The organism is Nocardia sp. NPDC051981, from assembly GCF_040680715.1.
In the GTDB taxonomy this organism is placed as follows: Bacteria; Actinomycetota; Actinomycetes; order Mycobacteriales; family Mycobacteriaceae; genus Nocardia.
The window spans coordinates 169,271-225,984 of the sequence record NZ_JBFAXK010000010.1 but is presented as its reverse complement, the minus strand read 5'-3'; the positions used below and the strand labels follow the sequence as shown (position 1 = coordinate 225,984).

General features: G+C 68.5%; 53 protein-coding genes, 1 other RNA gene and 1 pseudogene (2 of these 55 running past the window's edge). 26 read left to right on the top strand and 29 right to left on the bottom strand.

All coding sequences use genetic code 11. The features are described 5' to 3' along the window. A protein-coding gene (locus AB0L60_RS20065; RefSeq protein WP_364615973.1) for a class I SAM-dependent methyltransferase crosses the window boundary here: on the top strand, positions 1 to 285 show its 3' end. Its footprint begins 540 nt before the window's first position; 285 of the gene's 825 nt are visible here — the last part of the coding sequence; the start codon falls outside the window, past its left edge; it ends in the stop codon at positions 283 to 285. 56 nt (positions 286 to 341) lie between these two features. On the opposite strand, the gene AB0L60_RS20060 is transcribed toward AB0L60_RS20065, so the two are convergent. Together AB0L60_RS20060 and AB0L60_RS20055 are read right to left on the bottom strand one after the other, a co-directional pair. Further along, complete coding sequence (locus AB0L60_RS20060) at positions 342 to 1,004, bottom strand: MarR family transcriptional regulator (RefSeq protein WP_364615890.1); 663 nt, start codon at positions 1,002 to 1,004, stop codon at positions 342 to 344. A gap of 132 nt (positions 1,005 to 1,136) precedes the next feature. Further along, positions 1,137 to 1,601, bottom strand: a complete 465-nt coding sequence (locus tag AB0L60_RS20055) for a hypothetical protein (protein ID WP_364615887.1) — start codon at positions 1,599 to 1,601, stop codon at positions 1,137 to 1,139. Positions 1,602 to 1,848: 247 nt separating this feature from the next. Between AB0L60_RS20055 and AB0L60_RS20050 the strand changes: the two genes are divergently transcribed. Together AB0L60_RS20050 and AB0L60_RS20045 are read left to right on the top strand one after the other, a co-directional pair. Further along, the gene (locus AB0L60_RS20050) at positions 1,849 to 2,139 is read left to right on the top strand and encodes a hypothetical protein (protein WP_364615884.1); all 291 of its coding nucleotides are present in this window, start codon (positions 1,849 to 1,851) and stop codon (positions 2,137 to 2,139) included. 407 nt (positions 2,140 to 2,546) lie between these two features. Continuing rightward, complete coding sequence (locus AB0L60_RS20045; protein ID WP_364615881.1) at positions 2,547 to 3,782, top strand: hypothetical protein; 1,236 nt, start codon at positions 2,547 to 2,549, stop codon at positions 3,780 to 3,782. 218 nt (positions 3,783 to 4,000) lie between these two features. On the opposite strand, the gene AB0L60_RS20040 is transcribed toward AB0L60_RS20045, so the two are convergent. The 3 genes from AB0L60_RS20040 to AB0L60_RS20030 all read right to left on the bottom strand — a co-directional run bounded on the left by AB0L60_RS20040 (position 4,001) and on the right by AB0L60_RS20030 (position 10,078). Further along, positions 4,001 to 7,015: a bifunctional [glutamine synthetase] adenylyltransferase/[glutamine synthetase]-adenylyl-L-tyrosine phosphorylase gene (locus AB0L60_RS20040; RefSeq protein ID WP_364615878.1), complete on the bottom strand. Its 3,015-nt coding sequence runs from the start codon at positions 7,013 to 7,015 to the stop codon at positions 4,001 to 4,003. Between the two features lie 173 nt (positions 7,016 to 7,188). Further along, complete coding sequence (locus AB0L60_RS20035; protein ID WP_354838380.1) at positions 7,189 to 8,529, bottom strand: glutamine synthetase family protein; 1,341 nt, start codon at positions 8,527 to 8,529, stop codon at positions 7,189 to 7,191. Positions 8,530 to 8,602: 73 nt separating this feature from the next. Then, positions 8,603 to 10,078 carry an alpha/beta hydrolase gene (locus tag AB0L60_RS20030; protein ID WP_364615971.1) on the bottom strand — a complete coding sequence of 492 codons (1,476 nt, stop codon included), beginning with the start codon at positions 10,076 to 10,078 and terminating at the stop codon, positions 8,603 to 8,605. 345 nt (positions 10,079 to 10,423) lie between these two features. On the opposite strand from AB0L60_RS20030, the gene AB0L60_RS20025 reads away from it, so the two are divergent. The 5 genes from AB0L60_RS20025 to AB0L60_RS20005 all read left to right on the top strand — a co-directional run bounded on the left by AB0L60_RS20025 (position 10,424) and on the right by AB0L60_RS20005 (position 15,096). Continuing rightward, complete coding sequence (locus AB0L60_RS20025) at positions 10,424 to 11,563, top strand: trypsin-like peptidase domain-containing protein (RefSeq protein ID WP_364615874.1); 1,140 nt, start codon at positions 10,424 to 10,426, stop codon at positions 11,561 to 11,563. A 184-nt stretch (positions 11,564 to 11,747) separates the two neighbouring features. After that, a complete protein-coding gene (panB, locus tag AB0L60_RS20020) occupies positions 11,748 to 12,602 on the top strand; it encodes a 3-methyl-2-oxobutanoate hydroxymethyltransferase (RefSeq protein ID WP_364615871.1) in 855 nt (284 codons plus the stop codon). 167 nt (positions 12,603 to 12,769) lie between these two features. Next, entirely contained in the window at positions 12,770 to 13,243 is a 474-nt protein-coding gene (locus tag AB0L60_RS20015) for a hypothetical protein (protein ID WP_364615868.1), read from the top strand. Continuing rightward, positions 13,243 to 14,199, top strand: a complete 957-nt coding sequence (gene pip, locus AB0L60_RS20010; RefSeq protein WP_364615865.1) for a prolyl aminopeptidase — start codon at positions 13,243 to 13,245, stop codon at positions 14,197 to 14,199. Before AB0L60_RS20015 ends, pip begins: the two co-directional genes overlap by 1 nt. After that, positions 14,200 to 15,096 carry a CHAD domain-containing protein gene (locus AB0L60_RS20005; RefSeq protein WP_364615862.1) on the top strand — a complete coding sequence of 299 codons (897 nt, stop codon included), beginning with the start codon at positions 14,200 to 14,202 and terminating at the stop codon, positions 15,094 to 15,096. 62 nt (positions 15,097 to 15,158) lie between these two features. Here AB0L60_RS20005 and AB0L60_RS20000 read toward each other — a convergent pair whose 3' ends face one another. Beyond that, positions 15,159 to 15,812, bottom strand: a complete 654-nt coding sequence (locus AB0L60_RS20000) for a TIGR00645 family protein (RefSeq protein WP_364615859.1) — start codon at positions 15,810 to 15,812, stop codon at positions 15,159 to 15,161. 123 nt (positions 15,813 to 15,935) lie between these two features. Here AB0L60_RS20000 and AB0L60_RS19995 point away from each other — a divergent pair, with 123 nt between their 5' ends. Beyond that, complete coding sequence (locus tag AB0L60_RS19995; RefSeq protein WP_364615856.1) at positions 15,936 to 16,853, top strand: DUF4436 family protein; 918 nt, start codon at positions 15,936 to 15,938, stop codon at positions 16,851 to 16,853. A gap of 1 nt (position 16,854) precedes the next feature. On the opposite strand, the gene dgoD is transcribed toward AB0L60_RS19995, so the two are convergent. From dgoD to AB0L60_RS19955, 8 genes are read right to left on the bottom strand one after another with little or no spacing between them, the layout of a single operon-like run. Continuing rightward, complete coding sequence (dgoD, locus tag AB0L60_RS19990; RefSeq protein WP_364615853.1) at positions 16,855 to 18,000, bottom strand: galactonate dehydratase; 1,146 nt, start codon at positions 17,998 to 18,000, stop codon at positions 16,855 to 16,857. Continuing rightward, positions 17,997 to 18,752 (bottom strand): SDR family oxidoreductase, encoded by a 756-nt coding sequence (locus tag AB0L60_RS19985; RefSeq protein WP_364615850.1) that lies wholly within the window; start codon positions 18,750 to 18,752, stop codon positions 17,997 to 17,999. Before AB0L60_RS19985 ends, dgoD begins: the two co-directional genes overlap by 4 nt. Positions 18,753 to 18,769: 17 nt before the next feature. Further along, positions 18,770 to 19,858, bottom strand: a complete 1,089-nt coding sequence (locus AB0L60_RS19980; RefSeq protein WP_364615847.1) for a sugar kinase — start codon at positions 19,856 to 19,858, stop codon at positions 18,770 to 18,772. Continuing rightward, the gene (locus AB0L60_RS19975; RefSeq protein ID WP_364615844.1) at positions 19,855 to 20,496 is read right to left on the bottom strand and encodes a bifunctional 4-hydroxy-2-oxoglutarate aldolase/2-dehydro-3-deoxy-phosphogluconate aldolase; all 642 of its coding nucleotides are present in this window, start codon (positions 20,494 to 20,496) and stop codon (positions 19,855 to 19,857) included. Before AB0L60_RS19975 ends, AB0L60_RS19980 begins: the two co-directional genes overlap by 4 nt. Then, positions 20,486 to 21,439, bottom strand: a complete 954-nt coding sequence (locus AB0L60_RS19970) for an SMP-30/gluconolactonase/LRE family protein (RefSeq protein WP_364615841.1) — start codon at positions 21,437 to 21,439, stop codon at positions 20,486 to 20,488. Before AB0L60_RS19970 ends, AB0L60_RS19975 begins: the two co-directional genes overlap by 11 nt. A gap of 16 nt (positions 21,440 to 21,455) precedes the next feature. Further along, positions 21,456 to 22,502: an ABC transporter permease gene (locus AB0L60_RS19965; RefSeq protein ID WP_364615838.1), complete on the bottom strand. Its 1,047-nt coding sequence runs from the start codon at positions 22,500 to 22,502 to the stop codon at positions 21,456 to 21,458. 27 nt (positions 22,503 to 22,529) lie between these two features. Next, complete coding sequence (locus AB0L60_RS19960) at positions 22,530 to 24,041, bottom strand: sugar ABC transporter ATP-binding protein (protein ID WP_364615835.1); 1,512 nt, start codon at positions 24,039 to 24,041, stop codon at positions 22,530 to 22,532. Next, positions 24,032 to 25,081 (bottom strand): substrate-binding domain-containing protein, encoded by a 1,050-nt coding sequence (locus tag AB0L60_RS19955; RefSeq protein WP_364615832.1) that lies wholly within the window; start codon positions 25,079 to 25,081, stop codon positions 24,032 to 24,034. Before AB0L60_RS19955 ends, AB0L60_RS19960 begins: the two co-directional genes overlap by 10 nt. 155 nt (positions 25,082 to 25,236) lie before the next feature. On the opposite strand from AB0L60_RS19955, the gene AB0L60_RS19950 reads away from it, so the two are divergent. Beyond that, positions 25,237 to 26,484, top strand: a complete 1,248-nt coding sequence (locus AB0L60_RS19950; protein ID WP_364615829.1) for an ROK family protein — start codon at positions 25,237 to 25,239, stop codon at positions 26,482 to 26,484. Between the two features lie 53 nt (positions 26,485 to 26,537). On the opposite strand, the gene AB0L60_RS19945 is transcribed toward AB0L60_RS19950, so the two are convergent. The 5 genes from AB0L60_RS19945 to rnpB all read right to left on the bottom strand — a co-directional run bounded on the left by AB0L60_RS19945 (position 26,538) and on the right by rnpB (position 30,955). Then, the gene (locus AB0L60_RS19945; RefSeq protein ID WP_364615826.1) at positions 26,538 to 27,116 is read right to left on the bottom strand and encodes a Uma2 family endonuclease; all 579 of its coding nucleotides are present in this window, start codon (positions 27,114 to 27,116) and stop codon (positions 26,538 to 26,540) included. Further along, positions 27,113 to 28,603, bottom strand: coding sequence for an RNB domain-containing ribonuclease (locus AB0L60_RS19940; RefSeq protein ID WP_364615823.1), 1,491 nt, complete (start codon positions 28,601 to 28,603; stop codon positions 27,113 to 27,115). Before AB0L60_RS19940 ends, AB0L60_RS19945 begins: the two co-directional genes overlap by 4 nt. 14 nt (positions 28,604 to 28,617) lie before the next feature. After that, the gene (locus AB0L60_RS19935; RefSeq protein WP_364615820.1) at positions 28,618 to 28,944 is read right to left on the bottom strand and encodes a hypothetical protein; all 327 of its coding nucleotides are present in this window, start codon (positions 28,942 to 28,944) and stop codon (positions 28,618 to 28,620) included. A gap of 428 nt (positions 28,945 to 29,372) precedes the next feature. Then, a complete protein-coding gene (locus tag AB0L60_RS19930; RefSeq protein WP_364615817.1) occupies positions 29,373 to 30,341 on the bottom strand; it encodes an SPFH domain-containing protein in 969 nt (322 codons plus the stop codon). Between the two features lie 183 nt (positions 30,342 to 30,524). Next, an RNA gene (gene rnpB / locus AB0L60_RS19925) (RNase P RNA component class A) lies at positions 30,525 to 30,955 on the bottom strand. Between the two features lie 30 nt (positions 30,956 to 30,985). On the opposite strand from rnpB, the gene AB0L60_RS19920 reads away from it, so the two are divergent. Beyond that, on the top strand, positions 30,986 to 31,873 hold the full coding sequence (locus AB0L60_RS19920) for an alpha/beta fold hydrolase (protein WP_364615814.1): 888 nt from the start codon (positions 30,986 to 30,988) through the stop codon (positions 31,871 to 31,873). Positions 31,874 to 31,894: 21 nt separating this feature from the next. On the opposite strand, the gene AB0L60_RS19915 is transcribed toward AB0L60_RS19920, so the two are convergent. The 4 genes from AB0L60_RS19915 to cobC all read right to left on the bottom strand — a co-directional run bounded on the left by AB0L60_RS19915 (position 31,895) and on the right by cobC (position 36,424). Then, positions 31,895 to 33,082, bottom strand: a complete 1,188-nt coding sequence (locus AB0L60_RS19915) for a bifunctional RNase H/acid phosphatase (protein ID WP_364615811.1) — start codon at positions 33,080 to 33,082, stop codon at positions 31,895 to 31,897. Positions 33,083 to 33,333: 251 nt separating this feature from the next. Further along, the gene (locus tag AB0L60_RS19910; RefSeq protein WP_364615808.1) at positions 33,334 to 34,071 is read right to left on the bottom strand and encodes a C4-type zinc ribbon domain-containing protein; all 738 of its coding nucleotides are present in this window, start codon (positions 34,069 to 34,071) and stop codon (positions 33,334 to 33,336) included. Between the two features lie 110 nt (positions 34,072 to 34,181). Then, complete coding sequence (locus tag AB0L60_RS19905; protein ID WP_364615968.1) at positions 34,182 to 35,312, bottom strand: Nif3-like dinuclear metal center hexameric protein; 1,131 nt, start codon at positions 35,310 to 35,312, stop codon at positions 34,182 to 34,184. Positions 35,313 to 35,374: 62 nt separating this feature from the next. Further along, positions 35,375 to 36,424 (bottom strand): Rv2231c family pyridoxal phosphate-dependent protein CobC, encoded by a 1,050-nt coding sequence (gene cobC / locus AB0L60_RS19900; RefSeq protein ID WP_364615805.1) that lies wholly within the window; start codon positions 36,422 to 36,424, stop codon positions 35,375 to 35,377. A gap of 44 nt (positions 36,425 to 36,468) precedes the next feature. Between cobC and AB0L60_RS19895 the strand changes: the two genes are divergently transcribed. From AB0L60_RS19895 to sigJ, 4 genes are all read left to right on the top strand, one after another. Beyond that, complete coding sequence (locus tag AB0L60_RS19895) at positions 36,469 to 36,954, top strand: low molecular weight protein-tyrosine-phosphatase (protein WP_364615802.1); 486 nt, start codon at positions 36,469 to 36,471, stop codon at positions 36,952 to 36,954. 17 nt (positions 36,955 to 36,971) lie between these two features. Beyond that, entirely contained in the window at positions 36,972 to 37,931 is a 960-nt protein-coding gene (locus AB0L60_RS19890; RefSeq protein ID WP_364615965.1) for an SURF1 family cytochrome oxidase biogenesis protein, read from the top strand. 100 nt (positions 37,932 to 38,031) lie between these two features. After that, on the top strand, positions 38,032 to 38,973 hold the full coding sequence (locus tag AB0L60_RS19885; protein WP_364615799.1) for a cobalamin biosynthesis protein: 942 nt from the start codon (positions 38,032 to 38,034) through the stop codon (positions 38,971 to 38,973). A 140-nt stretch (positions 38,974 to 39,113) separates the two neighbouring features. Next, positions 39,114 to 40,079, top strand: coding sequence for an RNA polymerase sigma factor SigJ (sigJ, locus tag AB0L60_RS19880; RefSeq protein WP_364615796.1), 966 nt, complete (start codon positions 39,114 to 39,116; stop codon positions 40,077 to 40,079). A gap of 59 nt (positions 40,080 to 40,138) precedes the next feature. Here sigJ and ald read toward each other — a convergent pair whose 3' ends face one another. Together ald and AB0L60_RS19870 are read right to left on the bottom strand one after the other, a co-directional pair. Beyond that, positions 40,139 to 41,248 carry an alanine dehydrogenase gene (gene ald / locus AB0L60_RS19875; protein ID WP_364615793.1) on the bottom strand — a complete coding sequence of 370 codons (1,110 nt, stop codon included), beginning with the start codon at positions 41,246 to 41,248 and terminating at the stop codon, positions 40,139 to 40,141. Positions 41,249 to 41,302: 54 nt separating this feature from the next. Next, entirely contained in the window at positions 41,303 to 42,097 is a 795-nt protein-coding gene (locus AB0L60_RS19870; RefSeq protein WP_364615790.1) for an MBL fold metallo-hydrolase, read from the bottom strand. A gap of 71 nt (positions 42,098 to 42,168) precedes the next feature. Between AB0L60_RS19870 and AB0L60_RS19865 the strand changes: the two genes are divergently transcribed. From AB0L60_RS19865 to AB0L60_RS19840, 6 genes are all read left to right on the top strand, one after another. Beyond that, positions 42,169 to 43,158, top strand: a complete 990-nt coding sequence (locus AB0L60_RS19865; protein ID WP_364615787.1) for a helix-turn-helix domain-containing protein — start codon at positions 42,169 to 42,171, stop codon at positions 43,156 to 43,158. A 68-nt stretch (positions 43,159 to 43,226) separates the two neighbouring features. Continuing rightward, entirely contained in the window at positions 43,227 to 43,742 is a 516-nt protein-coding gene (locus tag AB0L60_RS19860) for a gamma carbonic anhydrase family protein (protein WP_364615784.1), read from the top strand. A 141-nt stretch (positions 43,743 to 43,883) separates the two neighbouring features. Further along, positions 43,884 to 44,057: a hypothetical protein gene (locus tag AB0L60_RS19855; RefSeq protein ID WP_354838293.1), complete on the top strand. Its 174-nt coding sequence runs from the start codon at positions 43,884 to 43,886 to the stop codon at positions 44,055 to 44,057. A gap of 142 nt (positions 44,058 to 44,199) precedes the next feature. Then, complete coding sequence (locus AB0L60_RS19850; RefSeq protein ID WP_364615780.1) at positions 44,200 to 44,832, top strand: TetR/AcrR family transcriptional regulator; 633 nt, start codon at positions 44,200 to 44,202, stop codon at positions 44,830 to 44,832. A 580-nt stretch (positions 44,833 to 45,412) separates the two neighbouring features. Further along, positions 45,413 to 46,579, top strand: coding sequence for a CocE/NonD family hydrolase C-terminal non-catalytic domain-containing protein (locus tag AB0L60_RS19845; protein WP_364615777.1), 1,167 nt, complete (start codon positions 45,413 to 45,415; stop codon positions 46,577 to 46,579). A 244-nt stretch (positions 46,580 to 46,823) separates the two neighbouring features. Next, positions 46,824 to 47,561: a helix-turn-helix transcriptional regulator gene (locus AB0L60_RS19840; protein ID WP_364615774.1), complete on the top strand. Its 738-nt coding sequence runs from the start codon at positions 46,824 to 46,826 to the stop codon at positions 47,559 to 47,561. 83 nt (positions 47,562 to 47,644) lie between these two features. On the opposite strand, the gene gndA is transcribed toward AB0L60_RS19840, so the two are convergent. Beyond that, positions 47,645 to 49,087 carry an NADP-dependent phosphogluconate dehydrogenase gene (gene gndA / locus AB0L60_RS19835; RefSeq protein WP_364615771.1) on the bottom strand — a complete coding sequence of 481 codons (1,443 nt, stop codon included), beginning with the start codon at positions 49,085 to 49,087 and terminating at the stop codon, positions 47,645 to 47,647. 144 nt (positions 49,088 to 49,231) lie between these two features. Then, entirely contained in the window at positions 49,232 to 50,176 is a 945-nt protein-coding gene (locus tag AB0L60_RS19830; protein WP_364615768.1) for a LysR substrate-binding domain-containing protein, read from the bottom strand. A gap of 274 nt (positions 50,177 to 50,450) precedes the next feature. Here AB0L60_RS19830 and AB0L60_RS19825 point away from each other — a divergent pair, with 274 nt between their 5' ends. The 3 genes and pseudogenes from AB0L60_RS19825 to AB0L60_RS19815 all read left to right on the top strand — a co-directional run. Next, on the top strand, positions 50,451 to 51,227 hold the full coding sequence (locus AB0L60_RS19825) for a C1 family peptidase (RefSeq protein ID WP_364615765.1): 777 nt from the start codon (positions 50,451 to 50,453) through the stop codon (positions 51,225 to 51,227). A gap of 106 nt (positions 51,228 to 51,333) precedes the next feature. Further along, a complete protein-coding gene (locus AB0L60_RS19820; protein ID WP_364615762.1) occupies positions 51,334 to 52,065 on the top strand; it encodes a hypothetical protein in 732 nt (243 codons plus the stop codon). A 671-nt stretch (positions 52,066 to 52,736) separates the two neighbouring features. Further along, positions 52,737 to 52,856, top strand: a pseudogene (locus AB0L60_RS19815) (nitroreductase/quinone reductase family protein); the annotation flags it as partial. 13 nt (positions 52,857 to 52,869) lie between these two features. On the opposite strand, the gene AB0L60_RS19810 reads toward AB0L60_RS19815, so the two are convergent. Beyond that, positions 52,870 to 53,652, bottom strand: coding sequence for a helix-turn-helix transcriptional regulator (locus tag AB0L60_RS19810; protein WP_364615759.1), 783 nt, complete (start codon positions 53,650 to 53,652; stop codon positions 52,870 to 52,872). A 449-nt stretch (positions 53,653 to 54,101) separates the two neighbouring features. Between AB0L60_RS19810 and AB0L60_RS19805 the strand changes: the two genes are divergently transcribed. After that, entirely contained in the window at positions 54,102 to 55,040 is a 939-nt protein-coding gene (locus tag AB0L60_RS19805; RefSeq protein WP_364615756.1) for a cutinase family protein, read from the top strand. 172 nt (positions 55,041 to 55,212) lie between these two features. Further along, on the top strand, positions 55,213 to 55,923 hold the full coding sequence (locus AB0L60_RS19800) for a hypothetical protein (protein ID WP_364615753.1): 711 nt from the start codon (positions 55,213 to 55,215) through the stop codon (positions 55,921 to 55,923). A gap of 65 nt (positions 55,924 to 55,988) precedes the next feature. Here the strand turns inward: AB0L60_RS19800 and AB0L60_RS19795 are convergent, their stop codons facing one another. Further along, positions 55,989 to 56,714, bottom strand: partial view of a glyceraldehyde-3-phosphate dehydrogenase gene (locus AB0L60_RS19795; protein ID WP_364615750.1) — the 3' portion only. 756 nt of this gene lie beyond the right edge of the window; only the last 726 of its 1,482 coding nucleotides appear in the window; its start codon lies beyond the right edge, outside the window; the stop codon is at positions 55,989 to 55,991.

Genomic DNA, 56,714 nt, shown 5'->3' with positions numbered 1-56,714 from the left:
TTCGAGACGCCGGAGCCCATGGTGTTCGACGACGGAACCACCTATGTGGACACCGATCTGGCGGTCGCGCACAGCACCACCCACGAGTGGAATCACGGCCTCGGCGAGATCGTGGAGGCCGTCCTGCAGGCCGACCTGACCCTCACCCAGCTCGTCGAGCACCACAGCGTGCCGTGGGAGGCGCTCCCCGGTCGCATGGTGTGCGGCGAGGACTCCGAATGGCGGCTCGCCGAACACCCCGAACGACTACCCCTCAGCTTCACCCTGCAGGCGCGCAAACTCTGACATCGAAAGATATTCGCGCACATCCGGTTCCGCCCCGGATACGATCCCGGAAACTCTCAGTGCCGCGGGTAGGGGTCCATGTTGCGTAGCTGTTGCCGGTGGGTTCGTTGCAGTTCGCCCGCCCGGGTGAGAAAGCCCGCGATCATCTCCAGTTCCGCGGGATCGAACCAGCTCAGCATCATCTGGTAGCCCTCGTCGACCAATGGTGAGATGAGTTCCTGCATGCGACGGGCGGCGAGATCGGTGGCAACCACGATCACACGGCGACGATCGGTGGGGTCCAGCGAGCGGGCGATATAGCCCTGTTTCTCCAGCCGGTTGAGCATGACCGTGGCACCTGCGGCGGTGAGGCCCAGCCGCTCGGCGAGCATTCCAGGTGTCGTGGACTTCCCTTCCCCGAGGACGATTTCCAGCGCACGCCGATCGGTCTCGTTCACGCCCAGCAATCTGATCGATTCCCGGGCCAGATCCTCGATGGTTCCGTGATAGAACTCCAGGGCCTTTCTGAGCGCTACCGCGATCCGAGCGGGTTCGATTGACATCGGACGCACAGGCTCCCACCCTCGAACACTTGAAACACGAAACCTCTCAACCAAATTCATCGAGGTCGTGCCGGACATGTACTGCACGACGACACCGAAGCCGATACGATAGTCGGTATTGCACACCCCGGCCAGAGTGGCTTTCGCCGCACGAAAGCCGAAGCGCGCGAACACCATCCGGGGCGGCGAGTGTCCGATCCGATCGGACGGAACCCGGACTGGGCTGCTGGTAACAGCCCAGTCCGGGCACATTCACCACATTTCACCGGCGCGGATGCTGCGCGTCACGCTGCTCCGCCTACCCTCCGATCAGCTGACAGCCGTGGTGGTGAGGGTCGGGGATGGATTCGGGTAGCACGCGGTCGCGACACCGCCGATCCATTGCACGTTGGTCGTCATGGTCATACCGGGATTGGCATAACTGGTCCCCGCATACTTGCTGGTGATCGGCGTTCCGGGAGTACCGGCGGTCACATTGATGGTCACCGCCGGCGGCGTGAAGCTCGAGCCGCCGGCAATCGGACCCGGCACGGTGAGAACGACATTCCCACCCGAGGTGGTGACGGTGCCGGCCACGCTGCCGCCGGAAGCGGTGGCCGAGACCAGCGTCGAATTCGCCGGAGTCGGGAAGATCATCTTCAGATTGCTGATGCTCGTCACCGTGAAGCCCGAGGCCGAACTGGGAACCGTGGATACCCCGGGGGTGAGGGTAATGGCCACCGCGGAGCCGGATGCCGCCGAACCCGGCGCGGCACCGTCGACCGATGTGGTCATGCTCGAGGTTTGGCCTATCCCGAAGATCGTGCCCTGGCAACTCCAGTTCACGCTCACGGGAGCGGCATTTGCGGGTGCGGCTAAACAGAAGGCAGTGGCCAGCGCCAGTGGCGTAACAACTCCAGCGCGAAGCAGCACGGATGCGGTCGATCTCATAACTATCTCCATAAAGGTGAAGCAACAGCACGGGCGAGATGTCGCGCCGTAACCGTAAGGGATCTAAAATATAACCTGTTCTCATCCGGCCGTGATCGAGATCCAAAATAACGTTTTGGCATCGATGGCTCCCCGGACGGCGCTTCCGGCAGATCCTTATCTGCTATTAAATATTCAGCTTGGAAAGTTAATTCCACTAAAACTTCGGCCGCAGCCGACCGACGCCATGTCGCACATCGGGGTTCCGATCACGGGACGAGTCCGCGGAGCATTCGATCAAATACGAGCCCTGACCTGGTATTACATCCGATGCCAATCACCGCCTTCATCGCATGCGGTCAGCGAGCCTCAGGATTCCTTATTACAGAACCCGGTTTCTTGAAAACTCCGGCTACCAACTCGCCCGACCAGAAGTGGCGGTATATCAGATCGGAGATTTCTTCCATCAAGAGACTATTATGCGTATTCAAGGGTATTTTGCCGTGCGTTCACTCGGCGACGGAGCACCGCTAGAGCCGCTGGTGCCCTATTCGGCTCCGAAGTTGCCGACGACGCCAGGTGAACGACCCTCCTCGGCTCACCCGGCAACATCGTGAAGTAGTCTCGCCCGGCGAATATCATTTTTCAGGCATTTCTATACCCGCGACCAGCCATGCAGTCGAAACGGCCGAGCGAGCGACGAAAGAATTCGGCTGGTGTGGCCGTCCGAATCGGCGAATCGCTCGCGGCGGAACCGATACCCCGCCCCGGGCGTCGAAGTGGAAGAGACCGGATGATGGGAGGACGCTGATGGAACCGGAAGCCCTGCGGCGCAGGGCCCGATTGAGTCAATCGGGGGCCGAGCATGAGCAGTCGCGCATCGCGATACGCGGACTCGACCCGGATTACATCCGGCAGCTGGAGCACTTCCCCCGGTTCACGCATGAGCAGATCCATTCCCGGATCCAGGCCATGAACCCCGGCGACATGCACACTGCCGCCCAGGTCTGGGTGAGCATCGCCGACAGCATGTTCGGCGCCCTGAGCACCCTGCACGCCACCGTCCAGACCACCCTCGCCGCCGCTATGTCCGGCCATCTCGCCGACGCCGCCGAGACCGCTGCCCGGCAATTCGTCCGCGACGCCACGGATGTCGCCGAAATCGCGCACAGCACCGGCCACCGCGTGATCGCTGCCGCCTACGGCGCCGAAGCCGTCCGGAAAACCGTGCCACCACCTGTACCCGACGCCCCCGCCGGCACCAAAGACGAGCAGTACCACCTCGCACTGGCCGCCCTGGACGCCAACTACGTGCCGATCTACCCACCCGCCGGCACGGCCGTCCCCGCCTTCTTCGCACTCAGGTCTCCCGGCGATACCGCATCCGAAAACCTCGGCGGCACAGCCGATGCCACCCAAGACACAGGCCAGCGCACCACCCCGCTCTCGGATGCCTGGAGCGGCCCGGGTGGCAGTCACGATCCCGGATCTCGGCCTCCCGGCACCACGGCCGCCGCAACCGATCCGGGCGATTCCCAACACTTTCCGGCCTCCGGGACAGAAGCCGACGCGCAAGATCCGGCATACCGGAGTCCCGACCGCCGAACCTCCGGCGATCAGCCCTCGACCGCCCCTCCTCGGACCGATCCCGAAACCCATCCCGCCACCACCACCCCACCCACTTCCCCGTTCACCCCGACCCCCGGCGGCCACCCGGCCGTCCCGCTCTCCCCCACCCCCGCTACCCCCGATCCGGGTCGCAGCTTCCCCGGCCCGCCCAGCCCCGAACCCCTCACCCAGCCCAGACAACTCAACTCCCCCAACCTCGCCGCCCCACCCGGCTCAGCACCTTCCGGCATGTTCGCCCCCGGCGGCCGCCCCACCACCGACCCGGATTCGTCCCATCGCACCCCACCCTGGCTGATCCGCGACCGCCAGGACGAACTCCTCGGTAGCCCCCTCCCCCACGTCCCGCCCACAATCGGTGCCGAATTCCCCGCAGCCCGAAACGATCTCATGCAACCCGACATCGACAACCCGGGCTGATCCCTCGGCCGAACGAGCGCCCCGAGCCAGCGATGGAGGGTCTCCGCCGCTGCCTCGCGCGGCACACCTGCGGCCTTGAACAGGTCCATCACCGCGACCGCCCCCGGCAGACGAGAAGAACCTCACCGTCGCACTGTCGATGTGCGCCTACTGACGGCGACTGGCCAACGTCGCAAACAGGCAGGGCGTGAGGAGGATTCGTGCTGCCGGCGAGGCTCCTACTCGCCGCCGAAGACGCGTTCCACGACCGTTTTGGCGCGGCGGGTGACGCGCATGTAGTGGTCGAGGAATTCGCTGCCGTCGTCGTTGGGCCAGCCGGCGACTCGGGCCACGGCGGAGAGCAGGGTGCCGGGGCCGGGGAGTTGGTCGGCGGGTTTGCCGCGGACCAGGACGAGGGCATTGCGGGCCTTGGTGGCGGTGAGCCAGGCCTCGCGGAGGAGGGCGGCGTCGGCGGTGTCGATCAGCTCGGCGCGCTCGATGGCGTCGAGGGATTCGAGGGTGGAGGTGTTGTGGAGTTCGGGGACCTCGTGGGCGTGCAGGAGCTGCAGGAGCTGGACGGTCCATTCGATGTCGGCGAGGCCGCCGCGGCCCAGTTTGGTGTGGGTGGCAGGGTTGGCGCCGCGCGGCAGGCGTTCGGAGTCGACGCGGGCCTTGATGCGGCGGATCTCGCGCACGCCCTCGGGGGACATGCCGCCCTCCGGATAGCGGATGGGATCCATGGTGCGCAGGAAACGGATTCCGAGTTCGCGGTCGCCGGCGACCTGGTGGGCGCGCAGCAGGGCCTGCACCTCCCAGGGCTGCGCCCACTGCGTGTAATAGGCGGAGTAGGCGGCGAGTGTGCGGACCAGGGCACCGTTGCGGCCTTCGGGCCGCAGCCCGGCGTCGACCTGGAGCGGCGGGTCGGTGCTCGGCGCGCCGAGCAGTCGCTGCACCTGTTCGGCGACGCTGATCGCCCATTTCACCGCGACGGTCTCGTCCTCGCCGGGCCGCGGATCGCATACGAACAGCACGTCGGCGTCGGAGCCGTAGCCGAGTTCCATCCCGCCCAGCCGGCCCATGCCGATGACGGCGAAGTCGGCGGGCGCGGGCCTGCCGAGTTCGGCCTCACTGGCCCGGATCACGGCCTGCAGCGCCGCCTCCAGGGTGGCGATCCACACCGAGGACAGCGCCTCGCACACCTGCGGGACGTCGAGCATGCCCAGCACATCGGCCGAGGCCACGCGGGCCAGCTCGTGCCGGCGCAGCGAGCGCGCGGTCGCGACCGCCCGCCTCGGGTCGTCGTAACGCCGTGCGCCGGAAAGGATTCCGCGCGCCACATCCGAGGGCTTGGTGGCCAGCAGCAGCGGCCCGTCCGGCCCGTCGGCGTACATGCGGATGGTCTCGGGCGCATTGATCAGCAGATCCGGCAGGTACGCCGAGGACCCGAGCACGATCATCAGCCGCTGCGCGATGGCGCCCTCGTCGCGCAGTTCGCGCAGGAACCAGATCTCGTTGTCGAGTCCCTCCGACACCCGCCGGTAGGCCAGCAGGCCCGCGTCGGGATTCGGTGTCTCACCGAGCCATTCGAGCAGGGTCGGCAGCAGCAGCGCCTGGATCCGTCCCTTGCGCCCGACCTCCCCGGTCAGCGCCTTCAGATGCCCGAGCGCGTTCTCCGGCGCCACATAGCCGAGCGCGGCCAGCTGCCGCACCGCCGCCTCGGGACTGAGCCGCAGACTGGCGGCGTCCAGGCGCGCAACCGATTCCAGCAGCGGCCGGTAGAACAGTTTGGCGTGCAGCCGCCGCACCCGCACCGCATTGCGTTTGATCTCGCTGGTGAGCACCCCGACCGCGTCCTGCCGCCCGTCGGGACGCATGTGCGCGGCGCGGGCCAGCCAGCGGATGCCCTCCTCGTCCTCGGGGGCGGGCAGGGTGTGGGTGCGCTTGAGTCGCTGCAGCTGCAGGCGGTGTTCGAGCAGGCGCAGGAATTCGTAGGAGGCGGTCAGGTTGGCGGCGTCGTCGCGGCCCACATAGCCGCCCGCGGCCAGCGCGGTCAGCGCCTCCACCGTGCCCTGCACGTGCAGCGATTCGTCGGCCTTGCCGTGCACCAATTGCAGTAGCTGGACAGCGAATTCGACGTCGCGCAGACTGCCGTGCCCCAGTTTCAGTTCGCGTTCGCGCAGGTCCGCAGGCACCAGGTCCTCGACGCGCCGCCGCATGGCCTGCACATCCGCCACGAAGTCCGGCCGCTCGTTGGCCGCCCACACCATGGGCATCAGCGCGTCGCGGTAGGCGGCGCCGAGTGCGAGATCGCCGGTGGCGGGCCGCATCTTGAGCAGCGCCTGGAATTCCCAGGTGCGCGCCCAGCGCTTGTAGTAGGCGATGTGCGAGTCCAGGGTGCGCACCAGTGCGCCGGCCTTGCCCTCCGGCCGCAACGCCGCATCGATCTCGAAGAAGGCCGCGCTGCCGACGCTCATCATCTCGGCGGCGAGCCGGGTGGCGGTGGTGTCGGCCGGTTCGGCGACGAAGACGACGTCCACATCGGAGACGTAATTCAGTTCCCGCGCACCGCATTTGCCCATGGCGATGACGGCCAGCCGGACCGGTGTCTCCCGGTCGGGGCACACCCGGGCGATCGCCACCGACAGCGCCGCGGTGAGCGCCGCGTCGGCCAGATCGGTGAGGTGCCGGCCGACCTGCTGGTACGGCAGCACCGGTTCGTTCTCCACGGTGGCGGCCAGGTCGATGGCGGCCAGCAGCATGAGCTGATCGCGATACCGCTTGCGCAGCAAGGCGATCGCCTCCGGCCCGGCCACGCCGGCCCGGTGCATCATGGGCCCGGCGTTCTCCCCGGTCTCCGGGGTGGCGCACACGGCGTCCAGCAGATCCGTGAGCAACTCCGCACGATCGGGCAGCGTCTTCCGCTTCAGCAGCTGCCAGGAGCCCGGATCCGCCACCAGGTGATCGGCGAAGGCGCTCGACGAGCCGATGAGGGCCAGCAGCCGCCCGCGCAGCGCGGTGTCCCGGCGCAGCTCGTAATCCAAAGCGGCCCAGTCGCTCCCGAGTTGCTCGCGCAGCCGGATGAGCGTCAGCAGCGCCAGATCGGCGTCGGGGGACCGCGACAGCGCCCACAGCAGTGGCACGCTGTCCACGTTGTCCCACGCCAACTCTCGCAGAGAGGTGGCGGCCGACGGCTCGAGCAGACCGAGCCGTCCGACACCGGGTACAGCGGAGCGAGCAGTCGGTGGCCGAACCATGCCCTTCAAATTACATGTCACGCTGATCGGACGTGCAGCCCATCCCTCTCAAACGGGACATCGTTGCCCGCTCGCAGCCGGTTCGACTCCTGAATGCACCCGCCCCGGTCCCGAAAATCCCGAGAGCACTCCACCCAGAGTTCGCGGCCCGCCTCGGCCTCGAGGGCAAAATGTCACAGCCCGAGGTATTCCTTCAGCTCGTAGGGCGTCACCTGGGCACGGTAGCCCGCCCACTCGCGGCGCTTGTTGCGCAGGAAGAAGTCGAAGACGTGCTCGCCCAGCGTCTCGGCGACCAGCTCGGACTTCTCCATGGCCTTGAGCGCCTCGTCCAGCGACGCCGGCAGTTCGCGGAAGCCCATGGCGCGACGCTCGGCGCTGGTCAGCGACCACACGTCGTCCTCGGCCTCCGGCGGCAGCGTGTAGCCCTTCTCGATGCCGCGCAGACCCGCGGCCAGCAGCACCGCGAAGGCCAGGTACGGATTGCAGGCGCTGTCGGGGCTGCGGATCTCGACGCGGCGCGAGGCCGACTTGTTCGGCGTGTACATCGGAACCCGCACCAGCGCAGAGCGATTCGACCGGCCCCAGGAGGCGGCCGTCGGCGCCTCGCCGCCGTGGATCAGGCGCTTGTAGGAGTTCACCCACTGGTTGGTGACCGCGGAGATCTCGTGCGCGTGCTCGAGAATGCCCGCGATGAACGCGCGCGCGGTCTCCGACAGGTTGTCCGGGTCGTCCGGGTCGGCGAAGGCGTTCTGCTCACCCTCGAACAGCGACATGTGGGTGTGCATGGCCGAACCCGGGTGGTCGGCGAAGGGCTTGGGCATGAAGCTGGCCCGCACGCCCTCGTCGATGGCCACTTCCTTGATCAGGTAGCGGAAGGTCATGACGTTGTCGGCCATGGACAGCGCGTCCGCGTAGCGCAGGTCGATCTCCTGCTGGCCCGGCGCGCCCTCGTGGTGGCTGAATTCCACGGAGATGCCCATGGATTCCAGCGAGTCGATGGCGTGGCGGCGGAAGTTCGGGGCCTCGTCGTGCACGGCCTGGTCGAAGAAGCCGCCATTGTCGGCCGGGACGGGCATCGTGCCGTCGTGCGGACCCGGCTTCAGCAGGAAGAACTCGATCTCGGGGTGCACGTAGCAGCTGAATCCGAGGTCACCGGCCTTGTTCAGCTGGCGGCGCAGCACGTGCCGGGGATCGGCCCAGGACGGCGAACCGTCCGGCATGGCGATATCGCAGAACATGCGCGCCGAGTGCTGGTGTCCCTTCGACGTGGACCACGGCAGCACCTGGAAGGTGGACGGATCCGGCTTGGCCACCATGTCCGCCTCGGAGACCCGGGCAAACCCCTCGATGGCCGAACCGTCGAATCCGATGCCTTCCTCGAAAGCGCCCTCCAGTTCGGCGGGCGCGATCGCGACAGACTTGAGATACCCCAGGACATCGGTGAACCACAGTCGCACGAATCGGATATCCCGTTCTTCGAGCGTCCGGAGCACGAATTCCTTCTGACGGTCCATGACCGCGAGCGTAGGGTCCTGGAGTTAAATCCGTGTTACATGAACGTCAGGAGGCGCGGCGAGTCGTTGCCACTCAACACGTGAGGCCCGCCGCAGGCTCTTTCAGATCAACGAGATACGAAATCACCGGGTCGTCGACGCACTGAACTCCGGAGAGCGACACGGTGTGTCGGGTGCCCTTGTAGGTGATCAGCGACGCGCCGAGCTGCTGCGCCAGGTTGACGCCGGCCTGGTAGGGGGTGGCCGGGTCCTCGGTCGTGGAGATCACCACGGTCTTCGGCAGTCCCTGGATCGAAAGCTTGTGCGGCGCGCTGGTATTCGGGACCGGCCAGATGGCGCACAGTTCCAGCGGCGCGGCATTGCCGCCGTGGCCGTCGTCGAGGAAGGGGGCGACGCGGCGGTAGTCGGCGTCCTGCTTGGCCGCTATGGATCGGTCGGTAATGGCCGGGTCGTCGACGCAGCGAATGGCATTGAACGCGTCGGAACTGTTGTCGTAGGTGCCGTCGTCGTGGCGGCCGTCGTACATGTCGGCGAGGGCGAGCAGCGTGTCGCCGCTGCCCTGGGCCAGTTCCCGTAGGCCCTTGGTGAGCGCGGGCCACAGGCGGTTGGAGTAGAGGGTCTGCTGCACACCGGTGATGGCGTCGCCGTAGTGCAGACCGCGCGGGTCCTGGGTGGGAACCGGCTTGTCCCACAGCGGATCCACCAGCGAGCGGAACTTCTTGGTGGCCTGCCCCGGATCATCGCCGAGCGGGCAGTTGGTCTTCTCCTTGGCCGCGCAGTCCACGGCGTAGGCGTCGAAGGCCTTCTGGAAGCTGGCAGCCTGCGCCACCGACTCCTTGACCGGATCCTGCTCGGGGTCCAGCGCGCCGTCGAGCACCAGCGCGCGCACGTGGTCGGGGAACTTCTCGGCGTAGGCGTAACCGAGGCGGGTGCCGTAGGAGTAGCCCAGGTAGGTCAGCTTCTGATCACCCAGCGCCGCCCGGATCACGTCCATGTCCTGCACGACCTCCCGGGTGCCGACATGGGCCAGGAAGTCCTTGCCGGTGCGCTCGACGCACTTGCCGGCGAAGTCCTTGTTCTCGGTCTCCGCGGCCGCGATGCCCGCGGGCGAGTTGTCCTTGTTGGGCTCGGCGCGCTGGGCGTCGTCCTCGGCCGCGGTCATGCACTTGATGGCGGGCTGCGACGCGCCGATGCCACGCGGATCGAAGCCGATGCGGTCGAACCGTTCGGCCAGCTGGGTGCTGTCACCGAGGGTGACCATGTTCAGTCCCGTCACGCCGGGACCGCCGGGGTTGAGCAGCAGTGAGCCGATCTTGTTGCCGGTGGCCCGGACCCGCGAGATCGCGATCTTGGCGGTCGCACCGTTGGGATTGGCGTAGTCGACCGGCACCGTGACCCGCGTGCACTCGGAGTTCTTGGGCATCTCGTCTTCGCTGTAATCGGCACAGCTGCCCCAGGTCAGGGTCTGGTTGTAGAAGGAATCCATCCCCACCGGTGTGCTCGAGGTGGGCTTGCCGTCCACCACGCTGGTGCACGCAGCCGCGGTCATCGCCAACGCCGTCACCAGGAGCACGACCCGGCCGGTTCGCATCAACGCCATCCCACGATCGTGCCATCCCGCCGAAATCACCCTCGCACCCCTCGTCCGGTCCATATATCTCTCTGTTTACCTTCCGGCCGCCACCGTTGTTCGCGTTGCGGCCGTCACCGCTGTGTACATCGCGCCCGCCGCCGCTGTGCGAAACGTCATGCATGGCACGGATTCGGCAACGGTAGAGGTTCGGAGCCGAGAACGCCGAGAACGTGGGCGTTCACACGGTAAGTCCCCAGTCCGCTCTCAGAAACGGCATGCTTAATGGGAGGTGACCTGGGGGCTCTACTGATGAGGGATGCCATGACCGTGCAACCACATTCGCAGAACCGGTCCGCCGAGGCCGGATCCGGTTCATCGCGTTCACGCACCATCCGGGCCGCGGCCGCCGCGGCAGTCGCGCTGGCCGCCACCCTGGGCCTGGTGGCCTGCGGGCCGTCGACGCTGCCGGGCAGTCCGATCGCACACTCGCCGGGTGGCGTCACCCAGAGCCAGCCGATCGACTTCACCACGCCCCCGGCCGATCTCGACTCCGCCGTACAGGGCGTGGTGCCGGGCATCGTGGACGTGAACACCGAGCTCGGGCTGCAGAACGGGGAGGGCGCGGGCACCGGCATCGTGATCGGTCCGGACGGGTACGTGCTCACCAACAACCACGTGGTCGAGGGCGCGACCAAGATCTCGGTCACCGATCTGGGCAATGGCCGGACCTACGACGCCACCGTGGTCGGCTTCGACCGCAGTGAGGACATGGCGGTCATCAAACTGACCGGTGCGTCCGGTCTGCGGACCGCGCCGCTCGGCGACTCGGACAAGGTGGCGGTCGGCGACACGGTGGCCGGCGTCGGCAATGCGGGTGGACGCGGCACGCCCACCGCCGCCGCGGGCACGGTGACCGCCCTGAACCGGACCATCACCGCCAGCGACGACTCCACCGGCAGCTCGGAGCAGCTGACCGGGCTCATCCAGGTCGCCGCCAATATCGAACCGGGGGATTCGGGCGGCCCGCTGGTCGATGCGGCCGGACAGGTCATCGGCATGGACACCGCCGCCTCCAAGGGCTTCCGCTTCAGCATCGGTGGCGGCGAGGGCTTCGCCATCCCGATCAACAAGGCGCTGTCGGTGGCCAAGCAGATCGAGGCCGGCCAGGCCTCGGATCGCGTGCACATCGGCGACACCGCGTTCATCGGCGTCTCGGTCAGCTCGGTCTCCGGCGGCGCGCAGATCCGGGGCGTGGTCCAGGGCGGCCCGGCGGACCAGCTCGGCCTCGAGGCCCGCGACGTCATCACCGGCGTCGACGACCATGCGGTGACCTCGGCCAACGACCTCATCTCGACCATGGATCAGCACCACCCGGGCGACACCGTCACCCTGAAGTGGACCGACCAGACCGGCCAGTCCCGGTCGGCCCAGGTCCAATTGGGCAAGGGCCCGATCGGCTAGCGAGTAGCGGGGAGAAGAGGCGAGGGGCGCCCCCTCGCCTCTTTTTCTGCGCGATGCCTCTTCATCTGCGCGTGGTGTGAGGAATTGCATCCCTGCCGGGAGCGGCCGGAATGGCAGACTGACATTCGTCAGAACAACCCGGGGACCCGGTCATGGGCCTCGAGGAACGACGAAAGGGACGATGATGTCCGTATCCGATGCGGAAACACCTGTGTACGGGTCTGCGGCGCCGAAGACTCCCACGCGGCGGAAGACGCGAGTGCAGCACCTGCAGCAGATGAAGCAGGCCGGTGAGCGCTGGTCCATGCTCACCGCATACGACTACTCCACCGCCCGGCTCTTCGAAGAGGCCGAGATTCCGGTCCTGCTGGTCGGCGATTCGGCCGCCAATGTGGTGTATGGCTACGACACCACGGTCGCGATCACCGTCGACGAGCTCATCCCGCTGGTCCGCGGCGTGGTGCGCGGTGCGCCGCACGCGCTGGTGGTGGCGGATCTGCCGTTCGGCAGCTACGAGTCCTCCCCCGAGCAGGCCCTGGCCACGGCCGTCCGCTTCATGAAGGAGGGCGGTGCGCACGCGGTGAAGCTGGAGGGCGGCGAGCGGGTGGCCGACACCATCCACAAGCTGACCGCCGCCGGCATTCCGGTGATGGCGCACATCGGGTTCACCCCGCAGAGCGTCAACACCCTCGGCGGGTTCCGGGTGCAGGGTCGCGGTGACGGGGCCGAGCAGCTCGTCGCCGACGCCATCGCGGTGCAGGAGGCCGGAGCCTTCTCGGTGGTCATGGAGATGGTGCCCGCCGAGCTGGCCGGGCAGGTCACCCGCAAGCTGACCATTCCGACCGTCGGCATCGGCGCCGGCGCGGAATGCGATGCGCAGGTGCTGGTCTGGCAGGACATGGTCGGCTACACCGGCGGCAAGACCGCCAAGTTCGTCAAGCAGTTCGCGGACGTGGGCGGTCAATTGCGTACCGCCGCAGCCACTTACGCCGACGAGGTGCGGCGCGGCGTGTTCCCGGGTCCGGAGCACAGCTACTGAGCCGCCCGGCCGCGCAGTGACCGAGGACGCCCCCGCGAGGACCGCGGGGGCGTTTTTTCATAGCAGTCGGCTATTGGAATCTATTCGCCGCCGATCATCTCGATCCACTGCGAACTTTTGGTGGCAGACTCGGAAGCCAACGAGCTGGATCGACCAAAGGGAAGTTCATGGATCGTGGAACGAGTCGCTGGATTCGGCGGGCGCCACTACTGGTCGCGGCGGTGGCCACCGTCGCATTGACCGCGGCCTGCGGGGGCAACTCCTCGACGGGCTCGACGCAGCCGCAAGGCTCCTCCTCGTCGCTCTCCTCGACGCCGGGCAAGCCGACCACCACGGGCGGACCGACCACATCGGCGGGCAGTGGCTCGGGGCTGACCGTCTCCGACGAGGCGGCCAAGCAGCTGTGCGACCTGATCCGGCCGCAGCTGTCGGACTGGCGGGTGCAGACCCCGACCATGGACAAGATCTCGCTCAACGCGACCGTGATCCAGTGGGCGACCCAGAACGGCTTGCTGCTGCAGTTGCCGAGCAATCGGGGCCTGGTCGACCAGGTCACCACCAAGGCCTGTCCGGATGTGCGCGATCAGGCCCTCTCCGCGATCGAGATCCCGGACCTGGCCTCGGGCCTGGCGGCCGGCTGATGCGCACCCTCTACCCGCCGATCGAGCCCTATGAGCAGGGCATGCTGGACGTCGGCGACGGCCAGCGGCTCTACTACGAGGTGAGCGGGAATCCGGACGGCAAGCCGGCGGTCTTCCTGCACGGCGGCCCCGGCGGCGGCACGTCGCCGTATCACCGGCAGTTCTTCGATCCCGAGGCGTACCGCATCGTGCTGTTCGATCAGCGGGGTTGCGGCCGGTCCACGCCGCACATCGCGGACGGGGCGAGCCTCGAGCACAACACCACCGGGCATCTGGTCGCCGATATCGAAAGGCTGCGAACGCATCTCGGCATCGATCGGTGGCTGGTGTTCGGCGGTTCCTGGGGTTCGACGCTGGCGCTGAGCTACGCGCAGACCCATCCGGACCGGGTCACCGAACTGGTGCTGCGCGGGATATTCCTGTTGCGGCGCAAGGAAATCGATTGGTACTACAATGGCTCCGCGGGGTACGTGTACCCCGATGAGTGGGAGAAGTTCCTGGCGCCGGTGCCGGAAGCCGAACGCGGGCGGGACCTGATCGAGGTCTACCATCGCCTGCTGCACTCCCCCGATGCCGCCCTTGCCACCGACGCGGCCGTCGCGTGGTCCACCTGGGAGGGTGCCACGAGTTCCCTGCTGCCCCAGCCGGAACGGGTCGCCGAAACCGCCGACCCGCGCTTCGCGCTGGCCTTCGCGCGCATCGAGAACCACTATTTCGTCAATCACGGCTTCCTCGACGAGGGGCAGCTGCTGCGCGACATCGGGCGCATCGCCCACATTCCCGGCGTCATCGTGCAGGGCCGCCACGACGTGGTGTGCCCGGCCACCAGCGCCTGGGATCTCCATCGGGCCTGGCCCGGTTCGGAATTGCACCTGGTGCCCGACGCCGGCCACGCCGCCCTCGAACCCGGCATCACCCACCATCTGGTGGAGGCCACGGACAAGTACAGGATGTAGATGAGTACCGCAGCCGGTCCCGCATTGGTCGACGCCGTAGCCGCCGATGTGGACCGGCTGTGTACCGCCGAACCCGATGTGCGCCAGGATCTTCCGGATTCGGTGCACAAGATGCGGGTCGCTACCCGGCGACTGCGCAGCGTCCTCAAGTCCTACCGCCGGGTGCTGCGGCGCAAGCCGGTCGGCGAGATCACCGACGAATTGCGCTGGCTGGCCGGACTACTCGGGGTGGCGCGCGACGCCGAGGTGCGGGCCGAACGTTTCGCCACGCTGCTCGGCGACACCGGGGTGCCGTTCGACGAGCAGACCGTGCCGCTGGATGAGAAGTCCACTCCCCGAAAGGATTTCGGCGCACGGTTGGTCGCCGACGAGCAGCGGATCTACGCCGGTGCGCACCGGGCTGTGGTCGAGGCTTTCGGCGGCCGCCGCTATCACGCCCTCGTCGACCGGCTCCACGGTCTGATCGCCGATCCCCCGCTACGCGCCGCGCACGCCGACGAGCCCGCCAAGCAGGTCTTCGCCGCAGTCCTGCGCCATGACTTCCGCGACCTGCACCGTCTGGTGCGCACGGAACCGGGCCTGTCCGGGGACGAACGCGTCAGCCATCTGCACGACATCCGCAAAGCCGCCAAGCGGCTGCGCTATTCGGCCGAAGCCGCGACCGCGGTGCTGGGCGAACCGGCCGACGAGCTCGGCAAGAAGGCCAAACGCTTGCAGACGGTGCTCGGCGATCACCGGGACGCGGTGGAAGCCCTCCAAACCTTGCGCACGTATGCCACCGACGCCGGCGAGTCCGGCTATCAGCGGCTCTGCGACGCCGAGGAGGCGGCGGCAGCCAAGGCGCTCGAGGAGTACCCCGACGCCGCCGAATTCCTGCGGCATCGCCCGCTCGGCTGAGCGCTGCCCCCGGGCGGATCCCGGTCGCGCGCAGGCGGAACGACCGGCGGTGTCGTCCGTGCCTAGTTGCTGCGGAAGGCCGCGTGATCCTCGTGCGCCCACCCGCCGGCAGGCGCGCTCTGGGCCGCGGCGGCCGACTCCCCGTGAGAGTGCTCCTTGTGCGCGGCGTGCGGCATGATGCGGTCGATCCAGGCCAGCAGTACCGCCGAGACCACGAACGCGAGATGGATGATCACCGGCCACAGGTAGCGCGCACTGTGCGCGCCCGGATCGGTGTCGGTGGTGATGGAGATGAACGTCTTCAGCAGATGGATCGAGGAGATGCCGACAATGGACATGGCCAGCTTCACCTTCAGCACATTGGCGTTCACCTGTGCCAGCCACTCCGGCTGATCTGGGTGCCCGTCGATGCGCAGGCGCGACACGAAGGTCTCGTAGCCGCCGACGATCACCATGATCAGCAGGTTGGAGATCATGACCACGTCGATCAGCCCGAGCACCGACAGCATGATGCTGGTCTCGACATTGCCGTCGGCGAACAGCCCGTGCACCAGATCCCACAGCTCGCGCAGGAACTGCCACACGTACGCGGCCTGGGCCACGATCAGACCCAGGTACAGGGGTAGCTGCAGCCAGCGGCTGAGGAAGATGAAATAGCCCAGACTGCGCTGCTGGGCGGCCTCGGGGGAATTCGCGTTCGGATATGGAAAAGCCATGGGACTCAATACAGCACGCGCGAAATCAAGCACCGATCAGTAATCGATCACGGCCGCGAACGCCGCTCGGGAATTGATGTCTTCCTGATCGATCGTTGATGTGCGCGCCGATAGGTTCGCCGCGTGCAACACGGAATTCAGCAGAAACGCCGCGGCCCGCTGTGGCTGGTCGCGATCGCGGCGGCGCTCATCGTGGGCCTGGTGCTCGCGCTGTCCACCTACGAGGTGGGCCGGACGCGGGCGGAGGCCTCGCATCCCTTCGGCAATACAGCGGTCAGAGATCGGGTGGACCTGGGCATCTGGGTCGCCAAGATCGACCCGGTCACCCAGACCACCACCGTCGAGGTACTGGCCACCCCGCGTGGCGCGCTGGCGGACAAGAACGGCAATTTCGCCGCCGACACCCTCATCTACACCTCGGCGCTCAAGGCCGATCCGATCAAAATCAAGGCGGGCGAACCGATTTCCGCGGCCGAGGTGAAGGTCGTGGTGGAGGGCACGCTCACCGACTACCCGTTCGACACCTATGACGCGGTGCTGGCCTTCGACGTGTTCAGCGGCGACCGGCGCCTGCCCACCGCCGCTACCGTGGCCAGCGGGGACACGCTGTTCGCGGTGAGCGAGCAACCGGAATCCGGCGCCGACAACGGCATCGATCTCGGCTTGCACGCTGGCCGGTCCGTCCCGTCGCTGACCTTCGCCCTGTTCATCATGATCCTCATGCTGGGTCTGGCCCTGGCCGCGGCCATCGCCTGCTATTACGTCCTGGCCGGTAAGCGCGGTCTGATGTTCCCGGCCGTATCCATGATGGGCGCACTGCTTTTCGCGCTGGTGCCATTGCGCAATGCGGTGCCGGGCGGCGCACCGATCGGGTCGATCATCGATTTCACATCGTTCTTCATCGCGGAGGGCATTATCTCGGCGGCCCTGGTGGGCACCGTGATCGTCGGCTACCGCGTCGAAGTGGCGAAGGAACGCGAGGAGAAAACGGCCACCCGGCATCCGACCGAGCAATTCCGAATGCTCACGCCGCAGCGGTGATTCACCATTCGGCGAGCGAACCGTCCCTGCGGTGCCAGATCGGATTGCGCCAGCGGTGCCCGGTCTCGGCGGCGCGGGCGACGGCACGCTCATCGATGCGGAGGCCGAGGCCGGGTTCGCGCGGCAGGCCGGCGTAGCCGTCGCGGTAGTCGAAAACCGTTGGGTCGATCAGGTAGTCGAGCAGGTCGGAGCCCGTGTTGTAGTGGATGCCCAGGCTCTGCTCCTGGATGAGCAGATTCGGGGTGGCGAAGCCGACCTGCAGGCAGGCGGCCAGAGCGATCGGACCGAGCGGGCAGTGCGGGGCCAGGGCGACATCGCGGGCCTCCGCCAGTGCGGCGATGCGCCGGACCTCGGAGATACCGCCCGCGTGGGACAGGTCCGGCTGCACCACGGCCACACCGCGATCCAGCACCGGGAGGAAGTCCCACCGCGAGTACAACCGCTCGCCGGTCGCGATGGGAATGCTGGTGCCGCTGGTGATCTCGCCGAGGCGGTCACCGGCCTCCGGCACCAGTGGTTCCTCGACGAAGAACGGCAGGTACGGCTCCAGCAGGGGCAGCACGCGCCGTGCCATGGCGACGGACAGGCGGCCGTGGAAGTCGACGGCGATATCGAAGTCGTCGCCGGTCGCCTCCCGCACGGCGGCCACCCGGTCGACGATGTCCAGGGTCGCGCGGGGCGTGTCGATCGGCTCCAGTTCGGCCGAGGCGTTCATCTTGATCGCGGTGAAGCCCTGGGCCTTTCGCTCCAGCGCGGTGGCCGCGACATCGGCGGGGCGATCGCCGCCGATCCAGCTGTAGACACGGATCCGGTCGCGCACCGCACCGCCGAGCAGCTGCCACACCGGTACACCGAGCGCCTTGCCGGTGATGTCCCACAGGGCCTGGTCGATGCCCGCGACCGCGCTCGACAGGATGGGTCCGCCGCGGTAGAAGCCGCCCTTGGTGAGGGCCTGCCAATGTGCCTCGATGCTCATCGGGTCCTTGCCGACGAGATAGTCGGACAGTTCTTCGACGGCGGCGGCCACGGTGTGGGCGCGACCCTCGATCACGGGCTCGCCCCAGCCGGTGACGCCTTCATCGGTGTCGATGCGCAGGAAGCACCAGCGCGGCGCGACCAGGTAGGTGGTGAGTGCGGTGATCTTCACCGGGATTCCTTTCGCACGCTCCAGCCACCGTCGACGACCAGGTTCGCGCCGGTGATGAAGGAGGCATCGTCGGAGGCGAGGAAGGCGACCGCGGCCGCCACCTCCTCCGGCGCGCCCAGCCGATCCAGCACCGTTGCCCGAGCGGATAATTCGCGCCCCTCGGCGTCCACGTCGTCCCATACGGGCGTCAGGATGGGTCCGGGCAGCACGGCATTCACCCGCACCCGGTCCTGCCCGTACTCGACCGCCAGCTGCCGCACCAGCGCGGTCAGCCCGCCCTTGGCCGCGGCATAGACCGGATACCCCGGCAGCCCGAACTGGGCGTGCACGCTGGACACCGCGACCACATTGCCGCGCCGGGCGCGCAGGTCGTCGATGAATGCCCGCACACCCAGGAACAGCGGCGTCAGATTGACCGCGAGCCCGTCGTCCCACTGCCGCCTGCTCAATTCGTGCGCCGGCACGATCGCCTGCCGAGAAGCATTGCTGCACAGGAAATCCAGGGGCCCGAACCGATCGTTCACCCGCGCCCGCAACGCGTCCCACGACTCCTCGAGCGTCACATCGCACCACTGGAATTCGGCCTGCGCCCCCATCGCCCGAATCTTCTCCGCCACCTCACGCCCACCGACCTGATCGATATCCGCGACGACGACCGCCGCTCCCTCGGCCGCCAGCCGCCGCGCCGTGGCCGCCCCGATCCCCGAGGCCGCCCCGGTAACGACCGCGACCCGGTCCATCAGACGACACATGCTCTTCCCCTTCATCCTCATCGCTGAACATCGGCCCCATCGAGCAGCCCGAGCTCGTCCCGATAGGGCAGCCCCGCCCAATCACCCGGCACCGAGACCGCGAACGCGCCGCAGATGGACGCCAATCGCAAACGCTCCGAGACAGATCCGCCGTCCAGCAGCCCGGCCAGATACCCGGCGACGAACGCGTCCCCGGCACCGATGGGATCGACCGCGGTCACCGGCACCGCACCCTCGCGGAGAAACGCCCCGCCGGCCCAGGCCACCGCCCCGTCGGCCCCGAGCTTGAGCACGATCTCCGAGGGGCCCCGGGCCGCAAGCGATTCGGCCGCTGACACCAAGTCCTCTGATACCTCGTCCGGGCCCGGCTGCGGCGTGGTTCGTGCGTCCACCGGGGCGTCCGGCGAAACGCGCTGGCCCAGGGTGTTTTTCACTGGAACAGTCGGCGCGTTCGAGCCTCCCGCCGGCGCCTGTAAGCCTGCTGAGCCTCCATCCCGCAGGAGCAGGGCCGCCTCGTCCAGTCCGGCGAAGAGGATGTCGGCCCGCGATACCAGCTCAGCCAGCTCGTCAGCGGCGCGGGCGGGCGTCCACAGCGCACGGCGATAGTTGACATCCAGGGACACCGGCACGCCCGCATCGACCGCGATGTCGACGGCCGAATCCACCGCGGCACGCGCCGAATCACTGAGGGCGGGAGTGATTCCTGTGATGTGCAGGACGCCCGCAGCGGCGATCCGGGCGGTGTCGATCTCGTCCACCGACACGTGGGAACCCGCCAGCCCGCGCCGGTAGTAGGTGACCCGGGTCCGGTCGGCCGTGCGGCGTTCGCGCAGCATCAGCGCGGTGGGTAGTTCCGGATCGATGCGGCAGTGTGACACGTCGACCTGCTCGGCCCGCAACCGTTCCAGGATCATCCGGCCCACGGTGTCCGCGCCGACGCTGCCGATCCAGGCGCTCTCGTGCCCCAGCCGCCGCACGCCGATGGCGACGGTGGCCTCCGCCCCGGCGAACTCCAGCCGCATGGCCGCGCCGGGGGCCAGCGGACCGGGGTCGGTCGCCGCCACCACGCCGAGCGCCTCCCCGACCGTTACCAGTCCGCCCCTCATGACAGCTGGTCCCGAACGGCGAGCACACGCTCCCGCAGCGCGTCGAGATCGCCACCGGCACAGGCGTCCCCGATGAGCGGCGATCCGATCCCCAGTGCCGCGGCCCCCGCATCCAGATACGCGCGGACCGCACCGAGCCCGATCCCACCGGTGGGCACCAGCGGAATATCGGGCAGCGGCGCACGAACAGCCTCGATGTACCCCGGCCCGCCCACGGCGGCCGGAAAGACCTTGACCATGGTGCTGCCCGCCGTCCACGCACGATGAATCTCGGTGGGCGTCAACGCGCCCGAGACCACCGGTACGCCGAGCCGACGACCCTCGGCGATCACCTCATCGATCACCGCCGGGGTGATCAGGTACGCCGCACCCGCCTCGACCGCGAGCGCCGCATCCTTAGCGGTGAGCACGGTGCCCACTCCGATCGGATGCGCGAAGCCCGCGCATTCACGAACAGCCTCCAACGCCCCCGCGGACGTCAGCGTGAATTCCACTGCGGTGATACCGGATTCGTGCAGGACGGCGGTCACCTCGGCGAACCTGCCGGCGGTCGGCGCACGTAGAATCGCGATGACCGGAATCTCCGGCCGCAACGGGTCAACGAATGCCGGATCCGCACACGGTGTCTCATCGGCCATCGGCGGAGACCAGCCTCTCGTCTGCGAACGGCGTCGACGGCAGGCCGATCACTCCGGGGACACAGGCGAACAGCCGGCCCGCGCCGGGTTCTCGTGCGGCTCCACCCTCGGCCGCGGTGGTTATCACCAGAACATCCAGGTCGGGTCCGGCGAAGGCGCAGCTCGAGACCTGGGAGGGGCCGACTTCGACTGTGGTGTGGGGGTTGCCGGAGGGATCGAAGGCGCGGACCTGGCCCGCACCCCAGACGGCGATCCAGACATTGCCCTCGGCGTCCACGGTCAGGCCGTCCGGTTCGCCGTCGGGGAAGTGCGCGAATGGCCTGCCCTCGCTGAGGGTTCCGGTGTCGAGGTCGTAGTCGAAGGCGTCCACGCGGTGGGTGGGACTGTCCGCGTAGTAGAGGGTGTGGCCGTCGGGGCTCCAGCCGAGGCCGTTGGAGATGGTCACGCCCGTGCGGAGGGTGGCCAGAGTGCCGTCCGGATCGAGGCGGTAGAGGGCGGCGCTGTCCGGCACGCCGTCTTCGGACATCGTGCCCGCGAGCAGTGTGCCGCGCGGGTCGACCTTGGCGTCGTTCAGGCGACGGCGCACTCCGTCGTCCGGTAGCGGCAGGATGACGACCGGGCTGAGTGGCTGAGCGAATGTTCCGCCCGGAGACTTCTCGAACGAGCGCTCAGCGGCGACTGGACTGTCGACGCGGAAGATGGTGTCTCCCATCGTCGCCAGCAGTCCGCCGGAGGCGCACGGCAGTACCGCGCTGACCGGCGGGTCGAGGCTGATGGTCGCCCAGGGGGCGAGGTCGGGGGTGCTGCCGGTCAGGGTGGCGCGGTGGATGTGGCCGCCGCGGATATCCACCCACAGCAGTTCCCCGGTGCGCGGGTCCCAGACGGGCCCCTCGCACAGGCGGCCGGGCGGGGGTGCGCACACGTGTGCCCTGAGAGTTCTCATGGTGAGCTCCGGCCCGCTATGTCGGCAGTCCGACGGCGCGTTCGCCGCTGCGCCGCTGTTGGATCACCACGGCCGCGACCAGCAGCGAGCCCTGGGCGACGTTCTGCCAGAACGTATTGACGCCCACCACGTTCAGGCCGTTGTCGAGCGCGCCGAGCAGGATGACCGCGAGCAGCGTGCCGCCGACCGTGCCCTTGCCGCCCTTGAGGGCGCAGCCGCCCAGCGCCGCCGCGGTGATCGCCTTGAGTTCGAGGCCCTCGCTACCGGAGACCGGCTGACCGGATCCGGTGCGGGCGGTCAGGATGATGCCCGCGATGGCCGCGACCACGCCCGCCAGCATGTACACCGCGATGAGGTACTTGTTGATGTTGATGCCGGAAAGTCGTGCGGCCGTGTCGTTTCCGCCGATGGCGTAGATATTGCGTCCGATGTCGGTGTACTTCAGCAGCACGTGCACGCCCAGCGCGACCAGGCCGAGGACGATCACCGGCACCGGCAACCCGAGGATCTTGCCGCGCGCCAGGAAGATGAACACATCGTTGTCGAGGACGAAACCCTGCGCCTTGCCGCCCGAGATCAACTGGGCCAGACCCTTGTACGCGGCCAGCGTGGCCAACGTCGCGATGACGGGGTTGACCCGGCCGTAGACGATGATGATGCCGTTCGCCAGACCCAGCACCAGTCCGACACCGATCGCGGCCAGGATCCCGGCGAAGGCGTTGCTCCCCGCCGAGGTGAAGGCCATGGCGCTGACGACCGAGGCGACACCCGCCTGCGAGCCGACCGAGATGTCCAGGGCGCCGCAGATGATCACCACGGTCTGCACGACGGCGAGCAGCCCGAAAACCGTGACCGCGTCACCGATTCCGGCGATATTGCGCGGATCCAGGTAGCCGTCGTTGAGCCAGGCGAAGATCGCCACGACCACCACCAGCGCGCCGATCAGGCTGAGATTGCCGGTGCCGATGAACCGGACCACCCGGCGCGGGGTGAGTGCGGTCAAACCGCCGAGATAGCGGGCGAATACGGGTGTCGGCGCGGAAGCCGCTGTCTCCGTACTCATGTCGATTCGTTGGTCGGTCATGATTTCCTAAGGTCGCTGCGCGGTCAGGTCGTCAGCCATGGCCAGGGCGAGAATCGCCTCCTCGCTGGCGTCGGCGCGGTCCAGTTCGCCGGTGACGCGGCCCTGCTGCATGACGACGATGCGGTCGGCGAGGCCGAGGACTTCGGGGAGTTCCGAGGAGATGACCAGCACCGCTACACCGGATTCGGCCAGTTCCTCGATGATGTGGTAGATCTCGATCTTCGCGCCCACGTCGACGCCGCGCGTGGGTTCGTCCAGGATGAGCACGCTGGGTTTGCGGGCCAGCCAGCGCGCCAGCACCACCTTCTGCTGATTGCCGCCGGAGAGCTTGCGCACCTCCTGCTCGATCGAGGGCGTCCGCACCCGCAGCGACTCGACGTACCGGAGTGCCAGCGCGCGTTCCGCACCGCGGCGCACGAAACGCCAGTGCCGCAGGCGATCCAGCATGGCGAGCGAAATATTGTCGCGCACACCGCGATGCAGCAGCAGCGCCTGCGCCTTGCGTTCCTCGGGCGCGTATCCCATTCCGGCCCTGACCGCGTCGCGCGGCTGGCGCAGCCGCACCCGGGTGCCATCGATCCGCACCTCCCCGGACCGGATCGGCAGGTCCCCGGCCAGCGCGCCCGCCAGCTCGGAGCGACCCGCGCCGACCAGCCCGGCCAGCGCCACCACCTCACCCGCGCGCACCCGCAGGCTCACGTCACGCACATCGTCGGTGGTCACGTGGTCCACCTCGAGCAGCACCCGCCCGAGTTCGGAATGCTTGCGCGCGAACACCGTCGACAGATCGCGGCCGACCATCATCCGCACGATCTCCTGATCGTCGGTGCCGGCGGTGTCGCGCACGCCGACCAGCGCGCCGTCCCGCAGCACGGCCACCCGGTCGGCCAGCTGGAAGATCTCCCGCATCCGGTGCGATACGTAGATCACCGCGAGGCCGCGGTCGCGCAGGCGGCCGATCAGCGCGAACAGTGATTCGGTCTCGTGATCGGACAACGAGGAGGTCGGTTCGTCGAAGGCGATGACCTTGGCGTCGGTGGTCAGCGCCCGCATGATCTCCACCAACTGCCGTTGTGCCGCGGTCAGTTTCGAGCCGAGGGTGTCGGGATCCAGATCCCGGTAGAAGCCGAGCCGGGCGAGATCGGCGCGCACGCGGGCCCGCAGTGCCGCGCGATCCAGCAGCCGGCCCGCGCGGCGTGGCAGCGCGCCGAGGTAGACGTTCTCGGCGACCGAGACGTGCGGCACGATCTCCGGTTCCTGGCCGATCACCCGGATGCCCGCGGCGCGCGCTGCCGCGGGACTCGCCAATTCCAGTGGCACACCATCGAGTTCGAGGGTGCCGCTGTCGGGACGATGGTCACCGCCGAGGATCTTGATGAGCGTGGATTTCCCCGCGCCGTTCTCCCCCATCAGCGCGGTCACCATTCCGGCGGGGAAGTCCAGGCTCACCTCGCGCAGCGCGGGCACGCCCGCGAAGCCCTTGGTGAGCCCGGAGACCCGCAGTCCCGTCAGCTGCACGTGACGCCTGCCTGCTGCCAATTGGTGGCGTCCACCATCTTGGTCGGAGCGAAGGCCTCGGCGGGCATGGACTTTCCGTTCTTCAGGTAGTCGTACATGGTCTGCACGGCCAGCGCGCCGACGTCCTTGCCATTGATGAACAGGGCCGCCTTGAAACCGGTGGGCTTGCCGCCGCGCCATTCCTTGCAGGCCAGATACGCGCCGAGGCCGACGCCGAGCACATTGTCTGCGGAGTAGCCCGCGTTCTGGATGGCCGCGACACCGCCGCTGACGTTCTCGTCGTTGCAGCCCATGACGATCCAGTTCTTGACCGAGCGATTGCCCGCGACGGTGGCGGAGATCTTGTTCTGCGCGTCCGACGGGGTGTTGTCGGTGCCGACCTCGATCACCTTGACGTCGGCGCCCGAAGCGTCCTTGAAGGCTTTCTGATTCGCCTTCACCCGGTCGGTGCAGACCGTCACGTCCTGCTTCCAGGCGTCGACGATCGCGGTGTCCTCCGCCTTCCAGCCCGCTTTCTTGAAGTCCTCGCCCGCGCGGGTGCCGACCTCGGTTCCCATTTGCGTGCCACTGAATCCGACGCGCGGCACCAGATTGTCCTTGGTGCAGGAGGCCGGATCCGGGCCATTGCTGCAGACCTGGTCGTCGGAGGTGAGCAGGGCGACGCCACCCGACTTGGCCAGCTGCGCGACCTGCGGACCGACCGAGGGATCCGGGACGACCACGATGACGCCATTGGCCTTCTGGTTCACCGCGTTCTGCACCTCGGTGACCGCCTTGTTGGCGTCATTGCCGAGGTTCACCACCTTCAGGTCGACGCCGAGTTCCTTGGCCTTGGCCTTGGCGCCGTCGGCCTCGCCGATGAAGTACTCCTGGTCGCCTTGCTTCTGGGCGTAGACGAGATTGATCGTGCCCGAAGTGTGCTGCGGGCCTGCGTCGTTCGAGCCGGAATCCTTGCCCGACGAGCAGGCGGTCGCGGCCAGGGCCAGAGCGGCTCCGCAGACCAGCGCGCTGGTCCATCGGCGTCGGTGGGTCCAGGACATGAGCACTCCTAGGTGATCTGCCACACAGTAGGCATCGGTAGTGATGCCGGTTACAGTAGGACTTCGGATAACTGTTGTAAATAGTGTTGGCAGAAGTAGTCTCGCGAAGGGCTCGGGTATCTTCGCGAGCAGTAGCGAAAGGAGAGGGCGAGGCCGTGTACCAGTTGACCGCGCGGGATATCAGGCGCCGCAACAGGTTCTGCGTACTGCAGGCGGTGTACGCCGCGGCGGGGCACACCAGCCGGCAGGAGATCGCACAGGCCACCGGGCTGTCGTTCGCGACGATCGGCAATCTGATCGCCGAACTCCTGGACGTGGGGGTGCTCGCCGAACTCGGCTACGAGGCAGCGGGAATCGGACGGCCGCGCGCCCAGCTCGCCATCAATCCGGACCGCGGCAGGCTGATCGGCGTCGATATCGCCGAAACCAGTATCCACGTGGACGTTTTCGACCTCGCCATGTCGGTGCTGCGGTCGAGTGAGATCCCGGTCGATCGCGCGGCGACCACGCCCGGCGACATCGTCGAGCTCATCGCGGAGGGCATCGAGGCGGTCATGGCAGGCGATGCCGACAAGGTGCTCGGCATCGGCCTGAGCGTGCCCGGCCTGGTCGAACCCGAGACCGGGAAGTCGGTGTTCTCACCGTACTGGCACTGGCACGACGTCCCACTCAAAAGCCTGCTCGAACAGCGGCTACCGTATCCCCTCTACCTGGACAATCCGCTCAAAGCCAGTACCGCGGCGCAACTCTGGTTCGGCGCCGGCCGCGATGTCGACGACCTCATCGTCGTCACCCTCCGCGCGGGCGTCGGCATCGGCGTCGTCATCGACGGCATGCTCTACCGCGGCGTCACCAACAGCGCCGGCGAATGGGGCCACACCAACCTGGTCCTCGACGGCCGCTCCTGCACCTGCGGCCGCAACGGCTGCGTCGAAGCCTATGTGAGCGCCCCCGGAATCGCCGCGACCCTGCGCGAAATCGATTCCGCGAGTGACATTCTCGACGACGACGCCGCCACCACCGTCGCGGCCGTGGCCGCAGCCGCCGCCCGCGGCGACGAAACCGCCCACGCCGTAATCGAAAAGACCGGCCACTACCTGGGCGTGGCCATAGCCAACCTGGTCAACCTCTTCAACCCCCGCCGCATGGTCTTCGGCGACCTGGTCGCCCGCCACCTCGGCACCCCACTACTGGAAGCAACCCGCCGCGCCGCCGCCCACCACGCCATGTCCGACCCCTTCGCGGCAGTCACCCTCGAACTCGACACTCTCCCCCACAACCCCTCCAGCCTCGGCGCGGCAACCTTCGCCCTCGAGGGATTCCTCGCCGACCGGGAAACTTTCGGCTCGGTGGCCGCCCGCCGCGCCCGCCGCACCGACACCCCACCCCTGACCCCGGCCTGACCAAGGCCGCACCTGCCGTTGGTTACCCCCTCACGCCGCAGGTCGAGGCACGGTCAAAGGTGGTCGATCTCGGTGAGATCGATGTCGATCTCGAACGGCACGGTCAGCTGAAGCCGATCGTGATGAATTCCGGTGAGCGCGTATGTACTTGTGGCCGGATCGAGCTCATAGACGTACACCACTGGGCGTCCGTCGGCATTTTCGACGCGCCAGAAATGCGATATCCCCGCTCTGGCATACAGCTGCGGTTTGCGCTCTCGATCTCGTGTTCGCGATTCCGGCGAGACGATTTCGACGACCAGCACCACATCGTCGGCCTGGTATCCGGTGAGGCCGTAATCGCCGTCGCGATCTGCATGTACGACGATCACGTCCGGCTCAGGGCGTTGGTCTCGGTCCAGGGTCACGGTCATCTCACCTCGGACCCGCATATCAGCTGGGACGTACCGGCGCAGCCCTGCGTCGAGGAGGATATTCGCCAAGCGGTGGAACTTCGCTTGCGGGCTCACGAAGACGAGGCTCCCGTCGATCAGCTCGGTGTGCGGCGGCAGGTCGGGCAAGCGGTCCAGATCCTCAGCGACGAATCCGCCCGGCGGCGGGCGCAACCACTGCGGAAACGGTTCGACGGTCATGTGTTCGAGTATGGCATCGAAAGCGCTGGTCCGGCGGGGTAGCCGAACATGACCGTGCGGGTCGTGGGGTCGGCCTCGGCGAGTCGCACTCGCACCGTCCCGCCCTCCGGGGGTGTGCCGGTGCACTTGGCGAGGACGGGTGGGTGGGCGATGAAGATTTCGGCGGGGCGGGTGGCGTTGGCTTCGCGGAGGACCACGGCGTCGAAGTCGGTGCCGAGGCGGGGGGACAGGACGGTGGCCTCGGTGAGGTCTACGCAGGCGCGTTCCACCTTGCCGGCCATGGCGTCGGTGCGGCGCATGGTGTCGGCGACGGCGGTGAGGTCGTCGCGGACCCAGTGCGGGACTTCGGTTTTCGCACAGCGGGCCAGGCAGATCTCGGTGGCGTAGCGGTCGCCCAGGCGGCGCAGGGGGGCGGTCACGTGGGCGTAGGGCGCGCCGATAGCGCTGTGCTGTAAGGCTTCCGGGGCCTGGCCGTTCAGGACGGTGTAGGTCGCGCCGCGCAGCAGGCCGGTGGCCTCGGACATGAGCACCAGGGCGGCGGGAGTATTGCAGTCCAGGGTGGCCAGCATGCGTCCCGCGGACTCGTTCCGCGGCCAGGACACCCCGACCGCGGCGGCGGTGTGGCGCATCGACTCGATGGCGGCCGGGGCGGGCGGTGGCATGGTACGCAGCAAACCCACCTGATCGGAGTTGCCGGACCCGTTCGACTTATAGCCATCGAGCATGATTCGGGCCGCGCACATGCCGGCCAGCAGGGAGACCTGTTCGTTCCAATCGTCGACGGCGGTGCGCGGTTCGACGGCGAGCTGCCAATGATCGATTCCGGTTTGCTCGCCGTCGCGCACCACGATCTGCGCGGGCAGCCGCAGGGTGATCGCGCCGCGCTCGATTCCGGCGGCGATGCGCAGGCGGCCGAACTCCGGAAGCGCCGCGAGGGACGGGTGCAGGCGGCCGGTGTCGGCATCGGCCTGCACACCCCGATAGTCGAGGCGGGCACGGGAGCGCACCAGGGCGCGCGTCACTGTGTAGCGCACGGGCACGGCGCGTGCGTCGCACTCGATGGTCCAGAGCGCGACCGGGCGGTCCACGGCGGGCAGCAGGCTGGCGCGGCCCTCGGACAGCACCGGCGGATGCAGCGGGACGGTGCCATCGGGAAAGTAGAAGGTCTGGCCACGAGCCAGGGATTCGCGGGCCAGTTGCCCGCCGGGAACAACCATCGCGGCCACATCGGCGATGGCGTAGTAGAGCAGGAATCCGCCGGCCGGGGTGCGCTCCAGATACAGCGCCTGATCCAGATCCATGGCGCCGGGGGGATCAATGGTGACCAGCGGAATCTCCCGCCGATCGACCCGGGCGCCCGCGAACGCGTCCACCGCGTCGCGGGCCTCCGAGACGGCCCCGGACGGGTAGTCCGAGGCCAATCCGAACTCAGCTCGGACGACGCCGAAGTCCACCGGCGCCGACACGATCCGCTGATGCAGTTCCACTGCGGAGACTGTCCCTACTGCAGGGCCAGCATGGTGCCGTTCAGCTCGTTGAACGGACCGTACACGGTGAACACCACGCGACCACCCGGGTACTGGGACGACATCGCGGCCGCCGAGTCCAGAGCCTCCCCGAAGGACGCGGCCGAGGGATGCGGCAGGCCCGCGATCGCCTGCCCGATGTGGGTCTGCGCCACCCACACCGTGTCCGCGGGGGTGAGATCGACCTGCACCCCACCCGGCAGCGGGGTCACGGTGGCCGCCGAGGCGGAACCGGCACCCAGCACAGCGGTAGCGGCGGCAGCGAGAAGCGCACCGACTGCCAGTTTGCGAGCAATTCGCATGTAGACGAGACCTGCTTTCCGACGTTTGTTGAGCCCTTCGCCCCGTTGCGGACCGCAACGGAACTTTCCAACGCGCAACACTTTATGACGTCGATCACGTTCGGTGCCAGTTCGGAGCAGATAACCCGCTCGACACGCCGAGCCGCGCCGCTACACGCCGTGTGGCGCGTCGCAATTCTCATCCAACCCGTCGGTCCGTGCACGCAAACGGGAGAGCGGCGTCGCTCACTCCGCTCTCCCGCCGGCCATTTCCCCGCCCGTGGTCGCGGGGTCTACTTTCCGCGCAGACCGTCCGGGAACTTGGCGCTGAAGAGTTTGAATGCGTATGCGATACCGAACAGCACCACGATGGCCGCCGGCTGAATCAGACCCGACATGATTGTTTCCTCACCTCTCGCCGCCGGACGCGCTCGGACCCGGTGCCCGCGCTACGCCGACTCCTCACCGCGGCCGGGGCCCCCGGCCGCGTTCGTCTTCGCCTGCGCACCGGGCTGTTCCAGCGCCGCCAGGGCCTCCCGGAGGCCGGGCTGGGCGAGCGCGGCCATCAGCTCGCCGAGGGCGGCGGGCTCCAGGGCCGACGGCTCGGCGGCCGGTTGCTCGGGCGCCGCTTCCGACCCGGCTGCCGGGGCCGGCGCGTGCCCGCTGCGTTCCAGGAAGCGCAGCAGTTCCACCGGGAACGGCAGCACCAGGGTCGAATTCTTTTCCGCCGCAACCTGAACCACGGTTTCGAGGAAACGCAATTGCAGGGCTGCCGGGGCGTGGGCCATATTGGCCGCGGCGGCCGCCAGCTTCTCCGACGCCTGCAGCTCGCCCTCGGCGGAGATGATGCGGGCGCGGCGTTCGCGTTCGGCCTCGGCCTGACGAGACATGGAGCGCTTCAAGGCATCCGGCAGCGCGACGTCCTTGATCTCGACGCGATCGATGTGCACGCCCCAGTTGATGGCCGGGCTGTCGATCATGAGCTCCAGGCCCTTGTTGAGCTGTTCGCGATTGGACAGCAGATCATCCAGTTCGCTCTTGCCGATGATGGAGCGCAGCGACGTCTGCGCCACCTGCGCGACCGCGAACAGATAATCCTGCACCTCGATCAGCGCCCGCATGGGATCGATGACCCGGAAGTAGACGACCGCATCCACCCGGACCGTCACATTGTCACGCGTGATCCCCTCCTGCGCGGGCACGGGCATGGTGATCACCTGCATGGAGACCTTCTGCATCTTGTCCACGCCCGGAATCAGCAGCCGCATTCCCGGCTCCCGCACCGCTCGCACCCGCCCCAGCCGGAATACCACCCCTTTTTCGTACTGCGTGACCACCCGCACCCCGGCTGCGAGTCCGATCCCGGCGATCACCGCAAAGGCGGCCAGCCAACCTACCAACAGATACAGAACATCCATTGTTCGCTCCGCGAAATTATCTCCGCTCCACCGGAAGTCCGATGGCGTGCCTCCATCATTGCACCGGAAGATCGCCCCTGCGACGAGATAACAACCCTGCAACATCGGGACATTCGTCATCACGTTCGCGCGTCGATTTCGAGGGACGCCCACCCCCAGCCCTGGGCACGGGGGTTGCGGAGGCGGACGAGTCGGTCTGTAAGCCGGATCCTGTACCCGGTGGTTACCCACCGGGTGGCGACCATCCATCTGGACACACCGTTGCCGGGTGCCTCGAGCGGTCCACCCGCAGGCTCGGGCGAGCAGCCCTCGAACACCTGCGCAGCCGCACTCTCGCGAGTGCGGCCTTCGACCTTGCTCCGGGCGGGGTTTACCTAGCCGCGCCGGTCACCCGGCACGCTGGTGCGCTCTTACCGCACCGTTTCACCCTTACCGGCGGTGCACTTCTCGCGAAGTGCGGCCCACCGGCGGTCTGTTTTCTGTGGCACTGTCCCGCGGGTTGCCCCGGGTTGCCGTTAACAACCGCCCTGCTCTCCGGAGTCCGGACTTTCCTCGGCGAAGGGCGGCGGCACATGCGTGCCCGTTCCCTTCGCCGCGGCCGCCCGACCGACTCGTCCGCGGCCACCAGGGTACGGTAGGGCCCCATGGAGCGTGTGGAGGTGGGGTTCCCTTCGGGTGGCGAGCAGTGCGCCGCATGGCTGTATCTCCCGGATGGACCGCCCAAGCCGCGCCCGCTGGTGGTCATGGGTCACGGGCTGGGGGCGGACCGGGAAATGGGGTTGGACCGGTATGCCCGGCGGTTCGCGTCGGCGGGAATCGCGGCCCTGGCCTTCGACTATCGGCATTTCGGGGCCAGCGGCGGTGAGCCCCGGCAGGTGATCAATATCGCCCGGCAGCGCGCGGACTGGCATGCGGCCATCGCCTTCGCGCGCACCGTCCGGGGGATCGACGCCACGCGAATCGCACTGTGGGGCAGTTCATTCGGTGGCGGGCACGTGCTGGCGGTCGCGCCCGACGATCACTACATCGCGGCCGTGGTGGCGCAGTGCCCGTTCACCAGCGGCCGGTCCTCGGCATTGGCGAAGGGGCCGATCAGCCTGATCAAGACCGGCACGCTGGCGGTCACGGATCAGGTTGTGGGACCGATCATCCGGCGCCCGATCAATGCCCGGCTGGCGGGCAAGAAGCATTCCGCTGCGCTGATGAGCGCCGCCGACGTGCCGGCCGGTTTCGGCCGCCTGGCCGAGGAGAGCGGGCAGTACCGGCCGAAGGTGGCGGCCCGCGTCGCCCTGTCGACGCTGTTCGACAATCCCACCCGGCACGTCAAGGACATCAAAGCGCCGGTGCTGTACGCCATCTGCGACAACGACTCGGTGGCCCCGGCCGGCCCGACACTCAAGGCCGCGGAGCGCACCAAGCACGCCACCGTGAAGCGCTACCCCATCGGGCATTTCGAGATCTACTTCGACGACTGGTTCGAGAAGGCCGTCCACGACCAGACCGAGTTCCTGATGGCCACGCTGCGTCCCTGAACCCCGGCGGGGCGCAGGGCTTCAGAGGTACGAGGTGTCGTTGACCAGGCGCACCGACGAACCGCCATCCGGATAGAACTCGGCGATGGACAGCGACGCCAGATCCAGGTGCAGCCGGTACAGCAGCGAGGGCCCTACCCCGAGCGCCAGCTGCAGCAGCGTCTTGATCGGCGTGACATGGCTGACCACAAGCACATTCGCGCCCGGATACAGTGCCACCAGATCCCGCCGCACCCCCTCGACCCGCTCCCGCACCTGATCGAAGCTCTCGCCGCCGGGCGCCGGAATCGACGGATCCCCCAGCCAGCGGCCGTGCAGCTCCGGATCCCGCTCGCGGGCCTCCCGGAAGGTCATCCCTTCCCACGCACCGAAATCCGTCTCGGTCAACCCGTCCAGCACCCGCACCGGCAGTCCGAGCGACCGGCCGGCCGCCTCGGCGGTCTCCTTGGCCCGCCCCAGCGGGGAGCTCACGATCGCCTCGATCCCGCCCTTGCGCGCCAGCATGGCCGCCGCGTTGGCCGCCTGTTCCTGCCCGAGCTCGGTCAGCGGCGGATTCCCCCGCCCCGAATACCGCCGCTGCACAGAGAGTTCCGTCTGCCCGTGACGGAGCAGCAGCAGCCGCGTCGGCCGTCCCACGGCACCGGTCCATCCGGGCGAGTGCGCGGTGCCCCCCGCGGTTTCGGGTACTTCGACGACGCCACCCGCGACCGCCGCGGCGATTTCCCCTACTGCCGAACCGCCTTCGACCGCCGCGGGACGGGCGACCCGATCGTTCGCCAGCGCGGTGCGGACGTCGGCGACCGTATCGGCGTCGTCCATCGCCTCATTGGCCAGGCGGTCGGCGTGCGGGTTCTCCTTGCGCGGAATCCAGGTGAAGCTCACCCGATCGAACCCGGCGACCAGCCGCCGCGCCCGATCGGCCAGCGGAATCATGGCCTCGTGCTTGACCTTCCACCGCCCGGACATCTGCTCCACGACCAGCTTGGAGTCCATCCGCACGGAAACCTCACGCGCGCCGAGTTCGACCGCGGCTTCCAAACCCGCTATCAGCCCGCGATATTCGGCGACATTGTTGGTGGTGACTCCGAGGAACTGCTTGCGCTCGGCCAGCACCCGCACGTGATCGGCATCCCATACCACCGCACCGTAACCGGCAGGCCCCGGGTTACCGCGCGACCCGCCGTCGGCCTCGACGATCACCAAGTCCACCAACGCTTCTCACCCTTCATGTCGTCCGTCATCGCGCTTGCGGCGTGCTACCCGCGGCCATTCGTCCACGGCGGACCAGCTCGGCCGGAGACACCTGCCGCACCCGCGCCGGTTGCGGCCGCCGCCTCGACGAGCTGCCGCACCATGGATCCTCACGGTCGCCGACCGAGCTCATCACATCGGGCCGGCGGAACGCCCTCGAGGCATTCCGGCACCGCCGCGCGCAGCGATCAGCGGCGCGCGGCGGGTTGTCACAGGCCGGACTGCTTGGTGCGCACCAGGATCGCGCCGCATTCGGGGCAGCGGACCACCACGTCGGGGGCGGTCTGGGAGATGCGGGAGATCTCGCCGCGGTCGAGTTCGATGCGGCAGGCGCCGCAGCGGCGGGCCTGGAGCAGGGCGGCGCCGACGCCGTAGGTGGTGCGCTGCTTGTCGTAGGCGGTGAGCAGCTCGGCGGGGAAGGAGTTGACGAGGGCGGCGCGGTCGGAGTCGCAGCGCTGCTGGGCGACATCCAGGTCGGCGACCGCGTCGTCGCGACGGCGCTCGGCGTCGACCAGGTCGGCCTCGGCCTGGTCCAGGTTGGCGCCGGCGTGATCGTGGTCGGCGGCGGCGGCCTCGCGGCGCTCCATCACCTCGATGAGATCGTCCTCGAGGACCGTGCGGCGGCGTTCCAGGCTGCCCAGTTCGTGCTGCAGTTCGGAGAGCTGCTTGGCCCCGACCGACCCGGCGGTGAGCATGCCGCGGTCGCGGTCCTCGCGCTTGCGGACGGCCTCGATCTCGCCCTCCAGCTTGCGGATGTCGCGGTCCAGGTCGTCGATGAGGATCTCGACCTTCACCGCCGCGTCCTTGCGGGTGGTGCGCTCCCCTTCCAGCCGCGCCACCTCCTGCTGCTCGGGCAGCACCTTGCGGCGATGCTCGATCCGTGTCAGCTCGGCATCGACAGCGGCGAGGTCGAGCAGCTTGGCCTGGATCGATGGTTCGACATTCAACGCGAAGGTCTCCTGGACGCTATGGACGAGTAAGACTCCCACCGTACCCGCCCGCGCGGGTCCGAACCGCCAACACCGCCTGGAGCTGGACAAACGATCCCGTCGCGGGGTCAGCAGCCGGCCGCGCCGAGGGTCCACGGGTCGGTGCGGAGCGTCGAGACGCGGGTCTCGAGGCCGGGCAGTGCGGCGCGCACCACACCTTCCGCCTGCGCGCACCAGGGGAACTCGGTGGCCCAGTGGGCGGCGTCGATCAGGGCCGGGCCGCCCGCGCGCAGGTGCTCGTCGGCCGGATGGTGGCGCAGGTCGGAGGTCACGTAGGCATCGACGCCGAGGCGAGAAACCTTGCCCAGGAACGAATCTCCCGCGCCGCCGCACACCGCGACGGTGCGGATGACGCGGTCCGGGTCCCCCGCGGCGCGCACCCCCCAGGTGGTGGCGGGCAGGCCGGCACGGACGCGAGCGGTGAACTCGCGCAGGGTTTCCGGGGCGGGCAGCTCGCCGACGCGGCCGATGCCCAGGCCGGAGGGCAGCGCGGCGCGCTCGGTCACGTGATAGAAGGGTTCCTCGTACGGATGCGCGGCCCGGAGGGCGGCCAGCATGGCAGCGCGGCGGGACGGCGGGGCGACCACCTCGAGGCGGTCCTCGGTGACCTCGTGCAGCTCACCGACCGCACCCAGGGCCGGATTCGCGCCGTCGAGGGGCCGGAACTGTCCGGTGCCCGAGACCGTCCACGCGGCATCCGAGTAGGTCCCGCTGCTGCCCGCGCCCGCGGCGAACAGGGCGTCGAGCACCTCGTCGCGATGCGTGACGGGCACCGCCACCACCCACTTGTCCAGGGCGGTCCAGGGTTTCGGATCCAGCGGACCGGTCACGGTCAGCCCGATGGCGTGCGCCAGCGCGTCCGAGACCCCGGGGTCGGCGGCGTCGGCATTGGTGTGGGCGGTGAACAGCGCGCATCCGGAGCGGATGAGCCGGTGCAGCAGCGCACCTTTCGGCGTGCTGGCCGCGACCGTGTCCACGCCGCGCAGCAGCAGCGGATGGTGCACGACCAGCGCCTGCGCACCCCACTCGATCGCCTCGTCCACGACCGCGCCGGTGGCGTCGACCGCGAACAGCACGCGCGACACCGGCTCGTCCGGATCACCGGCCACCAGCCCCACCGAATCCCAGGATTCGGCCAGCCCGGGCGGGTACGCCGCATCCAGCGCCGCCATGAGATCCGCCAGCCGCACCGTCGTCACCACAACCGAACCTCCTGTTCGCTCACCAGCCTGCGCTCACTCACAAACCCACTGCGTCCCGCTCACAGACCCACGTCGCGAATCGCGGCGACCAGCCGATCCACCTCGGCGGCGGGCCGCACCGCGACTCGCAGGAACGCTGTTTCCAGCCCCGGGAACGTATCACCACGGCGCACCGCGATTCCCTTGTCCGCGAGCTTCTTTCGCAACAATTCCGCATCCGGCACGCGGAGCAGCAGAAACGGCCCGTGCGCGGGCTCGTGCACCTCGACGCCGAGTTCCCGCAACCGCGGAATCATGGCGGCCCGATCGGCCGCGACGGTCCCGGCCCGGCGCTGCGCCTCGGCCACCGCCGCCGGTTCGCTCACCGCCGCAATGGCTTCCAGTTGCAGAGTGCCCAGCGGCCAGTGCGGGCGCCCGTGATTCAGCCGCGCCAGCACCGGCGGCGCACCGAGCACATAGCCGCAGCGCAGCCCGGCCAGCGCCCAGGTCTTGGTGAGGCTCCGGAAGACGAGCACATCCGGATAGCTCTCTCCGGCAAGCGATTCCGGCTCGCCCGGTACCGCGTCGGCGAATGCCTCGTCCACCACCACGATGCGGCCGGGCCGCCGCAGCGCGCGAATACTGTCCGCCGGGTGCAGCACCGAGGTCGGATTGGTGGGATTGCCCACCACCACCAGATCCGCGTCCTCCGGCACCGCGTCGCCGTCGAGGGTGTACGGCGGCGCGAGCATCACCCGCGCGACCGATACCCCCGCCTCCCGCAGCGCCAGCTCCGGTTCGGTGAACGAGGGATGGATCACCGCCGCCAGCCGCGACCCCAGCCGCGGCAGCATGGCGAACCCTTCGGCCACCCCCGCCAGCAGCAGCACCTCGTCGATCGCCCGCCCGTGCCGGGCGGCCACCGCGGCGCGCGCCGCCCGCTCGTCCGCCTCGCCCGGATACCGCCCGAGCTCTCCCAGCCGTCCCGCCAGCCGCTCACGCAACCATTCCGGCGGCGCGCTCCCCTGGACGTTCACCGCGAAATCGACCATGCCGGGCCGCGCCTCCACGTCCCCGTGGTGCCGCAGCCTGGCATGGTCGAAATCGGGAAACTCCGTGTCGTCCGGCACAGCCGTCCACCCTACGTGGCCGCCTCCCACGCCCACCGGACAGAATGGCTGTCGTGGGCGAGCTGCATGTGACCTTCATCTGCACCGGCAATATCTGCCGGTCCCCGATGGCCGAGAAGATTTTCGCCGCGCACCTGGAACGTGCGGGGCTGGCGGATCGGGTGCGGGTGAGCAGTGCCGGGACCGGCAGCTGGCATGTGGGGAACGAAGCCGACTACCGGACGAATCGGGAGCTGGAGGCGCACGGGTATCCGACCGGGCATCGGGCCGCGCTGATCGGGCCGGATCATCGGGCGGCCGATCTGCTGGTGGCGCTCGACACCGGGCACGAGTGGGAGCTGGCCCGGCTGGGGGTGCCGTCGGATCAGCGGCGGCTGCTGCGGAGTTTCGATCCGCACGCGGACGGGCGATCGGTGCCGGATCCGTACTACGGCGATCAGGCCGATTTCGCGCTGGTCCGCGAACAGATCGAGGCGGCGGTGCCGGGCCTGCTGGACTGGGTGCGCGAACAGCTGGGTGAGGTCGCATGAGCTCGGTAACCTCGCTGCTGCGGCGCTTCACCTTCCTGCTGCGGCCCAGCTGGCTGATTCTCGCCGTGGTGGTCGCCGGTTTCGCCTACCTGTGCTTCACCGTGCTGGCCCCCTGGCAGCTCGGCAAGAACACCCGCACCTCCGAACGCAACGACCGCATCGCGAATTCGGTGCACGCCGACCCGGTCGACATCACCGGCATGCTGTCGGGCAGCGGCAAGAACACGGAGTGGCGGCGGGTCACCGCGAACGGCGTCTACGTGCCGGATTCGACCGTGCTGGTGCGGCTGCGCCACCTCGACGGCCAGCCCGCCTACACGGTGCTGGCCGCCTTCCGCCTCGACGACGGCCGCACCCTGCTGGTGGACCGCGGCCAGGTGGCAGCGGCCGAGGGCGGTACTCATCCGCCGGTCGTCGCCGCCCCGCCTTCCGGCACCCAGCAGCTGGCGGCCCGCATCCGCGCCTCCGAGGGCGTGATCGAGAAGAAGCCCCCGACCACCGAAGACGGCTACCGCCAGGTCTATACGACCGACACCCAGCAGGAAGCCGCGGTCCTCGGCATCCCCCTGACCCCCATCCCCACCGACGGCCTGGGCGGCTACCTCCAGCTCGAGTCCGGCCAGCCCGGCGCCTTCACCCCCGACCCGCTCCCCCAGCTGGACTCGGGCCCCTACCTCTCCTACGGCCTGCAGTGGCTGGCCTTCGGCGTCATGGCCCCCCTCGGCCTCGGCTACTTCGTCTGGGCCGAGATCCGCGCCCGCCGCCGCGAGAAGTTCGAAGCCGCAGCCCAACCGAGCACTACCGGCGAGCCCGCCACCCCTGCCATGCCGACCGACACCCCTGAGTCGACCGGTGCGGCTACACCCGAATCGACCACTCCCGCACGCGCGGCGAAACCCAATGACCCGGCACCCAAGCCGAAACCCACGACAAATGAAGCTCGCCTCGCCGACCGCTACGGCGGCAGGCGCCGGTAGACCCGGGCTACACCGTCGCGGCGCATTCCGCATGTGCACAGCCGTTCTCCGCGCCGCGGCTGAAGTCGGCCGGGCCTGTCGCCTCCGCTAACCTCGCCGGGTGCGAACGGGAATTGCCATTGCGGCGGGACTGCTGCTCGGGTTCGGGTTGGACCGGGCGCTGGGGGATCCGCGGCGCGGGCATCCGGTGGCCGGATTCGGTTCGGCCGCAATGAAGGTGGAACGGCTCACCTATCGGGACAGCCGCGTGGCCGGGGTTGTGCACGAGATCGTGCTGGTCGGTGCGGTTTCGGGGCTGGGGATCGGATTACGGCGGGCGGTGGCCGGACGAGCGCTCGGTGCGGCGGTGCTGACGGCTGCCGCGACCTGGACGGTGCTGGGCGGGACGAGCTTGGCACGGACCGGGCGGGACATGGCGGATCGGCTCGAATCCGGCGATATCGACGGGGCGCGGGCACTGCTGCCGTCGCTGTGCGGGCGGGATCCCGAGGTGCTCGACGCGGACGGGCTGGCGCGGGCGGCGCTCGAATCCATCGCGGAGAACACCTCCGATGCGACTGTGGCCCCGCTGTTCTGGGGTGCGGTGGCGGGTGTTCCCGGCTTGCTGGCGTATCGGGCGATCAACACTCTCGACGCCATGATCGGCTACCGCAATGACCGCTACCGCAACTTCGGCTGGGCGGCGGCCCGCACGGACGATGTCGCGAATCTCGCACCCGCCCGCGTCAGCGGTCTCATCACCACCGCGCTGGCTCCGGTCGTCGGCGGTCGCCCGGCCGATGCGTGGCGGGCGTGGCGGCGCGATGCGGCCAAGCATCCGAGCCCGAATGCCGGTGTGGCGGAGGCGTCCATGGCGGGCGCGCTGGGCGTAACCCTCGGCGGTCGCACCGAGTATCGGCACGGCGCCGAGCTGCGGCCGACGCTCGGTGACGGTCCGATCCCCCGGGTGCGCGATCTGCGCCGGGCGGTGCGGCTCTCGGAAGCGGTGCAGGTGGCGACCGTGGTCGCCGCCGCGACGGCCGCCTACCTGCGGCGACGCTGATCCAGCCGCGCGAATTCACGAACCGTTCGGTCGCCTTCGCTAGATTTCCGGAAGGAATGTCACAGTCCGCCGACCTGTTTCGTCGATGCTGTGGACGGTTCGCCCCACCGGGGCGGACGTGAGTGAAGGGCGAGGGTGCGATGAGTGACGGACGGCCGGACGGGCCCGATCAGGTCGAGCTGGCGCGACGGTTCGAGGAGCATCGGGGCTATCTGCGGCGGGTCGCGTACAGCACGCTCGGCAGTCTCAGCGACGCCGACGACGTGGTGCAGGAGGCGTGGCTTCGGCTGGTGCGCTACTACGAGACCAGCCCCGAGGGCGCGGATATCGAAAACCTGCGCGCGTGGCTGACCACCGTCACCGGCCGCCTGGCCCTCGACCATCTGGGTTCGGCGCGGTCCCGGCGCGAACAGTATGTGGGAGAATGGCTTCCGGAGCCGGAGATCACCACCTGGGACGATCCGGCCGACCGCATCTCGCAGGACGAGCGCGTCACCACCGCCCTGCTGGTGGTGCTGGAATCCCTCTCCCCCGCCGAGCGCACCGCCTTCGTCCTGCAGGACGTCTTCGGCATGTCCGGCCCCGAGGTCGCCGAGGTGGTCGGCCGCACCCCCGCCGCCGTGCGCCAATTGGCCTCGCGCGCCCGCAAACACGTGGAGGACGGCACGCCCCGCTTCCCCGCCAGCGCGGACGAGCACGAGAAGGTGGTCTCGGCGTTCGCGGTGGCCTGGCGTTCCGGTGATCTGAGCGCCCTGCTCGGCGTGCTGGATTCCAATGTCACCTTCACCTCCGACGGCGGCGGCAAGGTGCAGGCGTTCCTGCACCCCATGCACGGCGCGGAGAAGGTCGCCAAGACGCTGCTCGGCTTCCTCGATGTCGCATCGAAGGTCGGTGGCGCGTGGGGCCGTTCGGTGCTGGTCAACGGCCGCCCGGGCCTGGTGGTGTTCGACGGCAAGTACACCGGCGTCTTCGCGTTCACCATCGACGACGGCCGGATCACCAAGATCGACGTGGTCCGCAACCCGGACAAGCTGCACGGCATCCCGGCCGAAGGCGCGGAGCCCGACTGGCCACTCGGCGACACCAGCCGAGACAGCGACTCCTGAACCACGGAAGCCGCGGGCCCGCAACCGGATTCATCCGGTGGCGGGCCCGTCGTCGTCCGTCAGGACGCGACCCGCGTCACCGGTCCGAGCCCGTGCGCGGCGGCCACCTCCGGCGAGTAGAGCCGGCCCGCGTCGGCCGTGAGCCCCTGGGCCAGGCCGGGATCGGTGGCGCAGGCGCCGGACCAGCCGAGATTCGCGATGGCGCCGACATACGGCAGGGTGACATTGGTGAGCGCCACAGTGGAGGTGTGCGGAACCGCGCCCGGCATATTGGTCACGCAGTAGAACAGCGAATCCGCCACCTGGAACGTCGGTTTCGCGTGGGTGGTGGGATGCGAGCTCTGGAAGCATCCGCCCTGATCGATGGCGATATCGACCAGCACCGAGCCCGGGCGCATGTGGGCGACCAGACTGTCGGGCACCAGTTTCGGAGCCCGCGCGCCCGGCACCAGGACCGAGCCGATCACCAGGTCCGCCGCCAGCACCGCCTTCTCGACCTCGGCCGCGTTGGAGCCGATCGTGGTGACGCGCCCACCGAACCGGGCGTCGAGTTCCCGCAGTCGCGCGATATTGGTGTCCAGCACGGTGACTCGCGCCCCCATGCCGACCGCGACAGCCGCCGCATTGCTACCGGCCACCCCGCCCCCGAGGACCGTCACGTCCGCCGGCACCACCCCCGGCACTCCGCCGAGCAGCAGGCCCGCCCCGCCCTGCGGCGACATCAGGTGATAGGCCCCGACCTGGCTGGCCAGCTTGCCCGCCACCTCGCTCATGGGCGCGAGCAGCGGCAGCGACCCGTCGGCGGCCCGGACTGTCTCGTAGGCGATGGCGGTGATGCCGGAGCGCAGGATCGCGTCCGTGCAGTCCCGCGAAGCGGCGAGGTGCAGGAAGGTGAACAGCACCTGCCCCTCCCGCATGCGCGAATATTCCTCGGCGATCGGCTCTTTCACCTTGAGCACCAGTTCCGCCCCGCCCCAGACCTCGTCCGGGCCCGGCAGGACCCGCGCGCCCGCCGCGATGTAGTCGGCGTCGGCGAACCCGGACCCCACCCCCGCCCCGGCCTCGACCAGCGCCTCGTGCCCGTGCCGCACCAGTTCCCCGGCGCCGGCCGGGGTGAGGGCGACGCGATACTCCTGCTCCTTGACCTCCCGCGGTACCCCGATTCTCATACCGCCATCGTTCACCCGCTGGAGCCGCGCCGCCATGAGCGCCACGGCCCGATTTCAGGAGGCGATCGCGGCGACGGCCAAGACCTCACCGGGGGTCGGAATGCGCAGCCGGTCCGCGCGACCGGCGAGGGTGAAGCGGTGGGTCAGGTAGTCGAGGTGTTCGGAGAAGTGCGCCCAACCCTCGGCGTGGACCGGCACGATCACCGCGTCACCCAGCGCCTCCGAGGCGTGGACCGCGGTGCGGCCGTTGAGGGTCAGGTCGTGATCGCCGAAGCGGTCGGTATTGGCCGCCCCGACATTGAGGACGGCGATATCGATGCGCCCGAAGCGTTCTGCGATCCGCCGCACGTAGTCGACCGAGGCGTTGTCCCCGGAGACATAGACCGTCGGCAGCCCGTCGGCCTGCAGCACGAACCCGGTGACCACTCCGGTGAACGGCTCGCAACCCTCGGGACCGTGCAGTGCGGGCACCGCGGTGACGGTGACCGCCCCAATCTGCACCGACTCCCACTCTGCCAGTCCGCGAACACCTTCCATGCGCCCGGCGGCGTCCGGCGTGGACAGCACCGTCTCGACCCCCGCCAGGAATTCCCGCCCGGACCGGTCGAGATTGTCCGCGTGCTGATCGTGCGAGAGCAGCACCACATCGACCCGCCCGATCTCGGCGACGGGCACGGCCGGCCCGCTCAGCTTGTAGAGCGTGACACCGCCCGGGTACTCACCCGGCTCGTCGAAGGTGGGGTCGGTCAGCCAGACCAGGTCGCTGTAGCCGAATCGCACTGTGGGGCCGCCGATGTGGAGGAGCTCGAGGGTGGAGGTGGCCGCTGCGGTGTCGATCGTGTTCGTCATGCCGACGAGTCTCGTCGCGGACCGTGGGTGGCGACAGTGGCCCGAAGGCCGCGCATCGATAAAATCGGGCCATGACTGCTGAATCTCGCGCAGCCGACGCCGCCGAGTCCCTGCATACGGTGGCCATCGTGGTGTACGACGGGATCAGCCCGTTCCATCTGGCGGTGCCGACCCTGGTGTTCGGCCACATCGGCGCGGGCGGTCCCGCCGGCAGCCCCTACCGCGTGGTGGTGTGCGCCGAACGCCCCGGAACCATCACCACCCCAGCGGGTTTCGATATCGTCGTCGCCCATGGCCTGGAGGCGACCGAGACCGCCGACACCCTGGTCATCCCCAGCTGGGAGCGCGGACTCCCACTGCCCGAACCCATCCGGGACGCCCTGCACCGGGCCCACGCCCGCGGCGCCCGCATTGTCGGCCTGTGCCTGGGCGCGTGGGCGGTGGCGGCGAGCGGCCTGGCCGACGGACGGGAGATCACCACGCACTGGTCGGCGGCGGTCGAGCTGGCCCGCGCGTATCCGGCGGTCCGGGTGCGCGCGGACACCCTGTGGTCCGATGACGGCGACCTCATCACCTCCGCCGGCACCGCCGCGGCCCTCGACTGCTGTCTGCACCTGGTGCGCACCGACCACGGCAGCCGGGTCGCCGCCGAGCTGGCCCGCCGGCTGGTGCTGGCCCCGCACCGCAGCGGCTCACAGGCCCAGTACATCCCGGTCGCCGTGCCCGAGGCGGACGACCAGGACCCGATCGAGCACGCGATGGTCTGGGCCAGAACACATTTCGACCAGCCGGTGGATCTGGACGGCTGGGCCCGGACGGCCCTCATGTCGCGGCGCACGTTCACCCGCCGCTTCCGTGATCGCACCGGCACCAGTCCGCAGCAGTGGCTGCTGCAGCAACGCGTGGACCATGCCCGGCTGCTGCTGGAATCCACCGACGACACCATGGACCGCATCGCCGCCGATTCCGGGCTGGGCACCGGCGTCAATCTCCGCCATCACTTCCACCGACTGCTCGGCACCACGCCCGCGGCCCATCGGGCCCTCTTCCGCCGGGTTTGACCGAGCCGAGTCCGCCGCCGCGGCTCCCCGCGGCGGCCCGGCACCCGGCGGGGGCTAAGTTCGGGGCTATGAGGATTCAGCTGGGTGAGCACGTGCCGCAGATCGACGAGAGCGCGTGGGTCGCGCCGAACGCTACCGTGGCCGGGCGGGTACGGCTGGAAGCCGAAGTGAGCGTCTGGTATTCGGCGGTGCTGCGCGGTGACATGGATCAGATCACCGTCGGTGCGCGCAGCAATATTCAGGACGGCTGTGTGCTGCACGCCGATCCGGGCTTCCCGTGCACGGTCGGCGAGGGAGTCTCGGTGGGGCACAACGCGATTCTGCACGGCTGCACGGTCGGCGACGATGTGCTGATCGGCATGGGCGCGACGGTGCTGAACGGCGCGGTCATCGGGGCGGGCAGCCTGATCGCGGCCAACGCGCTGGTTCCGGAGGGCGCCCAGATTCCGCCGGGCTCGCTGGTGGCGGGGGTACCGGGCAAGGTGCGCCGGGAGCTGAGCGAGGCCGAGCGTGATCACATTCGCCTGAATGCGACCGCCTACCTGCACAACACAACCATGCACCGCCAGGGTCAAGAGGCGTGACTGAAGGGGGCATGTGAGAATCCCCACACTGAACAAGTGACCATAAAGGCCGCTGTTAGCATCGTTCGAAGCGTACCCGGCGGCCCGGGCTGTGCCGCTGTTAGCCGGGTGCGCGCTCGGGGCTAGCAGGAGGTTTCAACGGTGTCGTACGAGCACGACGGTATGCACCGACAGCGCATCAGCGTGGCCGATATCGCCGCGCAGCCAGGGGGAATCGAGGCGCTCCAGCGCCGGGTGCACGAACTGCGTTCCAATGGCATCGATTTCGCCGCCAATGCGATAGAGAGCGAAATGGCCGCGCTCGACGTCCGCTGATCGGGCGCGGCGTTCGCTGATCGGACGGGGTTGCGACCGCAACCCTCCGGCGATGCGATAATGCGGCTCGACCTGTGCGCCACTGCGCGCCTTGGCCGTTCACCGCAATGTCGCGGTCGCCAACCGATCGACTGGAGACTCGATGCCGTCCGTGCCCACCATCCTGCAACGCATCCTGGAGAAGCCGCGGGCCGAAGGCGAACAGCTGCTGGAGAGCGCGCTGTCGGCATTCCTCGACTTCGGGATCAAGCGAACCAGTATGGGGGAGATCGCGCGTCGCGCCGGCATCAGCCCGGCCACCCTGTACCGCCGCTTCGAGTCCAAGAACGATCTGGTCGAAGCGGTGGGCGTGCGCGAGGCGCAGTTGTTCATCGCCGAGATCGACAAGCGGGTGCAGGAGGCCACGGCCACCGGCGAATCCGGGGACGATCAGCTGGTCGAGGTCTTCGTCGCGTTCATTACCCAGCTGGCGAGCAACAAACTGCTGCAACGGCTGCTGCGCACCGAGCCCGACACCATCCTGCCGCGCCTGACCACCGAGGCCGGGCCCATTCTCGCACTCGGGCGCACCTACCTGGCCGAGAAACTGCGCGTGCTGCAGGCTTCCGCCGACGTGCCCGCCTTCGATGCCGACCTGGTCGCCGAAGTGCTTGCCCGCCTGGGCCAGTCGCTGGTGCTGACCCCGGACGGCCTGATCCCGCTGACCGACGAGACGGCCGCACGCGAGTTCGCCCGCCGCACCGTGCTGCCCATGGTCGGCGTGCAGCCGGCCTGACCCGCTCCGGAAACTCACTCCGCGCACCATCGCCCTGTAGCCCGCGGCAAGGATCAGAGCAACCATTTCATGACCTTTCGGCCGTGTACTTCGAAGACGCATCGAAAGTTACTGCCGCTCAATACCTCTGGACGAGACCCGAACCCGAACTCTGGGCGGACTCCATGGCGACACCCAGCACCCTCACAGTTCACTATCCGGTGGCGGTGTGATATGCCCGGCGCGAACCCGCGGCACGGCGACCGACCACTCGATACCGACGAGTCTATTCCAAATCGGCTGGCGCACAAGGAAACTCACGGTTCCCGAATCGTTCACAGCAACTCCGCGACCGGCGTAACATCGACGGTATTCGGGGATTGGCAAAGGCCTTCCAGCCCTGAATGATTCGCGAATTCCCTGGACCGTTGCACGGCGACGACTCGCGTCGGCCGGATTTCCACTCCGGGAGGTCTATCGCACGCTGCCTCGAAAGTTGTTCGGAATACCGAGGATCGAAGGGATTTGTCATGTCGCAAGCTCACCCGGGTCAACTGCGCCTTTTGGCCCCGGACCAGGAATCCGTCGGGAGAAGGTCGGGATGGCGGGCATCTCCTACGGCTCGGGCATCAGCCAGCTGGTCGCCAATGCCCACCCGGCCGTCAAGGCCGTGGTCGCGCTGAGCACCTGGGCGGATCTGGGTAAGGCCCTCTACGACAACGGAACCCGGCACATCATGGCCGCCGAAGCCCTCGCCGGCATCAGCGACCGTCCCAGCGAGGACTTGCAGAAAGTGCTCGAATCCTTCCGGGCCAATACGGATATCGACAAGGTGCTCGACTACGCCCGACCTCGCTCCCCCGCCGAGGCCGACCAGATCCGCCCGGTGCCAACGTTCTTCACCAGCTTCTGGCACGAGACCATCTTCCCGCAGAATCAGCTGATCGATTACTTCGACCGCTTCCCCGGACCGAAGCGACTGGATCTGGCGATCGGCGACCATGGCGCGGTGGAGATTCCCGGCTTGTTGCTGGGCGTCTACACCCGCACCACCGAGGCGGCCTACGACTGGTTCGACCACTATCTGCTCGGCGTCGACAACGGCATCGACAGCGACGGGGTCGTACACACGGAGACCATGTACAGCTTCACGATGGCCTCGTCGAACGACCTGTCCGCGTGGTCGAATCCCGTGCGCCGCTACCACCTCGCCGCGCCGTCCGGCGCGTCCCCCGACGGCACCCTGGTCACGGATCAGCCGGCGACCATGAGCCAGAGCTTCCAGGCCGGAACCGAACAGGTCCGGGCCGCCACCGAACTGGTGATGGACGGCTTCCGCGAACGCCTGCTGATGCCCAACCGCCAGCCGCTGGCCGAGGTGGACCGCACACGGGCGGCGGTCTGGCACACACGGGTCTTCCTCCGGCCCCGCCACATCGCGGGCATCCCCGAGATCGCGCTGACCGTCACCCCGTCCAGCACGACGGCCACGCTGATCACGTATCTGTTCGACCACAACCCGGTGACCGGGGCGCTGCGGATCATCACCCGTGCCGCGGCGACCATCGCCAACCGCGGCCCGGAGCAGACCAAGACCATCCGAGTTCCCCTGCAGGCCACCGACTATCGGGTCCCCGGCGGCCATCGGGTCGTACTGATCGTCGACACGAACGACCACTTCTACGGTGACGAGACCGAACCCGGGAGCGTCATCACCCTGTCCAGCGATCACGGGCCCTGCTACATCGATCTTCCGATGGTGCCCTGACCGGACCTACCCGCGGGGCGGCCGTTGCATGGCGATAGCACGGCCGCACCGCGGTCACAATGCCTTGAACCAACACAAACGGGATATTCCGACCGGCTCCTCGGCATCGCACCCATGTGGCAGCATCCGTAATCGGGTTGCTCGTCGGTGACTGCGAGCGGGAACGGCGACGAGCGGGTGTTGGGAAGGCAGGTCTTCGGTGTCCGGAGACAGGGAAAGCGGTTGGTTTGCTGAGGATATCGCGGTGCCGACCTTCGGCCAGGCGCTACGGCGGCTACGCGACGAACGCGGCTTCTCCCGCGAGCACCTGGCCTACACGGCAGGCGTGAGCGCCAGCTACATCACGGCCCTGGAGAAGGGCGAACGGGGAAACCCGACGCGATCGGTGGTCGATTCTCTGATGCGCTGCCTGAACCTGATGTCCCCGCTGACCCCCACCGACCGCCGGCATCTGCACGAACTGGCCGGGCTGCGCATACCCGAAACCGCCGGCCCGGAGGAACTGCACGCCGCGATCACCCCGGATCAGCAGCGCGCCCTGGCCCTGTTGGAACCGGCCCTCGCCGCCTACCTGGACCCGTGCGGAAACGTCCTCGACTCCAATGACTCCTGGAACGCGGCCCTGCCCGGCCTCCGCGAGGAGGGCAATGTCTTCCGCTGGATGTTCGGCAACGAACAGGCGAAAGTCATCGAGGTGGACTGGGAATCCGAAGCCCGCCAATACGTCCAATGGCTGCGCATGACGGTCGGCCGCGCCCCCGACGACTCCGTCTTCACCACCTTCGTCACCGACCTGGCCCGCTTCCCCGACTTCCGCCGCTTCTGGTCCGAGGGCGGCGTCGACTTCAGCCCACCCGTCCGCACCCAACGCCTCCGCAACCCCGGCTCCGGCGAAATCCGCGAATACAGCGTCCAAGCCGGCCCGGTCCACAACGAAAAGTACCCCGACCGAATAACCCTGTTGCTGTGCCTGCCACTGTGATTCGATCCAGTCCTGAAACAGCAGCGGAGTTCGTGCCGATTCGGCACGAACTCCGCTCGTAGAACTTCTTGTCCTACCGGAAATTACGCGGGGACTTCGCTGCGGTCGCCGCTCCACAGGGTGTGGTACTTGCCCTCGGCGTCGATGCGCTCGTAGGTGTGCGCGCCGAAGAAGTCGCGCTGGCCCTGGGTGAGAGCGGCCGGGAGACGCTCGGCGCGCAGGGCGTCGTAGTACGACAGCGAGGAGGCGAAGGCCGGGACCGGGATGCCGAGCTGGGTGGCGGTCACGACGACACGACGCCAGCTGTCGACGGCGTTCTCGATGGCCTCGCGGAAGTACGGGGCGAGGATCAGGCTCGGCAGGGCCGGGTCCGCTTCGTACGCCTCCTTGATGCGGTTGAGGAAGCGGGCGCGGATGATGCAGCCGCCGCGCCAGATGGTGGCCAGGTCACCGGGGTGCAGGTCCCAGTTGTATTCGGCGGAGCCCGCGGCGATCTGGTCGAAGCCCTGGGCGTAGGCGACGATCTTGGAGGCGTAGAGGGCCTGGCGGATGTCCTCGGTGAATTGGGCGACATCCGTGGGCTTTTCGCCGAGGGCGCCGGAGGCGAGGCCCTTGGCGGCGGCGCGCTGGGCGCGGGAGCCGGACAGGGCGCGGGCGAAGACGGCCTCGGCGATACCCGTCACCGGGATGCCCAGATCGAGGGCGGACTTGACGGTCCAGCGGCCGGTGCCCTTCTGCTCGGCGGCGTCCACGATCACGTCGACCAGCGGCTTGCCGGTCTTGGCATCGACCTGCTCGAGCACCTCGGCGGTGATCTCCACCAGGTAACTCTCCAGCTCACCGGAGTTCCACTGGGTGAACACGTCCGCGATCTGCTTGGCGTCGAAGCCCAGCGCGTCCCGGAACAGGTTGTAGGCCTCGCCGATGAGCTGCATGTCGGCGTACTCGATGCCGTTGTGCACCATCTTCACGAAGTGGCCGGACCCGTCGGGGCCGATGTGGGTGCAGCAGGGGGTGCCGTCGACCTGCGCCGCAATGGATTCCAGCAGCGGACCCAGCGACTCGTAGGACTCCTTCGGGCCGCCCGGCATGATGGCGGGCCCGTTCAGCGCGCCCTCCTCACCGCCGGAGATGCCCGCGCCGACGAAGTTCAGGCCGCGCGCCTTCATGGCCGCCTCGCGGCGGATGGTGTCGGTGTAGAGGGCGTTGCCGCCGTCGATGATGATGTCGCCGGGTTCCATGGCCGCGGCCAGCTCCTCGATCACGGCGTCGGTGGCGTCACCGGCCTTGACCATGATGAGCACGCGGCGCGGCTTCTCCAGCGCGGCCACGAACTCCTCGATGGTCTCGGTGCGCACGAAATCACCCTCGCTGCCGTGCGCCTCGAGCAGCGCGTCGGTCTTGCCGATGCTGCGGTTGTGCAGGGCCACGGTGTACCCGTGCCGTGCGAAGTTGCGGGCGATATTGCTACCCATGACCGCCAGGCCGGTCACGCCGATCTGAGCGCGCGCTTCCGAGGTCGCCATGAAACAGCCTCTCCGTTCGAAGATTGTGATGACCGCACGAAGTCTCCTCGGCGGCGGCATCGACGGATGCGCTCCACGACGCCATACCTTTTCTACCCGGTCGGGCCTCCGCCGCACCGAGGGACCCCGGCCACGCGGCCGGGCTCAGCCCGCCAGGCGGCCGGTGACGGGCGAGACCGCGGCCACCTCGGGTTCGCGGCGGGACGTCCAGCCGAGCCGCTCGCCCAGTACCCGCGCACAGCAGCGGATGGAGCGCACGGCCTCGGTCTCACCGCTCGCGCGCCACAGCAACGACCACGGATAGTAGGCGGGCTCGGCGATCGCGATCCAGCGCAGGCCCGGCAGCGGCGCACAGGACCGGGGCACGCACACCAGCGCGTGACCGTCGCGGACCAGCCGGCCCGCGCCCAGCACGCTGTGCACCGTGCCCGGGTAGGACTTGGCCGCGAATCCCGCTGTGCGGCACAGCTCCCGGATGTACTCGTTGAATTCCGGCGCGCGGGATTCGTCGGCGAACACCAGCGTCTCCCCGGCCAGTTCGGCGAGCGGCACCGCGTGCCGGTGCGCCCAGGGATGCTCCGCGGCGACCAGCACACCCAGCCGATCCAACCGGATCACCTCCGACGCCACCCCCTCCGGCAGCTGTGTCGCGCGCCCGATGCCGACATCGAGCCGCCCCTGGGCGAGCAACCGGCACTGCTCGGGCACCCCGGCCTCGACCTGATGCACCTCGACCAGTTCCGGATGATGATGCCGGACCGCGGCCAGCACCACCGGCATGGTGTCGAAACTGGCGTCCCCCTGCGCAACCCGCAGGACGGCATCGGTCCCGGTCATGGTGCGCGCCGCGGCCGCGGCCCGGTCGACGTGGCTGAGGATCAGCCGGGCCTCGCCCAGCAGCAGCGTGCCCGCGGCGGTGAGGCGCACGTGGTGGGTGCTGCGCTCCACCAGCGGGACCCGTAGCTCGCGTTCCAGTCGCTGAATCTGCTGACTCAGCGCCGACTGGACGATGTGCTCGCGCGCCGCGGCGCGCCCGAAGTGCAGTTCCTCCGACAGCGTCACGAAGTAACGCAGTTGCCGCAGCTCCACGACCGACCCCCTCGCGCCGTTCGGCACCGGTGGTCGATGACCGGTTGCCGCCGGCAGTTTCTCTCCTTCTCGTGCCCATCGAATATCGCGCGCCCGGCCGTCCGGGTAACGAGTGGTGGGCTACCCGATTTTCGGGGACATACCCCCATCAGTTCGAGTGAAGATGTTTTCGGATTTCGCTGGTTTCCGATCGCGGCGGCCCGGGCTGCACTGGAGGGCATCAGAACTCGCCCCGCCGGGCGGATTCACCGTTTCCATCGAAGGACCGCCCGTCATGAAAGCAATCAGCATCAAGCAGAACAAAGGGCTCGGCTGGCTTCCGGACCTGCCCGACCAGCGCGATCACCTCTATGCCGCGCCGGCCGCGACGATCGCCCAGCTGCCGCCGTCCGTGGACCTGACCTCGAAGTTCGCCCCCGTCTACGACCAGGGCAAGCTCGGCTCCTGCACCGGCAACGGCATTGCGGGGGCACTGCAGTTCGACGCCATGAAAGAGCAACTGGCCGACGTATCCGTGCCGTCCCGGCTGTTCATCTACTACAACGAACGCGTCATGGAGGGCACGGTCGGTCAGGACGCGGGCGCGATGATCCGCGACGGCATCAAGAGCGTGGCCACCGTGGGCGCCTGCCCGGAATCCGAATGGCCCTACGATATTTCGGAATTCGCGACCGAACCGCCGCAGAAGTGCTTCACCGATGCGGCCGGGCATCGGGCCATCCAGTATTCCCGGGTGGCGCGCACGCTCTCCCAGATGCAGGGGTGCCTGGCCGACGGATATCCGTTCGTCTTCGGCTTCACCGTCTACGAGAGCATCTTCACCCCGCAGGTCGACAAGACCGGCGACATCCCCCTGCCCGCCCCCAATGAACAGGTGGTGGGCGGACATTGCGTGGTCGCGGTCGGATACGACGACTCCCGATCGGTATTCCGGATCCGCAATTCCTGGGGTACCGCCTGGGGCCGGAACGGATACGGCACCCTGCCCTACGCGTACATGCTCTCGGTCAACGCGTCCGACCTCTGGACCATCCGCACTGTCGCCGGCTAGCCGCCACGGACAGGCCGAAACCGCGTGTCCGCCAAGCCGGATGCCCATCGCAGCGACCGCCGAAAACCGGTGGTCGCTGCCGCGTGCGCACCGATACAGTGCCGGAATGACACGTTTGAATCAGATTGTCGCCGTCGAGAAAGGGATCAAGTCCCGGACCTTCTCCGACCTCACCGAGGCCCATCACAAACTGGCCAAGAACCCGCTGCTGAGCGGTATTTCGCGCACCTACCGCCCCAAGGACGAGGAGGGCGAGCAGCTGCCGCCCGAGTCGACGCGCGTCCAGGTGAGATCCGAGGAGGTCCTGCAGGCCACGGCGGAGATCCTGACCAAACTGTTCGACGTGGTGGCCACCAAGGACTGGGCGAACTGCACCGCCACCGCCGATGTGGTGGTGGACGGCCGCACCCTGGTGCAGGGCGCGCCCATCACCTACCTGCTGTTCCTGGAGAAGCAGCTGGTGGACCTGCACACCTTCGTCCGCAAACTGCCGGTGCTGGATGCCGCGGAGTCGTGGGAATACGATGCCGCCGCAGACTGCTACGCCACCGAGCCGGTACAGACGGTGCGCACCAAGAAGATTCCGCGCAACCACGTGAAAGCCGAAGCGACGGAGAAGCACCCGGCGCAGGTCGAGGTGTATCACGAGGATGTGGTGGTCGGCTACTGGCGCACCATCAGGTTCTCCGGCGCGCTGCCCGCCAAGCGCGTCAACGAACTCACCGAGCGCGTCGAAAAGCTCCAGCACGCGGTCAAGTTCGCGCGCGAGGAGGCCAACAATGCCGAGATCACCCAGCGCAAGCTGGGCGCTGAGATCTTCGGATATCTATTCGGCTGATCCCCGCGCCGTTCATGGCCGGAGTCACCGGCGGAGCGGGCCGGGGACCGGTTCGAGATCGCCGGCAAGCTGGGCCGGGTGGGTGAGCTGGGGATAGTGCCCGGCGCGTACGCCCCCAGCCCGCCGATGTCGACCCCCTTGGCGACGAGCCACGGAGCGAGGGTGTCGTTCCGCACCGCCGCCACCACCCGCTGTCCCCTGCCGAGCAACTCGGCGACCAGCGAACGGCCGATGAATAATCGCTTGGCCGACCGCCGTGGCGCCGTCTACAGTCGGCGGTGCGCAAGGAGCGCAAGCTGAAACCGAAGTTCCCTGTGACGGGCACAGCGGCCCAGTGGAGGTTCGAATCCTCCTCCCGCCATCCACGGCGGGATAGCCCAATTGGCAGAGGCACCGCGCCCTCAAACTCACACTCTCGCTCCAGTTTCAGCATTCGCCGCCGAACGCCGAATCGAGGGAACGGATTGTCAGCGTGAAGGTTGCGGGTTCAACTCCCGCCGGCTCAGCCACCAATGGGCCGTAGCTCAATCGCAGAGCGTCACGTTAACTTCAGACTCAACCCGTTCTTAAACGTGTCGGCGTGCCGCAAATGGGCGGACACCGAAACCCCGGGGCAGGCTAGGCCCCGGGGTTTCCCATCCCGCTACCCCGGCGCGGCTAATGCTCATGTGTCCCGGGTAGCGCGGGCCCGGCTGTGGCCCCGGCTCGTCGAGGCGTACGCCGACTTCGACACCTATCAGGCCTGGACCGAACGGGAGATTCCGGTCGTGATCCTCCGGCCGGCCGGCTAGTCGCCGCGCCGCCTCAGACGGCCAGCGCGACCGTGGCGACGATGTGGCCCGGATAGAGCTCGGTGTTCAGCACGCCGACCTGCACCCGGAAGCTCCGCACCGCGCCCGTGCTCCGATCGCGCAGCCGCATGGTGTGCACGGGGGGCGCGAATCCCACGTCGCCCGTGACCCAGAATCGCCGGAAATCCGGAAAGGCGCCGAGTTCCCGCATAATCCCGGCGAATCCGCCGGGATCCGCGGCCGACCCCACGGTCCCGCGCAGCCAGCCGACCCACTGCCGGACATCGGATTCCCAATCGGCCATCACCTCCCGGGCCATGGGATCGGTGAACATCCACCGGTAGAGATTCCCGACCTCGCGCAATCCGGGAAACGCCTGCGCCCAATCTTCGTTCCCGGCCAGCACATTCCCGCGGGTGTCGTACAGCGCGGCCAGGTTCGGCCGATGCATCGCCAGCACCCGCAGGATGTCGGCATCGATCGACTTCCGCAACTCCGCGACCGTCGGATAGCCGCCGATCTCCAGTCCCGCCAGATCGTGCAGGTAACGAAGCTCCGTGGCCGACAATGGATTCCACGACTCCAGGCACCGCACCAGCGCGTCGACCACCGCCCGGGTCGGCTTGGCCTTCCCGCCCTTCTCCAGCTGCGTGATATAGCTGGCGCTCACTCCGGCCGCGAAGGCCAGGCGTTCTCGGGAGACGCCCCGGTCGTCGCGCAACCGGCGCAGCAGTTCGCCGAACGAGGGAAGCGCGAGCGCCTGCCTCTCGTCGATACTTCCTACACGGCCCGTCATAGCCGCCCGGCTTCCTTCCCGCCCCGCCGTATCGTCGGACAACACTCCAAGATCGCGGCCGGGGCAACGCCCAGGACGGAATGCTGCCACAATTTCCACCGCCGTGTCCCGCAACAACACCGGCAATCCGCTGAGGCAAGGCCCGAATCGGCAATCCCACGGCATTTCGAGATCGACGTGCCACAGCGACAGCGTTTCGATATCGGTGCTGCCGGTCTTCGCAATTCGAGGAATTGCCGTCATCGAACTCGATACGGCGCAACCGAATTCGGGCAGAACAACGTCGAACCGGCTTCTCCGAAGGCAAGTCCGGGATATCCGATCCGTCCGGTTACCGGCGTTTCCCGCGCGATCAGCCGCTGGGCAAACCAGTTCCTTTGGTATGTTGCACCGAGCACGACCCTGCGGTGGAAAAGTCGTCCGAACGATTCGAACAAAGGGTGTGGGCCTTGTCCTTTCGAGCACTGCGAACATTCCGGGTGGCCGGCGGCGCCCTCACGGCCGTCGTGGCGGCCGCGGCCGGAATCCTGACGGTCACCGGCGCGTCCAGCGGGCAGGCCGCGCCCGCCGACTGCCCGGATCTCTCTGTCATAGCCGTCCCGGGCACCTGGGAGACCTCCATCGAGAACCCGAAGCAGGGCATGCTCTCGCAGGTCACCCGCGGGCTGCCCAGCACGGTGCACACCGACTACGTCAGTTATCCCGCCACCGCCTTCCCCTGGGACGGCGAGGTCTACGGCAGCTCCAAACGGGACGCCGTGAATGCCGCGCGGGCGCTGGTCGCGGGGACCGCGGCACGGTGCGCCGCAACGCGTTTCGCGCTCATCGGCTACAGCCAGGGCGCCGACGCCGCGGGCGACCTGGCCGCGGAGATCGGCACCGGGCTGGGAGTGATCCCGCCCGATCGAGTGGTCGCGGTCGGGCTGATTTCCGACCCGCGCCGCTCCCCCACCGATGCGCTGATCGGCCCGCAGGTCCCCGGCACCGGCGCGGGCGGAGCGCGCGCCGGCGGCTTCGGCTGGCTCAGCCCGAAGGTCCGCACCTTCTGCGCCGCGGGCGATCTCTACTGCTCGGTCCCCAACGACGATCTGGCCGGGCGCTCGGCCGGCCTGCTCACCCAGCTGACATCGCAGGATCCGGTCCAGATCCCGAGTTACGCGATGACCCTGCAATCGATTCTGAACGAGGCCCTCTGGCAGGGCGGCGCCGCCATCCTGTCCGCCCCGGCCGACGACCCCGCGAGCGAGCAGTGGCTCCGCCAGGTCCAGGATTTCCTGGCCTCCGGCGTCCACCAGTCCTACCCGCACTACGTCGTCGACGCCGACGGCACCACGGCCACCACCTGGCTCCACAACTGGCTCGCCGACACCGCCGACCAGAAGCCCTGACGACACGAAACCCACACGGGCCGCGTCGCCCCGACCTACCGGGCGACGCGGCCCGCGTCGTCATGTCCGCAAATTTCCGGAACGAGTTCATTTCAAAACAGCCCGACCGGTCCTCGCCTCGGGGTACCTTCCTGCCCGTGTCCGTCAGCGGACCGGAAGGAATTGAAAGACAGTGTTCATTGGTCAAATCGGGTCGACCGCGATCCTTGCTGCCGACTCGGCCGACTCCTCCGGCGTCTCCGCCGGCACCCTGCTGATCCCAGCGGCCGGCGTGGCCCTGCTGGTGGTGGGCCTCGTCCTGCACAATCGGGCGAAGCGGCCCGCGGACGACGCGGCCGCCTCGGCCGGGCTGCCCAAACACACCGGCACCGTCGTCGCCGTCGCGGGCGTGCTGATCCTGGCGCTCGGCATCCTCGCCACCGTCACCAAGGGCACCAGCACGACCGCCACCCACGATCCCGAACTCGCCGTGGGCAACTGCGTCACCGCCAGCGACTACCGCGGCGCCCAGATCGGCAAGATCCACGCCACCCCGTGTGACGACCACACCGCCGTCTACGAGCTGGCCGCCTCGGTCACCAACGGCGCCACCTGCCCGGACGGCAAACTCCGGGACGCGGGCTACTTCGTGCTGACCGACGGCAACCACTCGCTGTGCTTCGCCCCCAATGTCAAGGTGGGCGACTGCTATTCGATGCAGGCCGACGTCAACCAGATCACCCCGGTCGACTGCGCCAGCAAGGCCGGGCCCGGCGTCACGGTCCAGATCGGCGGCCGCTTCGACGGCACCACCGACCCCAACCAGTGCGCCATCCCCGCCGGGGCGACCGTCACGCCGCAACCCGCTCGCGTGGTGTGCTGGCAGCCGGTCAAATCCAGCTAGACCCGACATGTGAACGGGGCCGGGCAGTGTGACTGCCCGGCCCCGTTCACATCGTCAATCGGGAATTACACCGCCGCGACCACAGCGGGCACACCCTCGGCAAGGTCCTGCTCGCCCAGCCGCGGGTACGTCGGATACTCGATGCCCGAGATGTACTGCACCGTCCGCACGACCTGGCACGAATAGCCGAATTCGTTGTCGTACCAGAGGTAGAGGATCGCGGTGTCACCATCCACGATGGCGGCATTGGCATCCACGATCGACGCCGCCCGCGACCCGATGAAGTCACTCGACACCACATCGGTGGCCGCGGTGAAATCGAGATTGCGGCTCAGCGGACCCGACAGCGACACCTGCCGCAGGTACTCGAGCACCTCGGTCTTCGTGGTCTCCCGCTTCAGCTGCAGGTTCAGGATCGCGACCGAAACATCCGGCGTGGGAACGCGAATCGAGCTGCCGGTGATCTTGGCCTGGAAGTCGGGCATGGCCTTCTTCACCGCCGACTGCGCACCGGTCTCGGTCAGCACCAGGTTGAACGGCGCGGACCGGCCACGGCGATCCGACTTGTGGAAGTTGTCCAGCAGGTTCTGGTCATTGGTGAACGAGTGCACCGTCTCCACATGCCCGCGCACGATGCCGAACTCGTCGTCCATCGCCTTCAGCGGCGGCACGATCGCGTTCGTGGTGCAGGAGGCGCAGGAGAAGATCTGCTGCGACACGTCCTGGTCGCGGTGGTTGACGCCGTGCACGATGTTCGGCACGTCGCCCTTGCCGGGCGCGGTCAGCACGAC

Bases quoted from the DNA above. Each gene is read 5' to 3' on its own strand.
- AB0L60_RS20060 (WP_364615890.1), bottom strand. From the start codon at position 1,004: ATGGTGTTCGCGCGCTTCGGCTTTCGTGCGGCGAAAGCCACTCTGGCC.
- AB0L60_RS20055 (WP_364615887.1), bottom strand. From the start codon at position 1,601: ATGACCACATCGGTCGACGGTGCCGCGCCGGGTTCGGCGGCATCCGGC.
- AB0L60_RS20045 (WP_364615881.1), top strand. From the start codon at position 2,547: ATGGAACCGGAAGCCCTGCGGCGCAGGGCCCGATTGAGTCAATCGGGG.
- AB0L60_RS20040 (WP_364615878.1), bottom strand. From the start codon at position 7,015: ATGGTTCGGCCACCGACTGCTCGCTCCGCTGTACCCGGTGTCGGACGG.
- AB0L60_RS20035 (WP_354838380.1), bottom strand. From the start codon at position 8,529: ATGGACCGTCAGAAGGAATTCGTGCTCCGGACGCTCGAAGAACGGGAT.
- AB0L60_RS20030 (WP_364615971.1), bottom strand. From the start codon at position 10,078: ATGACCGCGGCTGCGTGCACCAGCGTGGTGGACGGCAAGCCCACCTCG.
- AB0L60_RS20025 (WP_364615874.1), top strand. From the start codon at position 10,424: ATGACCGTGCAACCACATTCGCAGAACCGGTCCGCCGAGGCCGGATCC.
- panB (WP_364615871.1), top strand. From the start codon at position 11,748: ATGTCCGTATCCGATGCGGAAACACCTGTGTACGGGTCTGCGGCGCCG.
- AB0L60_RS20015 (WP_364615868.1), top strand. From the start codon at position 12,770: ATGGATCGTGGAACGAGTCGCTGGATTCGGCGGGCGCCACTACTGGTC.
- pip (WP_364615865.1), top strand. From the start codon at position 13,243: ATGCGCACCCTCTACCCGCCGATCGAGCCCTATGAGCAGGGCATGCTG.
- AB0L60_RS20005 (WP_364615862.1), top strand. From the start codon at position 14,200: ATGAGTACCGCAGCCGGTCCCGCATTGGTCGACGCCGTAGCCGCCGAT.
- AB0L60_RS20000 (WP_364615859.1), bottom strand. From the start codon at position 15,812: ATGGCTTTTCCATATCCGAACGCGAATTCCCCCGAGGCCGCCCAGCAG.
- AB0L60_RS19985 (WP_364615850.1), bottom strand. From the start codon at position 18,752: ATGTGTCGTCTGATGGACCGGGTCGCGGTCGTTACCGGGGCGGCCTCG.
- AB0L60_RS19980 (WP_364615847.1), bottom strand. From the start codon at position 19,858: ATGAGGGGCGGACTGGTAACGGTCGGGGAGGCGCTCGGCGTGGTGGCG.
- AB0L60_RS19975 (WP_364615844.1), bottom strand. From the start codon at position 20,496: ATGGCCGATGAGACACCGTGTGCGGATCCGGCATTCGTTGACCCGTTG.
- AB0L60_RS19970 (WP_364615841.1), bottom strand. From the start codon at position 21,439: ATGAGAACTCTCAGGGCACACGTGTGCGCACCCCCGCCCGGCCGCCTG.
- AB0L60_RS19965 (WP_364615838.1), bottom strand. From the start codon at position 22,502: ATGAGTACGGAGACAGCGGCTTCCGCGCCGACACCCGTATTCGCCCGC.
- AB0L60_RS19955 (WP_364615832.1), bottom strand. From the start codon at position 25,081: ATGTCCTGGACCCACCGACGCCGATGGACCAGCGCGCTGGTCTGCGGA.
- AB0L60_RS19945 (WP_364615826.1), bottom strand. From the start codon at position 27,116: ATGACCGTCGAACCGTTTCCGCAGTGGTTGCGCCCGCCGCCGGGCGGA.
- AB0L60_RS19935 (WP_364615820.1), bottom strand. From the start codon at position 28,944: ATGCGAATTGCTCGCAAACTGGCAGTCGGTGCGCTTCTCGCTGCCGCC.
- AB0L60_RS19930 (WP_364615817.1), bottom strand. From the start codon at position 30,341: ATGGATGTTCTGTATCTGTTGGTAGGTTGGCTGGCCGCCTTTGCGGTG.
- AB0L60_RS19920 (WP_364615814.1), top strand. From the start codon at position 30,986: ATGGAGCGTGTGGAGGTGGGGTTCCCTTCGGGTGGCGAGCAGTGCGCC.
- AB0L60_RS19895 (WP_364615802.1), top strand. From the start codon at position 36,469: ATGGCTGTCGTGGGCGAGCTGCATGTGACCTTCATCTGCACCGGCAAT.
- sigJ (WP_364615796.1), top strand. From the start codon at position 39,114: ATGAGTGACGGACGGCCGGACGGGCCCGATCAGGTCGAGCTGGCGCGA.
- ald (WP_364615793.1), bottom strand. From the start codon at position 41,248: ATGAGAATCGGGGTACCGCGGGAGGTCAAGGAGCAGGAGTATCGCGTC.
- AB0L60_RS19870 (WP_364615790.1), bottom strand. From the start codon at position 42,097: ATGACGAACACGATCGACACCGCAGCGGCCACCTCCACCCTCGAGCTC.
- AB0L60_RS19865 (WP_364615787.1), top strand. From the start codon at position 42,169: ATGACTGCTGAATCTCGCGCAGCCGACGCCGCCGAGTCCCTGCATACG.
- AB0L60_RS19860 (WP_364615784.1), top strand. From the start codon at position 43,227: ATGAGGATTCAGCTGGGTGAGCACGTGCCGCAGATCGACGAGAGCGCG.
- AB0L60_RS19850 (WP_364615780.1), top strand. From the start codon at position 44,200: ATGCCGTCCGTGCCCACCATCCTGCAACGCATCCTGGAGAAGCCGCGG.
- AB0L60_RS19845 (WP_364615777.1), top strand. From the start codon at position 45,413: ATGGCGGGCATCTCCTACGGCTCGGGCATCAGCCAGCTGGTCGCCAAT.
- gndA (WP_364615771.1), bottom strand. From the start codon at position 49,087: ATGGCGACCTCGGAAGCGCGCGCTCAGATCGGCGTGACCGGCCTGGCG.
- AB0L60_RS19825 (WP_364615765.1), top strand. From the start codon at position 50,451: ATGAAAGCAATCAGCATCAAGCAGAACAAAGGGCTCGGCTGGCTTCCG.
- AB0L60_RS19820 (WP_364615762.1), top strand. From the start codon at position 51,334: ATGACACGTTTGAATCAGATTGTCGCCGTCGAGAAAGGGATCAAGTCC.
- AB0L60_RS19810 (WP_364615759.1), bottom strand. From the start codon at position 53,652: ATGACGGGCCGTGTAGGAAGTATCGACGAGAGGCAGGCGCTCGCGCTT.